At 29.5% G+C, this 44,684-nt stretch carries 32 protein-coding genes and 1 pseudogene; 22 read left to right on the top strand and 11 right to left on the bottom strand.

What is annotated here, in order from left to right; translation table 11 throughout:
* From H5J23_RS10500 to H5J23_RS10485, 4 genes and pseudogenes are all read left to right on the top strand, one after another.
* Window positions 1–1,015: pseudogene (locus H5J23_RS10500) on the top strand (sugar ABC transporter permease); the annotation flags it as partial.
* An 18-nt stretch (window positions 1,016–1,033) separates the two neighbouring features.
* Window positions 1,034–2,023, top strand: a complete 990-nt coding sequence (locus tag H5J23_RS10495; RefSeq protein ID WP_185890569.1) for a hypothetical protein — start codon at window positions 1,034–1,036, stop codon at window positions 2,021–2,023.
* A gap of 12 nt (window positions 2,024–2,035) precedes the next feature.
* Window positions 2,036–2,800, top strand: coding sequence for a polysaccharide lyase (locus tag H5J23_RS10490; protein ID WP_221892774.1), 765 nt, complete (start codon window positions 2,036–2,038; stop codon window positions 2,798–2,800).
* Window positions 2,801–3,146: 346 nt separating this feature from the next.
* Window positions 3,147–4,100 carry a TDT family transporter gene (locus tag H5J23_RS10485; protein ID WP_185890567.1) on the top strand — a complete coding sequence of 318 codons (954 nt, stop codon included), beginning with the start codon at window positions 3,147–3,149 and terminating at the stop codon, window positions 4,098–4,100.
* 11 nt (window positions 4,101–4,111) lie between these two features.
* Here the strand turns inward: H5J23_RS10485 and H5J23_RS10480 are convergent, their stop codons facing one another.
* Window positions 4,112–4,825, bottom strand: a complete 714-nt coding sequence (locus H5J23_RS10480) for an HI0074 family nucleotidyltransferase substrate-binding subunit (protein WP_185890565.1) — start codon at window positions 4,823–4,825, stop codon at window positions 4,112–4,114.
* Between the two features lie 87 nt (window positions 4,826–4,912).
* Entirely contained in the window at window positions 4,913–5,464 is a 552-nt protein-coding gene (locus H5J23_RS10475) for a hypothetical protein (protein WP_185890563.1), read from the bottom strand.
* Window positions 5,465–5,708: 244 nt separating this feature from the next.
* Between H5J23_RS10475 and H5J23_RS14295 the strand changes: the two genes are divergently transcribed.
* The 3 genes from H5J23_RS14295 (at window position 5,709) to H5J23_RS10460 (ending at window position 11,873) form a co-directional block, all read left to right on the top strand.
* On the top strand, window positions 5,709–8,510 hold the full coding sequence (locus H5J23_RS14295; protein WP_185892077.1) for an autotransporter domain-containing protein: 2,802 nt from the start codon (window positions 5,709–5,711) through the stop codon (window positions 8,508–8,510).
* A gap of 81 nt (window positions 8,511–8,591) precedes the next feature.
* Window positions 8,592–9,683 (top strand): linear amide C-N hydrolase, encoded by a 1,092-nt coding sequence (locus tag H5J23_RS10465; RefSeq protein ID WP_185892075.1) that lies wholly within the window; start codon window positions 8,592–8,594, stop codon window positions 9,681–9,683.
* A gap of 75 nt (window positions 9,684–9,758) precedes the next feature.
* Entirely contained in the window at window positions 9,759–11,873 is a 2,115-nt protein-coding gene (locus H5J23_RS10460) for a TonB-dependent receptor (protein WP_185892073.1), read from the top strand.
* A 32-nt stretch (window positions 11,874–11,905) separates the two neighbouring features.
* Here H5J23_RS10460 and H5J23_RS10455 read toward each other — a convergent pair whose 3' ends face one another.
* Window positions 11,906–12,928, bottom strand: coding sequence for a DnaJ C-terminal domain-containing protein (locus H5J23_RS10455; protein WP_023050444.1), 1,023 nt, complete (start codon window positions 12,926–12,928; stop codon window positions 11,906–11,908).
* 205 nt (window positions 12,929–13,133) lie between these two features.
* Here H5J23_RS10455 and H5J23_RS10450 point away from each other — a divergent pair, with 205 nt between their 5' ends.
* The 5 genes from H5J23_RS10450 (at window position 13,134) to H5J23_RS10430 (ending at window position 19,946) form a co-directional block, all read left to right on the top strand.
* The gene (locus H5J23_RS10450) at window positions 13,134–13,421 is read left to right on the top strand and encodes a hypothetical protein (protein ID WP_023050443.1); all 288 of its coding nucleotides are present in this window, start codon (window positions 13,134–13,136) and stop codon (window positions 13,419–13,421) included.
* A 371-nt stretch (window positions 13,422–13,792) separates the two neighbouring features.
* Complete coding sequence (locus H5J23_RS10445; protein WP_185892071.1) at window positions 13,793–14,587, top strand: helix-turn-helix transcriptional regulator; 795 nt, start codon at window positions 13,793–13,795, stop codon at window positions 14,585–14,587.
* Between the two features lie 179 nt (window positions 14,588–14,766).
* Window positions 14,767–16,587 carry a polysaccharide lyase family 8 super-sandwich domain-containing protein gene (locus tag H5J23_RS10440; protein WP_185892069.1) on the top strand — a complete coding sequence of 607 codons (1,821 nt, stop codon included), beginning with the start codon at window positions 14,767–14,769 and terminating at the stop codon, window positions 16,585–16,587.
* Window positions 16,588–16,617: 30 nt separating this feature from the next.
* Entirely contained in the window at window positions 16,618–18,615 is a 1,998-nt protein-coding gene (locus H5J23_RS10435) for an AraC family transcriptional regulator (protein ID WP_023050440.1), read from the top strand.
* 140 nt (window positions 18,616–18,755) lie between these two features.
* Window positions 18,756–19,946 carry a glycoside hydrolase family 88 protein gene (locus H5J23_RS10430; RefSeq protein ID WP_023050439.1) on the top strand — a complete coding sequence of 397 codons (1,191 nt, stop codon included), beginning with the start codon at window positions 18,756–18,758 and terminating at the stop codon, window positions 19,944–19,946.
* Window positions 19,947–20,004: 58 nt separating this feature from the next.
* Here the strand turns inward: H5J23_RS10430 and H5J23_RS10425 are convergent, their stop codons facing one another.
* Together H5J23_RS10425 and H5J23_RS10420 are read right to left on the bottom strand one after the other, a co-directional pair.
* Window positions 20,005–20,550 carry an LUD domain-containing protein gene (locus tag H5J23_RS10425; RefSeq protein ID WP_023050438.1) on the bottom strand — a complete coding sequence of 182 codons (546 nt, stop codon included), beginning with the start codon at window positions 20,548–20,550 and terminating at the stop codon, window positions 20,005–20,007.
* Window positions 20,550–21,191: a lactate utilization protein gene (locus H5J23_RS10420; protein ID WP_185892067.1), complete on the bottom strand. Its 642-nt coding sequence runs from the start codon at window positions 21,189–21,191 to the stop codon at window positions 20,550–20,552. Before H5J23_RS10420 ends, H5J23_RS10425 begins: the two co-directional genes overlap by 1 nt.
* Before the next feature lie 256 nt (window positions 21,192–21,447).
* Here H5J23_RS10420 and H5J23_RS10415 point away from each other — a divergent pair, with 256 nt between their 5' ends.
* The 10 genes from H5J23_RS10415 (at window position 21,448) to H5J23_RS10370 (ending at window position 39,965) form a co-directional block, all read left to right on the top strand.
* The gene (locus H5J23_RS10415; protein WP_185892066.1) at window positions 21,448–26,388 is read left to right on the top strand and encodes an autotransporter outer membrane beta-barrel domain-containing protein; all 4,941 of its coding nucleotides are present in this window, start codon (window positions 21,448–21,450) and stop codon (window positions 26,386–26,388) included.
* Between the two features lie 16 nt (window positions 26,389–26,404).
* Window positions 26,405–28,699: a polysaccharide lyase 8 family protein gene (locus H5J23_RS10410; RefSeq protein WP_185892065.1), complete on the top strand. Its 2,295-nt coding sequence runs from the start codon at window positions 26,405–26,407 to the stop codon at window positions 28,697–28,699.
* A gap of 86 nt (window positions 28,700–28,785) precedes the next feature.
* Window positions 28,786–30,159, top strand: coding sequence for a sulfatase-like hydrolase/transferase (locus tag H5J23_RS10405; RefSeq protein WP_023050434.1), 1,374 nt, complete (start codon window positions 28,786–28,788; stop codon window positions 30,157–30,159).
* Between the two features lie 13 nt (window positions 30,160–30,172).
* Entirely contained in the window at window positions 30,173–31,711 is a 1,539-nt protein-coding gene (locus H5J23_RS10400; RefSeq protein ID WP_255494381.1) for an extracellular solute-binding protein, read from the top strand.
* A gap of 142 nt (window positions 31,712–31,853) precedes the next feature.
* Complete coding sequence (locus H5J23_RS10395) at window positions 31,854–32,831, top strand: sugar ABC transporter permease (RefSeq protein WP_255494380.1); 978 nt, start codon at window positions 31,854–31,856, stop codon at window positions 32,829–32,831.
* Between the two features lie 38 nt (window positions 32,832–32,869).
* Window positions 32,870–33,751 carry a carbohydrate ABC transporter permease gene (locus H5J23_RS10390; RefSeq protein ID WP_185892063.1) on the top strand — a complete coding sequence of 294 codons (882 nt, stop codon included), beginning with the start codon at window positions 32,870–32,872 and terminating at the stop codon, window positions 33,749–33,751.
* A 53-nt stretch (window positions 33,752–33,804) separates the two neighbouring features.
* Complete coding sequence (kduI, locus tag H5J23_RS10385) at window positions 33,805–34,641, top strand: 5-dehydro-4-deoxy-D-glucuronate isomerase (protein WP_185892062.1); 837 nt, start codon at window positions 33,805–33,807, stop codon at window positions 34,639–34,641.
* Window positions 34,642–34,653: 12 nt separating this feature from the next.
* Window positions 34,654–35,415, top strand: a complete 762-nt coding sequence (gene kduD, locus H5J23_RS10380; RefSeq protein WP_185892060.1) for a 2-dehydro-3-deoxy-D-gluconate 5-dehydrogenase KduD — start codon at window positions 34,654–34,656, stop codon at window positions 35,413–35,415.
* Between the two features lie 22 nt (window positions 35,416–35,437).
* Window positions 35,438–36,991: an extracellular solute-binding protein gene (locus H5J23_RS10375; RefSeq protein ID WP_185892058.1), complete on the top strand. Its 1,554-nt coding sequence runs from the start codon at window positions 35,438–35,440 to the stop codon at window positions 36,989–36,991.
* A gap of 61 nt (window positions 36,992–37,052) precedes the next feature.
* Window positions 37,053–39,965: a chondroitinase family polysaccharide lyase gene (locus tag H5J23_RS10370; RefSeq protein ID WP_185892057.1), complete on the top strand. Its 2,913-nt coding sequence runs from the start codon at window positions 37,053–37,055 to the stop codon at window positions 39,963–39,965.
* Window positions 39,966–40,013: 48 nt separating this feature from the next.
* Here H5J23_RS10370 and H5J23_RS10365 read toward each other — a convergent pair whose 3' ends face one another.
* The 6 genes from H5J23_RS10365 to H5J23_RS10340 all read right to left on the bottom strand — a co-directional run bounded on the left by H5J23_RS10365 (window position 40,014) and on the right by H5J23_RS10340 (window position 44,682).
* A complete protein-coding gene (locus tag H5J23_RS10365) occupies window positions 40,014–41,411 on the bottom strand; it encodes a sulfatase (protein WP_185892055.1) in 1,398 nt (465 codons plus the stop codon).
* Between the two features lie 179 nt (window positions 41,412–41,590).
* Window positions 41,591–41,887: a hypothetical protein gene (locus tag H5J23_RS10360; protein ID WP_185892053.1), complete on the bottom strand. Its 297-nt coding sequence runs from the start codon at window positions 41,885–41,887 to the stop codon at window positions 41,591–41,593.
* 2 nt (window positions 41,888–41,889) lie between these two features.
* Complete coding sequence (locus H5J23_RS10355) at window positions 41,890–42,297, bottom strand: hypothetical protein (RefSeq protein WP_185892052.1); 408 nt, start codon at window positions 42,295–42,297, stop codon at window positions 41,890–41,892.
* Between the two features lie 2 nt (window positions 42,298–42,299).
* Window positions 42,300–42,692, bottom strand: a complete 393-nt coding sequence (locus tag H5J23_RS10350; RefSeq protein WP_185892050.1) for a hypothetical protein — start codon at window positions 42,690–42,692, stop codon at window positions 42,300–42,302.
* Window positions 42,693–42,799: 107 nt separating this feature from the next.
* Window positions 42,800–44,221, bottom strand: a complete 1,422-nt coding sequence (locus tag H5J23_RS10345) for a helix-turn-helix domain-containing protein (RefSeq protein WP_185892048.1) — start codon at window positions 44,219–44,221, stop codon at window positions 42,800–42,802.
* Window positions 44,222–44,328: 107 nt separating this feature from the next.
* Window positions 44,329–44,682 carry a hypothetical protein gene (locus H5J23_RS10340; protein WP_185892047.1) on the bottom strand — a complete coding sequence of 118 codons (354 nt, stop codon included), beginning with the start codon at window positions 44,680–44,682 and terminating at the stop codon, window positions 44,329–44,331.
* Window positions 44,683–44,684: the final 2 nt, after the last annotated feature.

Below are 44,684 nucleotides of genomic sequence, written 5' to 3'. Positions count from 1 at the left end.
TAATATAGAGGAATTATATGAAGTTTTAAAAGCCTTTAGAGACAAAGATCCAAATGGCAATGGAGTTAAAGATGAGATACCAATGGTATTTAGAAATTGGCAAGAAATGGTAAGGTTAACAACACTTTGGGGAGCAAGAACTGCTGGAACAGATTCTTACTTAACATTTTATGAAAAGGATGGTAAGGTTAGGCATGGATGGACTGAACCAGAGTTTAGAGAAGGAATGAAAAATATAGCTAAGTGGTATCAAGAGAAACTTATTGATCCTGAAGTTTTCACGAGGGGTAATAAAACAAGAGAAATAATGTTTGGTAACAATACTGGAGGTATGACAAGAGATTGGTTTGCTAGTACAGCAACATTAAATAAAACATTAGCTAGTCAAAATCCAGGAATTAATCTTCAACCAATAGCTCCACCTACAGGAGTAACAGGAAAAAAAATAGAAGAAAACTCTAGAACACTTGTAAAACCAGATGGTTGGGCTATAACAGCAGCAAATAAAAATCCAGTTGAAACAATTAAATATTTTGATTTCTTTTTCGATGGTATAGGAAGAAATTTAGCTAATTTTGGAATAGAGGGTATTCATTATGAAATAGTCGATGGAAAACCTATTTTTAAAGAGGAGATACTAAAGGGAAGTAAAGCTGTAAATAGTCAGCTTTTTGAAGTAGGTGCTCAAGTTCCAATAGGATATCGTCAAAATTATGAATATGAAAAGCAATGGACAGATGAGTTAGCCATGAAGGGAGTAAATATGTATATTGAAAATGGATATATTATTCCTGAATATTTACCACCAGCCATGAATGAAGAAGAAAAAAAAGTTTACGATACATATTGGCCAACAATTTCTACTTACATAACAGAATCTGTTCAAAACTGGGTTTTAAAAGGTATGGATATTGATAAAGAGTGGGATGGATATACAAAAAATCTTGAAAAACTTGGATTGAATAAAGTGTTAGATGCTTTTCAATCAGCACATGATAGAGTTAATAAAAAATAAAAAAATGGGGGAAGTTAAATGTCAAAAAAAATCATTTTATTATTAGCAAGTATTTTATCTATAAGCACCTTTGCAGCTACAATTGAAATTGGTTTCGAAAATGAGCAATATGATGACAAGGGAACAAATAACTATAACAGAAGTGATGTATTTATGCCTTATGTTGGTGGAAGCTTTAATCCGATAGAAGGATCAAAATTAAAATTAGATTTTAAGTACATGTATCAAGATCAATATGGAAAAGAAAGAGCTGAAGGAACAAATGCAAGATTTAAAACTCAAAGAGATAGATTTGAGCTATTTGCCAGTGGATATAGTTATAAAAATGGAAATTTTTCTTTGAATCCTAAAGCTGGTTTTAGGTATGAGCAATGGGCTATAAATGACAATAGCACTAGTAATCAAACTAAGAGAAGTTTAGGTTTAAGATTTTATCCAGATATGACATATAAGTTAAGTGATACAACAAATTTATATTTAAGTGGATTCACAGGGCCACTATTTAATGAAACAAAGCAACAATCTAGAAAAGATTCAGGATATAATAGTAAAAATTTAGGAAGCAATAACTATTATGGCGACTGGTATCAAGAGATTCAGTTGCTGGGAATTAGACACACACTTCCTAATAAGGACATGCTATGGGCTTCAATTTATAATGAATACAAGTATCTAGAGCATACCTCAGAATATATACGTTGGCAAATGAGAATAGGATATAACTGGAAGACGACAGATAAATTGGCGATTAATCCATTTGTAAGACAAGACTTATACTATGAAGAAGAGGGAAAAGAGTCAAATTCAGTAAAAGGAAGCAATTATGGATTAAAAAGAGATAAAGATGAGACTAGAGTTGGAACAACTTTTAGTTATAAATTTGATCCAACTTTAACTTTAGTAGGGGAAGTTTATTGGCAATCTGCTAAAAATGTAGCTTATTCAGGAAAGAAATCAGATGATAAAGATAGAATGTTTTATAAACTTGGTTTAAGAAAATCATTCTAAGGGAGATTGGTTATGAAAAAAGTGATACTTTTAATGTATTTAGTTACATTTGGAAGTGTTTTTTCTAAAACTATTTGGGAGCCCCAAATAACAAAAGCTTGGAAAGAAACTTGGAAAGTAATGCCCGATAAAACTTTTGGGATCAAAGAAAACTTATCTATTGAAAATGAAAATGGCGAGTTATTTTTTAGAGTAAAATATCCAAAGGGTAGTGTGAGTTCAAATTATTCTAAAAAATTTGAAAAACCTCTAGGAGGAGCTCAATTTTATACGAATATGGGAATTGAAGGTAAAGATAAATTAGAACTAACTTATGATATAAGATTTTCTGATAATTTTGACTTTGTAAAAGGAGGAAAGCTTCCTGGATTATATGGTGGAGATAGAAATGCTAGTGGGAAAAGAATTCCAACTGAAGATAGTGGGTTTAGTACTAGATATATGTGGAGGCGAGAAGGAAAAGGAGTTATTTATGCTTACCTTCCAACAAGTGAAATGCATGGGACTGATTTAGGTAATTGGAAATTTGAGAAAGGGAAATGGCATAAATTGACTCAAATTATTAAATTAAATACTCCAGATAAAAATGATGGAATAATTGAAGTTTTTTTAGATAAAAGAAAAGTAGCTACCATTGAAAATCTAAGTTTCAGAGTGAGTGAAAAATTAAAGATAGAGGGGTTATTTTTCTCTACATTTTTCGGTGGTTCCGATGAGACGTGGGCTTCAACAGATGATGTATTTGTAGATTTTAAGAATTTTATAGTTTCAGAATAGAATGAGGCTGACTAATAAGGTCAGCTTCTTTTTTTTGAAAATATGTTAAGATATTATAAAAAATATTGATTAGGAGGTGTTCCAATGATAGAAAGCGGAGATTTAAAACCAGCAAATATGATTCCATCAGAGAATGAGCTTTCAAAAAAGTATAGATTTAAATTTATAGCAGAGGGAAATTAAAAGTAAAAATTAAAAGAAAGTGTAGCTAAAAGGGGTATAATAGTACAATATATGTATGTTTAACTTTTGTAAATTGTATATGTACAAAAAAAGTTGAATCACGATTCAAAAATGTGTTATAATATACGTATAAAAATATATATTAAAACCAGAGGCGAGAAAAATGAAGAATTTAAAAAATTATTTTAAGTATTTACCGGTGGCTCTTACAGGTTTAGCTCTAGGTGTTTCTGGAGTCAGCGGCGCAGTTGCAGTAGTACTTAATCCTAAAGCTTTATACATAGGGAACTTTATATCATTAATGTTACTTCTGCCTATAATTATAAAGAACATACTACATTTTGATGTATTTAAAGAGGAACTGAAGCACCCAACACTAGGAAGTTTTATACCTACCTTAGATATGGCTTTAATGAATTTCTCAGTTGTACTTTATGAGTTTTCACCATCTCTAGGAAAAGGGTTATGGCTGTTATGCATACTTTTACATCTAATATTTGGAGCATCATTTATATATCATAGATTTCGTTCTTGGAATATAGAGCATATGGTTCCAAGTTGGTTTGTACCACCAATTGGAATAGTTGTAGCATCAGTTGATTCAGCAGTTATGGGAATGCCACAGTTAGCACAAGCAATATTTTACATAGGTTTTGCTTTTTATGTAGTAATGCTTCCTATGATGTTATATAGAATTATATTTGTTGAAAAGATTGACGATGCAAGACTACCAACTTTTGCAATTATAGCGGCACCACCTAATCTTTGTTTAGCAGGATATTTAGTGGCTTTCAAAACTCCAAATCCAGCAGTAGTAGGATTTTTATTCCCATTAGGAATATTTATGACAGCACTACTTTATATATCAATGGTTAAAATTATAAGACTTAAATTTACACCAGTATATGCGTCATTTACATTCCCATTAGCAATAGGATCTACAGCAATTTTAAAGTATTCAAACTACATTAGAAGTATAGATGAAAGTAGAGGAATTTTCTGGTATAACTTTGGAGTAGCAGCAACAACATTAGCTGTATTCTTTATATCAATTATCTTTGTAAGAATAGTTAGAATAGTTATAAATCAAATAAAAGAGATAAGAGGGAGTTTATAAAACTTCCTCTTTTAATCTATTTTTTTTATCATTTCTTTTTCAAAATCTTTAAATAAATTTATATATTCATTTTTTATTTTATCATATATATCCCATGCTGTTTCTTCATTATAAGTATGAGAAGTTCTATTTCTATTTATCATGAGATTAATCCACTCTGTTGCATCATGTATTATTCCATCTTTAAATCCTTCTCTAAAAGTTTCTCTTGGACTTACAACTTCTATACCTTGATATTCCAAATAACTTTTCATAAGTTTCCAACTTAATTCGTATACAAATTCAAATCTTTGAATAGTTCCATCTAAATATAATTCATCTAAATGTGCATCTTTTTCTAAAGCAATTTCTAATTTTTTTAAAGCTTTTTGAAAATCTTCAAGTTTATATTTCAATTTATTTTCATTCATTAAAATCCCACCTTTCTCATTAGTTTTATATATTAAGATTCCATCAGTTTCTATATTTCTCTTTATATTTTCTCCAATATTCTTAGTATATTCAATTACATCTACAGTATATTTTAAATCTGATTCATAAAAATCATTTCGTATATCATCAATAATATTGTTTACTCTTAGGAATATAGCTAAGTCTATATCTGAGGTTTCTTTATAATCTCCTCTAGATCTAGAACCAAAAATTTTTACCCATTCTATTTTTTCTTTGTACTTTTTCAAAATATCAATAATTTTAAAAAAATCTGTTTCTGATAGACCGTACATTTTTTCCTCCTAAACTTTTTTATTTATTATAACATGTTGGATTAAACAATAAAAAGAGGAAGTTTATAAAACTTCCTCTTTTTGTTATTATATAGCTTTGTCTAAAGTTTCAATAATATTGATACTTCCTTCGATTAAATACTCAGTTGTAGGTAAAAAGTGTATATCTCTATCATGACACTTTGCCCATTTAATATCTCCAGTCCAATAATCATTTAATGTATTTGAGATAGATTTGAAATCAGAGTTTCTAATTTCAGAGATTATATCAGCATTATGCTTAGATAGAGTATAATCTTTGCTAGTATCAATAGATACCTTGTAAATAGTACCTTTCCACCCATACATCTTAGCTGCAGTTAAAAGGTCTGTTAACTTTTCAAAGGCGAACTGTGCTCCACATCTAGATGGTAGCTCAGGAAAGAATTTTAAACGATATTTTTCTAATTCCTGTTCAGCTTCAATGTTAACTAAATCTTCCCTTAAAAAAGTGGGAAATTTATTCAAATCAAAATTTAATATATAGTTAATTTTATCCTCTTTATTTAGAAGATTGTAGTGAAAGTCATCGATAAAGTTAATTAAATAAAGTTGATTACTTATAACCTCGCCAGTATTAGCAATAGTTACTAAAGACATAATTGTACCTCCGCTTGTTTCTTACAAAAAAAAGCTCTTGAATAAGAGCCTTTTCTTGATTTGATTTTTGGAAAATGTTTAAAAATTTCTTATACTTGAATTATAATTCAAATTTCCCAAAAAGTCAAAGCTTTTTTTGAATCGTTAGTCAAAAAAAGTTAAAAATAAAAAAATAATAAGAATAAAAGGGAGTTTTCTACTTATTTTGTATAAAGCATGTAAATTTGTAAGAGGAGTGATGAATATGAAAAAGTATAGATTTCTACTACTTCTTTTAGCTCTACATGGAACAAAAGTTTTTTCTCAAGATAAAGGGCTAATTTTTTGGTCAGACTTTATGTATTTTAAAAACCAAGAGGAAGACTATTATTTAAAAAATGGATCTTTATATTCGAGAAAAGAGATTGAATTACCACCACCAATAAGTCCCCCGATAGAGCCTCCAGTAGAACCCCCAGTAAAACCACCCATAGATCCACCTATAACACCCCCAGTGGAGCAACCAATAAAACCACCAATAGTAGTGCCTCCTATTGTAAAGCCAGTAGAACCCCCAGTGAAGCCTCCTACACCGATTCAACCAATACCAGATCCAATAGTACCAGACCCACCAAAACCAACAGTTGAGAAATATATTTTTTATAATAATGTGTTTTATGAGGGGACTGATTTAAAAACTGGAAGTTCACCATTAGGTGGTGATTTAACAGTAGATATGTCTAATAAAATAGGAATGGGTAGTATAAAAGAAGGATATGTAATAGAAAATGAGAATACAATCTCTCTTAATAAATTACCTGAAATTCAAACTTTAGTGGGAATGCAAGGTTCAAATGGAGGAACTATAATAAATCAAAATAGTGGAGTTATAAATATTGAATCTTATGGTGGAATAGGAATGAGTATATTAAATTCAGGATATGCAGAGAATAATGGAACAATAAATGCAATATTACCAATATCAAATAATACAGTAGCAATTCAACTTCGTAAAAATGGAAATGGTATAAATAATGGAACAATAAATCTGTATAATTCATATACAGTTGGAGCAACAGTTGAAAATGGAAGTTTTATAAATAAAGGTAATATTTTAGGAGCTGCAAGGTATGCTATGGCTACCCTAGGAAGTGGAAGTGTGGAAAATTCATCTACTGGAAATATATCTCTATTAGGAGTTTTTGCAGGAATTTATGTAAGTGGTGGAGGAAGTGGAGTAAATAATGGAGCAATAACAGTTTTAGATGGAAATTCGGCAATGATGACAACAAATGGAAGTATTATAAACAATGGAACAATAACAATGAATACTCCAAGTTATAACAATGGTAACAATACGATGGAAATACCTAGTGGTGCAATGTTTATAAATGGATTTGGAACAGCTATTAACTCGGAGTCAGGAGTTATAAATATAGGAACACCAACTAGTTTAATGAGGGCAACTAATGCAATGACAGGAGAGGGGGCTGTAGTTTTAGAAAATAGTGGAACAATAAATATGTATACTAATACTGTAACTCCTGGTTCAATATTAACGACAGATTTTGCTTATTTTTTAACTGAAGGAGCTATTGGTAAAAATATGCCAACTGGAGTTATAAATTTAGGTGAATATGGAATGGTTAATTATGGAGGAACTGTATATAACTGGGGAGTTATAAATAAAGAGGAGACTAATACTCAAAGCCTATCTTATAATGGAAAGTTGGTTATGGAAAGTGGTGGAAGTATAAATACTTCTAAATCTCAAATGTTAGAAACAATTGCAATAGGAAGAAGTTATGTGGGAAATCACTATGTAGATTCAGGAGTTTTAAATTTACACTCTTCAATTACAAGTAATTTTAAAGAGATAAAAAGTAATAGTAAACTATATGAAGTGATTGAAAATAATGGAGTTTATGAGTTTAAAAGAAATAGGTTTGAGATATTAACAGATGATGTTTTGGCAAAGTATTTAGAAGATATTTATTACGACTCGAATAACTCTACAAAAAATGAACTTTTTGATATACTTACATCTTCAGAAAGTGGATCACAATTTGAGTGGTATTTAGATGAAATCTTTGGTAGAGGTTATTTTCCATCTTTAATGTATCAAACAAATGATGCTATTGTATTTACAAATGAAACTATTTTAAATCAAATATCCGAAAAGACTCAAGCAACAAATAAAGAGAGCTATATTTTTGGTTACTCTTTTGAAAAAATGAAAAAAGATGTATACGAAAATATATTAGGATATACAGATGAGTTAAATAGTTTCTTTATAGGAAAAAACTATCCAATAAAAGAGAGCTTAAGCTCTGGATGGATTTTAAGTTATACTCGATTGGATTCTAAATTTAAAGATAATAAAGGAAAAAGAGAGGACAATATGTTCCAAGGAACAGGGTATTTAAACTACAATAAAGATACTGTAAATGCTTTTGGAAGCTTCTTTGCAGGATATTCTAAAGGAAACTTAGATAGAAATGTTCAATTAGGTTATTTAGATTATAACGAAGATTTCACAGATATAAGTTTTGAAAGTCTAAATGAAAGTTTAAGTTCAGATATTAAAAACTATTATGTAGGAGCTTTAGGAAAAATATCTAAAAAATATGATTTTAATTTCATATATTTAGAACCAGTTGCAAGAGTTGAAAGTATTGGAATATTCCAAAGAGATATAAGTGAAAGTGGAGGAACATATAGTTTAGAGTTAGATAATCTTAACGGAGTTTTAAGTAGTGGATACGTTGGAACAGGGATAGGAAAGGTATTTACTATTGGAAAAGGTGCTTTAAATATGGCTTTAAATTTAGGAGTTAAACAGGAACTTAATAGTTTAGATGATACAGTTAAATTTAAAGTAAATAGTTTAGGTAGTGAGAGTGGAGAGATAGATTTGAAAAATAAAAATAGATTTTCTAAAGAGGTTGGAGTGAGAACAGAGGTTGGAAATTTATGGGATGGACTATCTTTATATGGAGAGTATAAGTATATATTCTCAGAGGATAACTCTTGGAAAGTTTCAGGAGGAGTAAGAGTTAAATTTTAATAGATACTTAAGCTAGGTGTTAATTTACCTAGCTTTTTTATTGTGTTATAATATTTATAACAAAGTTTAGGAGGAAATGAAATGTTAAAAAAGATAGCGTTACTTTCATGTTTAATAGCTTTTAGTAAAATAGATATAGATGCTTGTACGGGAATTTCTCTAAAGACAGAAAATAATAATAATATACAGGCAAGAACAATAGAGTGGTCTAAGAATAAAATAAATAGTCAAATTATAATAGAGCCAAGAGGTAAAGAGTATCAGTCTCCAATGCCAAATAGAACATTAGGAAAAAAATGGAAGGGAAAGTATGGATTTGTAGGAGCATCTGTTGAGCATGAATCTTTAATAGGAGAGGGAGTTAATGAAAAAGGATTAAATGCAGGGGTATTTTTCTTTTTAAACTATGGAGAGCTAGCACCTTTTAATGAGAAAAAAGTAAAAAACTCATTAAATGATATGGATTTAGTAAAATGGATGTTAACGAGTTTTTCCACAGTTGAAGAAGTAAAGGAAGCTATTAAAAAGATAGATGTTGTACCAATAATAATAGAGAATGGACAACCATCACCAACAGGACACTGGAGAGTATCAGATGCTAAAGGTGGAAATATAGTTATAGAGATTATAAATGGTGGAGAGTTAAAAATATATGATAATAAGGTTGGAGTTTTAACAAACTCACCAGGATTTGATTGGCAACTTACAAACTTAAATAACTATGTAAATTTAAATTTAAATGGAAATAAACCAGAGATGTTAGGACAGCAAAAAATATTCCCAATGGGAGCTGGTTCAGGAATGTTAGGACTACCAGGAGATGTAACTCCACCATCAAGATTTGTAAGAGCAGCTTTTTATGCAAATAACACTCCAAAAATGGCAGGAAATGAGGAGGGAATAACTCAAGCGTTTCATATTTTAAATAACTTTGATATTCCAATTGGAATGACATATGCAGATAAAAATGAAATACCTAAAGAGATAACAAGTGCAACTCAATGGACAACAGCTATAAATTTAAATGAAAAGTTGTTTTACTATAAAACTATGTATAATCAAGATATAAGATTAATAGATTTAAAGAAGATAGATTTTGGAAAGGTTCAATCTCAAGTTCTTCCTATGGATAAGAGTACGATTCAACCAGTAGATGAGATTTTAATAAAATAGTAATAAAAAGTTACAAAGGAACATCTTTTAAATAGTAGTAAATATCTTTAGGGACTATAAAAAGGGGTTGGGAAAATGAAGATATTAAAGGTTATAACTTTATCTATTATTACTACTATTTGCACTTACTCTCAAGAAAAGGCAATAAAACTAGAAGATTCAGTAATTCTATCAACTAGTGGATTTGAAACACCTATTCTTTCAGAGAATAAAAATGTAACACTTTTATTTAAAGAGCAGATAGATAATGGGAATTATAAGAATGTAGAGGATGTTTTAAGAGGGGCACCAAATATAATTATTCAAAATACATATTTTGGACCGAAAGTTGATATTAGAGGTAATGGAGAGAAATCGATAGCTAAAGTTAAAATTTTACAAGATGGTATAGGTTTAAATCCCATAGATGACTCTATGGGAACTACTCCTATTAATACAATCTCTTTGAACTCTATTGAGAAGATAGAGATTGTTCCAGGAGGAGGAACTGTATTAAATGGCTCAGGAAGTTCTGGAGGAATTGTAAATATTATAACTAAATCCTCTTTAAGAAAGGATTTTTTGGTTTTAGAGAGTGGAGTGAAATCATATGATTTTAGAAATACGGGATTATCTATGGGACAAAATTTGACTGAGGATATATATGGAAATTTTAACTATAACTATTTAAAAGGTAATGGTTATAGAGATGGAGATTCTCAAGAAAGTAATAACTTTAGTGGAGGAATAGATTATCTAATTAATGAAAAAAATAGAGTAAAATTTCAAATGTCATATTTTGATGAAAATAGAGATTACTCTACACCAGTAGAAAAAAATATATTGGAAATAGATAGAAAAACCATGGGATTTCCAGTTATAAGCAGCTCTAAAAGAGAGGCTTACTCCTTAGATTATGAGTATAAATTTAGTGAGAAATTTACGATTTTAAATACTTTTTACTATCAAAATTATAAAAGAGATTTTATAGAGAACTCTCTTATGGATTATGAGCTTCCAAAACTTGGTCATATGCCATTTGATATTATAGGAGAAAATCTACCAGCATCAATGAATGGTAGATTTAAAGAGGATACTAAAGGGTTTAAAACAAGAGGGAAGTATGTGTATGAAAAGGGAGAACTTGTTCTAGGTTATGATTATAGCGATACAAAGCTTTTAAGAGATAGTAAAATTCGAGCTAATGGAGAGTTTTTTCCTAAAACTAGACCAACTTTAAAAATAAAAGGTGACGTCAGGGTAGATCTTAAAAATGATATTTTTAAGGAAACTAATGCTGTTTATGGATTTAATAGGTATAACTTAACAGAGAGATGGGAGTTTGTTTTAGGAGTTAGATATGAGCATTCAAGATATGGTGGAAAAAGAGATAGTGAAACAGAAGTAATCTCTATGAGTAAGATTCATCAATATAGAAGTTTTGATGATGAGGAACGAAGTGATAACTATGCTTTTGAAATAGGGACAAACTATAGATATAGTGAATCAGGAACTGTCTATACAAGGTATGAAAGAGGGTTTACATCACCACTTCCTGGGCAGATAACAGATAAAGTCAATATGACATATATTTCAAATGATTTAAAATCTGAAACTTCAGATAACTTTGAGGTAGGAGCAAGGGATTTTTTAGGAGACACTTTTATAAATATATCACTATTTTTAACATTTACTCATGATGAGATAATGTTGATACAAAAAAATTCGTATAATCCAGCGATAAAAGAGTGGCAATATAAGAATTTAAATGAAGTTAGAAAGTTCGGAGGCGAGTTATACTTAGAGCAATACTTTGAAAAACTAACAACATATCAGTCATTTTCTTATGTAAATACTGAGATAACCAAGGGATTATATAATGGAGAAGAGTTACCAATGGTACCAAAAGGAAAAGTTATTTTAGGAGCTGGATATGAAGTGACTGAGAGAATAAAATTTAATGCTAATTTTAATCTTGTTGGAAGTTATTTAGTTAAAGAGTATGGTAAAGAGAATAATACTATTGATACAAAGGTTGATAGCTATAACTATACAGATCTTATGATAACATATATGGCTACAGATATATTAAGTGTAAGTTTTGGAGTAAACAACATATTTAATCAAAAGTATAACTATGAAGAAACAAGTTTAATAGCAGTACCAGCCTCAGGAATAAACTATTTTCTTTCAGGGAAACTATATATGTAAGTAAAAAAGCTGAAGATGACCTTCAGCTTTTTTTATAGTTTAAAAAACTTTTTAACTTTTTCTATAAAGCTAGTTTTAATTTTTCTATTTTTATCTTTTAGTTTTTCATCAAACTCTTTAAGTAGATTTTTTTGTTCCTCATCTAAATCAACAGGAACTTCAATTGTTATCTCAGCGTAGTGAGTTCCTTTTTTCTTAGTTTTAGGATTAAAAATTCCATACTCTCTTAAAGCAAAACGTTTTCCACTTTGAGTTCCTGCAGGAATTTTAATTTTTTTATTTCCACTTAAAGTTGGAACTTCTACTTCTCCACCTAGAGCTGCAGCGTAGTAACTAACGGGAACTTTGCAGATAACATCATATCCATCTCTTATGAAAAGATCATCAGGTTTAATTTTTATGTGTATGTAAAGGTCACCATGTGGCCCTCCACTTGTACTAGCATTACCAAATTTAGCTAACTTTAACTTTTGTCCATCTGCTATACCAGCAGGAATTTTAAATTTTTTCTCCACCTCTTCAGGAGTTCCATTTTTTCCAGTACGAGCGTAACGAATAGTTTTTTCTCCACCTTTAGCTGATTCTTCTAAAGAGATTTCAATCTCCATAGAGAGATCACCTCCAGGTTGAGGTCCTCTTTTTCGAGCTCCTCTACCACCAAAGAAAGATCCAAAGATATCTCCTAAATCTTCGTCACCTCCACCGCCACCAAACTCGTTGAAGTTAAAGTTGAAATTACCAAAGTTAAAATCTTGATAGTTTTGTCCACCACCATATTGACCATAACCTTGAGAACTACTAGGTCCACCTTGTTCAAAAGCAGCGTGACCGAAGTTATCGTATTGAGTTCTTTTTTCTGGATCAGAAAGTATTTGATAAGCTTCATTAACCTCTTTAAACTTTTTTTCAGCAGTAGCTTTTTCAGCTTCAGTTGAAGAACTAAATTTGTCAGGGTGATATTTTCGAGCTTGTTTTCTATAAGCCTTTTTTATCTCAGCCTCACTGGCATTTTTATTAACTTCTAAAATCTTATAAAAATCCTCTTTTAGAGCCATTGTAGCCTCCTTCTATAGTTAAACTATAATTAAATTATTTATATGATTGTATGTTTTACTTTACTAACTTAAGAAAGAAATTCCTTTAGAATTATGAAATAAAAAAATATATAAAAAATAAAAGAAAAATCTATTTTTTGTAGAAGAAGAATTACAGAGAGTAAAAAATAAAACTAACATATATTTAAGGGAAAGGTGAATTACTATGTCTAAAAAAATAACAGTAGAAAAATTTGAAGCATTTATTTTAGAGTGTGTAAACGAAATGAAAACTGGAGAGAAAGTAATATTTACTAAAAAAGAGATGCCTTTAGCTAAGGATCATACAATAACTTTAACAAAAGTAGATGATGATAGATATACAGTTATAGAAAGAGGTATTGAAGATTTAGAGTTCTCAAATATTGATTTTAATGAAGTTATTAAAGAGTTAATGAAATTAAAAGAAAAAGAGTTTGGAGATTGTGAACACTTCTATGCTCATAAAGCATAATGGAAAATAGGGCTAGATAAATTGTTTATCTAGTCTTTTTTTTTACAAAAATATTTTTAAAAAAGTGTTAAAATATTTTTTAAAATGACATTTTTTTTCATTAAAATAGAGTACTATAAGAGCAAGACTATTTTACTAAAATCAAAAAATTCAGAAAGTCTATATCCTCTCGCATTTACTTTAAACATATTTATTTAAGACTTAAGTTAAACAACATTACAAAAATTTTTCGAATATAAAGATGTCCCCCGATGTCCTTTATTAAAGAAAAGTATGATTTGATAATCAGTAAAATTAGAGATTTTTAATAAAAAAGTAGGTAGCGAGAGGATATCCCATTTATTGACTTTAAATAGGAGGATAGAAAATTAATGTCTAGCGAGATAGAGGTTATAAAGAATAGTTTTTATGAACTGTTTAGAGTTAATTATAAGGATGTTAAAGGAAAAAAAAGATATTTTAAAGATTTAGAAAATTTAAGTGGTACAGTTATTAGAATTTGTACAAAAGGGAAAGGTTTATATTACTATAACTCAGAGGAGTATGTATTTTTTGAAGAGGGAGATTTGATAATTTGCAATGAATTTTACTTTAATAGTATCTTAGTTTTAACAAGAGAGTGTAAATTAGATGTTTTTAGAATAAAGGATTGTTCTTTATTAGAAACATTAAATAATAAGATAAAAAAGAAAGAGTATCGAAGAATAAAGATTTATAATCTAAAAAAAGTGCTGTTTGAAATAGAAAAAGCTTTAAAAATAGAGGATAAAGAACTTACTTTTTTTAAGTTATTATTAGATGTGATTTTTTACCTAGGAGAAAGAAAAAATAATATTGGATTTAATTATTTAAACGATAAAAATTTTATGGATATACTTATATATATAGATTCTAATATTGACAGAAGGATAACTGTTAGTGATGTAGAGAAGGAGTTTAAAACATATAATAAAGTATTGAAAGAGCAATTTAAAAAGTACTTAGGTATTTTTCCATCAGAATATATACTAAACCAAAAGTTGACTAAAGCAGCAATATTATTAAAAACTACAGATTATAAAATTAGCTATATATCTGATATTTTATCTTTTTCATCGCCAAGTGCATTTACTCTAATTTTTAAAAGAAAATTTAAAGAGTCTCCATCAAATTATAGAAGAAAATAAAGTGTATGTCTTGAAATTATAAGGCATACACTTTTTATTTTGTATAAGATATATTTCTTATGGAAAAAAGATGATGTTTAAAGAAAATGGTATATTTACTAAAAATATCATAGCAAGTATATTAAAGACAAAAGAGTTTAAGAGATATAGAAAAAAGATTATAAGAGGGAGAAGAAAAAATGGGGGATATATTAAAAAAACGTATAGAATATTTAACAGGGAAAATTGCACCAGAGGATACTTTAAAAAAATTGGAGCAAGAGTGTGAAGGTATTTTAAAACAATATAAATGTAATAAAACTTTAATTGAAGAGAACGAAAAAAGAGTTTTAGTAGAAAGAGTTAGAGATAGTTATAAAAAAATATTAACTTTAGGGGTAGCTTATAATACAGAGAATTCAGTTTATTATAAAGATGAACTACTATTTGTAATAGCTCATGAAGTATTAGAAAATAATTATGAAAATTACTATAATTTAGAGTCTGTAGAGCATACAAACTGGTGGCAATGGGAGATTGGATATCCTTTACTATTAAATGATATATTGATTCTTTTTTATGAGAAGTTAGAAAAAGATTTAATAGATAAGATAATAGATGTAACAAAATATTTTTTACCAGATGAGAGATATTTAGGAAATAATCCAGTGGCAATGCATCCAAGTGGATCTCCTTTAAGATCAGCAACTGGAGGAAATTTAATTGATACTTGCAAAATTATGTTTTTAAGAGGTGCTCTTTTAAATAGTTTAGAGATATGTCAAAAAGCAGTAGAATCTATATCTGAAACTTTAGAGATAATATCTGAAAAAAATGTAGAAACATTAAGTAATAGAGACGGGTTTTATGCAGATGGATCTTTCATACAGCACGGGTTTATACCATATGCAGGAACTTATGGAAATGTTTTACTATCAGGAATTGCTGAAATAATATATTTAGTGGATGAAAAACTTAGAAAAAAAATAGATACTAAAAAAATATGTGAAAGAGTTTACAACTCTTTTGAACCTCTATTTTTTAAAGGAGCTATGACAGATATAGTTAATGGTAGAGCTATAACAAGGGATGGAAATGATCATCAAATAGGACATGAGGTTATAAACTCTTTACTTTTATTGGCTCATGGAGTGGATGAAGAAAATAGAGTAAAACTTTTAGAAATAGCAAAAAGAGAGCTGTCTTTAGATAAATGTTATCTATATACAGAAAAAGAGAAAAGAGCTATATTTTATAACTTATCAAAAGATGTATTAAAAAATTCAAAGATTAAAGTTAAAAGTTACTCTAGTGAGGTAAAGTGTTTTAATGAGATGGATAGAGTTTTCTATAGAAATAGAGAGTTTGCCATAGGACTTGCTATGCATTCAAAAAAAATTGGTAACTTTGAAACATTTAATGGAGAGAATACAAAAGGGTGGTTTACAGGGGATGGAGCAGTATATATATACTCAAAAGGAGATGAGTATATAGACTATTGGAAAGGTGTAGATTTTTATTATATTCCAGGGACAACAGAGATAAAGATGGAAATGGAAAATATAAAAGGTGTAGAAAGTTCTGTGGAAAATATGCCTAAAAATAGTGTAGCTGAAGGATATGGAGATAAAGATTCAGGAGTTGCCTATATGGATTTTATCAACTGGAATGGTAAGTTAAGTAGTAAGAAAAACTATATTTTTAAAAAGACAGGTATGGTTTATTTAGAGAATTATATAACAGGAGAGGGAGAGGTTTACTCAACTGTAGCTAATATGAGAATCTCTAATTTGAAAAATAAAACTATAAGTATTGATGGAAAGCCAATGAAGGATACTTTTGTAACTGGGGAGTTTAAAGAGATATCTTTAGGTAATCTAATATATAAATTTTATAAAAGTGAAAAAATAAATTTGGAAATATATGGTGAAGAGGAAAATAGGTTTATAAAAATTTGGATAGATTTAGGAGTGAATCCAATTAATTATACTATTGCATGGGAAGTTATAATTGTAGTATAATAAATAAAAAGGTTTTGTAAAAGGGGCAATATGTTAAAAAAAGAACGTGAAAATATTTTTTTGGACAAAAAAGTTTGGGGATTTTTATTTTTTGCTTCAATATTTATATTTTTATTTGGAGTAAAGGAATATAGTGAGTATAAAAAAGATGAGGAATTAAGAGTTGAAAGGCTTTTAAATAAAATAAATTTAAAAATAGAATTATTTATGTCCTCTATTGGTGATTTGGAAAATAGTGAACCTATAAAGGAGTATTATAACTCAAAGGAGATATCATACTATAATTTAATAAAAGTTTTACAAGAAATCCAAAAGAAGAATAATATTTATGGAAAAAGTGGATATACTTTAAGTTTAGGAAAAGATAACTCTGATATTATTGTTACAGGAGATGGAACTAAAAATAAAGATAACTATTTAAAAACTCTTGGAGTAGAAAAGAAAAAACAAGAGGAATTAAATTCAAACTTAATTTTAATTCCTCAAGAAAAAGAGATTGTTTTTATTTTAAAAAATAAAATTTTTAATTTAGAAGAGGGAATTTTCTGGATTGTAAATTTAGATAGAGATCTTTTTTTCTCAAGTCTTTTTGATGATGAAGTAGGAAAGTGGGAAATTTTAAAAGATAATAAAGTCTATCAGCTAGAGAGAAATATTGTAACCAAAAGAAAAGGTGATGGGGGTTACGTTTTAAGAAGCAGTGGATTAAATTTTAAGTTTTTATATACACCAAACTATTCTCATTTTTATCAAATGCTATTTTTAATGTCGATAGTTATATTTTTAGCTTTAGGGCTTTTAGCTATGTTAATAGATTATTCTATTAAACTGTATAAAGAAAGAAAAGAATTAATAGGAGAGATAAATACATTAGCAGTTGTAGATAGAAGAAAGAATTTAAGAGATTTTGTTTTAGGAATAAGAAAAATACATGAAGTTGGAGAGTTAACTAGAAAAGTAAAATCTCTTCAAGGAAGAAAATTAAAGATTGTTTTAGTTGAGATATTTGATAGTGATGATGAAGGGTTAGATTTTAAAAACTTTACCTTAGCTAGAGAGTATTTAAAAGAAAGTTTATCTTCAAATGGAGTCTATGAACATATAGATATAGACTACAAAAGTATAGCTTTTATAATACCTGAGGAAAGTGACTCTGTTATTGAGGATGCTTTTCACTTTATGTTGGAAAATATAGGACAAAAATATAGTGTAGAGTTAATAGCAGCAGTATCAAAAGAGTTTGTATCTGTAGAGAGTTTCCCCCAACAGTATATAACTTGTAAAAAGATTTTAGATGCAAAGTTTATGGCTAAAGGAAGAAAAGTTCTATTTTCTGAAAATATAAAAAGTGGAAAACTAATACTTACATATCCTATTGAAACAGAAGCGAAATTAGTTTCAAAGCTACTAAATGGAAACTTACAGGGTGCTAAAAAAATAGTAGATGAAATATTCATAGATAGAATAAATCCAGAAGCAATGGATAAAAAGGATATCAAAGAGTTTACAGGACTACTTTATAACACTTTAAATAGAGTTGTCGTTCAGTTAAAAGAGTTTGAAAGTTCATTGCGTTGTGAGAAATTAGATATTGAAAGTATTACAAAAACAGGAAATTTAGAGAAAATTAGAAGTATTTTTAATGAACTTATAACTGAAATATGTAAACAAAAAAAGACTAGTGAACAGGATGAAAATGAAGCCATAAGAGAGAAAATAAAAAATTATATAGATAAAAACTATCAAATAGATTTCTCTTTAGATAATTTGGCAGATTATTTAGGATTATCATTTAAATATACCAGTATATTATTTAAAAAAGTTATGGGAGATAACTTTAAAAATTATATAAATCTTTATAGAATAGAGAAAGCAAAAGAGATATTAAAAGAGAAAAAAGATATAAAGATAAAAGATTTAGCAGAAGAGTTAGGTTATAATAGTTCTAATACATTTATAAGAATATTCAAGAAATATGAGGGGATATCTCCAACACAATTTAATCCAGAAGAGATCTTAGAAAAATAAAGCTAAAACGGAATATAAAAAAGAGATAGAAAAAGGAAGATGCAAAAAAGAAGATTTACAACCAAAAAAAATACTCGTATAATCCATTTAAATTATAACTGAAAGTTTAAATTTTAAACTTGATAAGAGGGGAGATAAAAATGGAGATATTAAAAAAGACGAGAGAGAAATATTCAAAAGAGTTTAGGCTGTCAAAAGAGGATCTATTTTTTGCAATGCACGAAGCTATGAAGAAAGTAGATGAAAATTCAAAGGTATTTATAGATACATACCCAAGAGCAGCTAGTGTAAATAATATATATCCTGGAACAAAAAATGCAGAGGATTTTGATGATTGGACAGTAGGATTTTGGACAGGGATGTTATGGTTATCTTATGAGATGACTGAAAATGAAAAATATAGAAAAATAGCTGAGTACCAATTAAAAGGTTATAAAACAAGAATAGAGAATAAGGTACACGTTAATCACCATGATATTGGATTTTTATACTCTCTTTCAGCAGTTGCTCAAGAGAGAGTTACAGGAAGTGAATTAGCTAAAGAGGTAGGAATAAAAGCTGCTGAACACTTAATAACAAGATTTCAAGAGAAAGGGCAGTTTATTCAGGCTTGGGGAGATCTAGGAAAACCAGAGGATTATAGACTTATTATAGATTGTAATATGAATGTGCCATTATTATTTTGGGCAACAGAGATGACTGGGGATAAAAAATTTGCTGAGATTGGAGCGAAACATTTAGCTACAGCTTCAAGTGTTGTTGTTAGAGAGGATTCATCAACTCATCACACATATTATTTTGATCATGAGACAGGAGAACCTACAAGAGGAGTTACTGCACAAGGTTATTCAGATACTTCAGCTTGGGCAAGAGGACAAGCTTGGGGAGTTTATGGATTCCCATTAGCTTATGGTTATACAAAAGATAAAAGATATATGGACCTTTATAAAAGAGTTACAAATTACTTTATAAATAATCTACCAGAAGATGACGTATGTTACTGGGATTTAGTGTTTACAGATGGCTCTGGACAACCAAGAGATACATCAGCTGCAGCTATAGCAGTATGTGGAATTTTAGAGATGGATCAATATTTAGATGCAAATGATCCAGATAGAGAGATCTATTTAAATGCAGCTCATAAAATGATGAAATCACTTATGAAAAACTATAGTACAAAAGATTTAGATTATTCTAATGGACTTTTAACAGATGCAGTTTACTCAATTCCTCACGGTTCAGGAGTTAAAGAGTGTAACATCTGGGGAGATTACTATTATTTAGAGGCTTTAACAAGATTATTTAAACCAGAGTGGAAAAAATATTGGTAGAATGAAAAAAGCAGAGCTAAAACTCTGCTTTTTTATATGCATTTAATATTTAAAAATATTAAAAACCGATATTTTCTGGAACTACAAGAACAGTATATTTATTTGGAAATTTTCTCCCATGATGAATAATCCCAAAACTATCATTTGTATCGTTAAAATGATTTCTAATTTCTAAAATTTCAGGCATTTTTTTTTCAGCTTCAATTAAATTTTTTACAAATTTATTAATTCCAACAATAGCAAAAATTTTGTTGGGTCCAAAGATTGATGCAGAACTAGCAAAGTTATCTAGAAATATAAGCTCTCCATTTTCAGTGATAAAATCACATTCAGCAATAAAGTTATCAGCTAGAATAGCCTGTTGTTCCTTTTTATAATCATATATTCGACATCCTTTTTTACTTAATGGAAAAAGGAGTTCTAAGGAGTTTAGAAAAGGTGTTTGATCAAGAACTAAAGATTCAGAAGATGGAATTTTAGAGATTAAAATATTTTTTAATTCATTTAAATCTTTAACTAATATTGCATCATACTCTTTATGGAGAAGTAACTTAGTAATCTCTTTTGCTTTTAGGTCATAAAACCATTTTAAATTTTGATCCATTAATATCCAACCTCCTCATTGATAATTACAATAAAAGTTTTACCATTAACTCTTTCTCCAGATTTTACAATAGTAGTAAAATTACAGATTCTTTGTTTTGTATTGCAGCTTTCACATTTTCCAGAGATGTTACAAGGAGTTTTATGGTTAATTCTTTTTGAATTTAATGGTCCAACAAACTCTTGAATTCTATTTAATCCATCTTGGCATGTATCAACAAGTTTGTTGATTCCACAAATAACAATGGCATTTTTAGGTCCGTAAAGTAAGCTAGCAACTCGATTTCCTCCAGAATCCATTTGAATAAGTTCTCCATTTTTAGTAATAGCGTTAGTACTTGTAACAAAATAATCTGCAAGTAATCCTTGTCGCATACATTCAACAGTGGAAGGCCAATCAGGTTGGTTATATCTGTCGAATAATTTATAATTGTTGCTTTTAAAAGGTTCAATTAAATTTAATTCGTTGATAGTAACAGAGCCACCTAATGCAATAGATGATCCGTGTGGTATTAAGTTTAGAACAATATCACGAGCTTCAACTATGTTATCTGCATAGATTGGAGTGTAATTTTTTTTAGAAAGAGTATCAATTAATTCTAAAATTTGACTCTTTCGAATATTTTTTTTAATTTCTTTCATGTGTCCTCCTTAGGAATTGAAAAGAGAATATTAATAATATTTCTAATGGGTAAATATTACATATAACAGTATAAAATGTAAATATTCTATTTTATATGTGCTAAATTCTAGCAAAAAATATATAGAAGCGAAAGATATTTAATTTTAGCTATATATTTTTTTGCATAGAAAAAAGTATATAAAAAACGGCTGATTTACACACGAAAATTGGTGAGGTATTATGGGAATACTAAAATAAAAATAAAACGGGGGTAGTATGAAAGCGAAAGAGAAAATGGTATTGTTAGGAATCTTTCTATTGTTTTCTAGCAAGAGTTTAGTGAGTTATTCAAATTTTACTGTAATTGAAAATAATAAAGATTTAGTAAAAGATACGGGAAACGCTATACAAGCATATGAAAACCAAAATAAAATTAATAATGCAACGCTAACGATAAGTGGAGATGCAACGGGTATGGTTGCATCTAGAGAGCCATCAATAGTTGAAAATAGAGGAACTATTGTTGTCAATGGAGGAACGGCAAAAGCAATGCAGTCAACTGGAGTAGGAGCTAAAGGAATAAATAATGGAATCATAAATCACTCAGGTGATGGAGCAAAGGTTTCGAATGCTATGTTTAGTCAAAATGGCGGATATATAGAAAACGGTAAATTAGGAGTAATAAATATATCAGGAAAAGATTCTTCAGGAATGTTAATTCAGGGGGTAAAAGATGAAGTAAACTCTCAAGGGATAAATAAGGGGATAATAAATGTATCTTATGGAAAAGGAGATGGAGAAAGTTCAGTAAACGGAGTAAAAGTTTCTGCCAGCGGTATTGGAATAAATGAAGGAACAATAAATTTGCAAACTAATAATACAGTTGGATTTTTAGTATCAGGAGAAAATGCTCAAGGAATAAATGAAACAACAGGAGTAATAAATGTATCAGGAAATAATTCTGTTGGAATAAAGGTAAGCGAATCATCTAAAAAGAATCCAATAGCAGAAAATAAAGGGATAATAAATGTTACAGCTGGAGCAGGTACTGTTGGAATGCAAGCTTTTGGAATAGGAACTCAAGGGATAAATAGTGGAATAATAAACCATGAAGGAGATGGAGTTAATATTTCAAATGCAATACTATCGCAAAATGGTGGATATGTAGAAAACACTGAAACAGGAATAATAAATATATCAGGAAAAGACTCATCAGGAATGATGATACAAGGAGCAGTAAAAGATGGAATAGTTACAGTTTCACAAGGTACAAATAGGGGAATAATAAATGTATCTTACGGAGCTCTCACTGAAAAAATGGGACAGGTAAACGGAATAAAAGTCTCAGCAAATGGAATAGGAAAAAATGAAGGAATAATAAATTTACAAACTAATAATACAGCTGGATTTTTAGTATTAGGAGAAAATGCTCTAGGAGTAAATGAAAAAAATGGAGTGATTAATGTATCAGGAAATAAATCAGTAGGTATATCTATAAGTGGAAAAGGTATTGGAACAAATAATGGAAATATATATGTGACAGGTGGAGAATTTACTTCAGGAATGCAAGCAGTAGGAGCTGATTCTAAAGGAATAAACAATGGAACTATAATTCATGTAGGAAATGGAAAGACATCAAACGCAATGTTAGCTCAAACAGGAGGATACATTGAAAATAACAGATTGATTCAAGTATCAGCGGTAAATGTATCGGGAATGGCAGCTGATAAAGAAGGTTCATCACTGAAGAATTTAGGAGATATTTTAGTTTTAAATAAAGCAAAAGGGATAAAATTAAGTGGTGGAGCGACTGGAACAAGTAGTGGAAAGATAGTCGTAGAAGAGGGAATAGGAATTTCAATTGAAACAGGAGCAAAAGGAGAAAATCGAGGAGATATCTCTATAACAGGAAACTCTTCATCTGGAATCTCAATATCAGGAGCAGGTCAGGGAGTAAATGCAGGAAATATCTATGTTTCAGGAAAACAATATACAGCTGGTATAAAGGCAGATGGATTAGGAAGTGTAGGGATAAATAACGGAACAATAATTCATGAGGGAGATGGTCAAACATCAAATGCAGTTTTAGCTCAAGGTGGAGCAACTGTTGAAAATAATGGTTTAATCCAAACTTCAGGTATAAATACATCAGCTATGAGTGCAACTGGAGCAGATAGTAAAGTTTTAAATAATGAAAATGGAAAAATAACAGTATTTGATAAAGCTTTAGGGATGAAAATAGAAAAAAATGGATATGGTGAAAACTTAGGAGTTATATCTAATAATAGTACTGGGATAGGAATGGATATAAGATCAGAATCATCAGGAAAAAATAGTGGTTTAATAGAAAATTACTCTGTAAGTTCAGGAGTTAAAGTAGCTGGGCAGTTTGTAAATACAGGGGAAATTAAAAACTATAACTTTGGAAATGCAGTTTTAGTTAGTAATGGAACATTTGTAAATGAAGGTGGAGTAATAGATGGTGGATATGGTGTAGCCATAAGATCAGAAGTTCTTAGATTAAAAGATCCTATAACTGAAAAATATTATGATGCTCCAACGAATAATAACGTGGTATTAAAAGGTGGAAAAGTAAAGGGAGATATTTTAGGTGGAGTAGGAATAGATGCCTTGTTTTTCCAAGGAGATAATAATTTATCAGATATAAGAATAGAGAATTATGAGATTTTATCAGCAACAGGTGGAAATAGCAAAATAGATAACTCTTTTATAGATTTAGAATATAACCAAGGAAATCAAGCTTACTTTGATGAGAATAAAAATAAACTTGAAAATGATGGAATTATAACAGCAGATAAAGGAAAATTGGAAATCTCTAACAGTACATTAGTTGTAGATTTTAAAAATTCTTTAACTGATAAAACTTTAGAAAATTCAATAATTTCAGCAGATAAATTAGTTTTAAATGGAGATGTGAGTTTCTCTTTTATATCTGGAGATGGAAGAAACGAGTTTAACTTATCAGAAGCTTTTGGTGGAGTGGATATTGAGTTAGGTGAAAATGCGAATATAAAATCATCTGTAATTTGGGATTATGAAGTAAAAGATGGAAATATAATAGCTAAGAAAAACAGTTATGAAAATATATTAACAACATCTAAATTATCTAAATTTGTTACTTTATTAGAAGGAGATAGAATTGAAAAGAGTGCTTTAGAAGCTAAAAATATAGACAAGTCATTAATCTATGCTGTTTCTGATGCAGAACAACTTCAAACAGCAGGAGAGTTTACAAGTGCTATGAAACAACTTTCAGGTGGAGTTTATGGATATATGGCTGATATAGCTTCTATAAATTCAAGAACTCTATCAAAAAGAATGATGGATAGAGTAAATCAAAGTGATTTTACTAGAGAAAGAGCAACAAACTCATCAACACAAGATGTAATATATATGGATAATAATCATAGAATTAATGGATTAATGGATGTTTCATATATAGAGCATGGAATTTTAGGAGTTACAGAAAAGCAGATTGAAAATAATGCTAAGTTAGGTTTGATATATGGAGGATCTAATGGAAAGGTTAAGTTTGAAGGTGGAGAATATGGAAGTGCAGATTTAAATAATATCTATGTAGGAGGATATTATAACTATAAGTTTACAGATAGATTTTCTTTGACTTCAAATGCTAGAATAACAAATTCATTTAACTCTTTAAAAAGAACAGTAAATTATGGAAATACTTATGGAAGTTTTGATTCAACTTTCCCAACATATGGATTTGGATTAGGAACTGTAGCTGCATATAATGTTTTAAAAGATGATTATAAATTTGGAGTTTATGGAGGGATAGATTGGACTAAAATAGTTCAAGGGAATATAACAGAAGATCCGTTGCCAACAAATAAACCACAAAATGAGTTAGCTATAAATAGTAAAGGAACTGTAGACGAAGAGTTTTATGATTCTGTTGTTCCAAAGGCTGGAATTCTTTTAGAGAAAACAGGATATTTATTTGGAAAAAAATATGTTGTTGGTGGAAATTTTGAATATGAAACAGAATTGGGAAATATAAAAGATGGAAAAGTATTAAAACTTCAAGGGTTATCAGAAAAGCATAGAATAGAAACGACAAAAATGGAAAATATGTTATCATACAATATTTTTGCATCATTAAATTTAACTGAGGATTTCTCTCTTTTAGGAAGTTATACTTCTACAAAATCAAAAGAATATGATTCAGATAGTTTAACTGTAGGTGGAAAATATAAATTTAACTCTGTAGGAGATGTTGTGAATACATATTTCGATAATCTATCTGGAAATAAGAGTGATAGATGGAGAGGAACAGTTAATATTTTATTAGAAGCAGAGGATGATTCAGATAGGACATATTTTGATATGGATGGTAATCCATATCCAGGTGATTATGCTGCATCTACATTATATGTTCCAAAATTAACTATGAGTTTAAATGATTTAAAATCAAAATGGTCTTATTACTTTGAAGGATATTATAAAGATAATGAAATGTTCCAAGGGTTAAAAACAAATGAAGCGGAACAACATGCAACAAGAGTTCACTTAGAAGCTAGATGGAATGATACCTTCTCTAGAGGAAGATATGGAATCAATATTGCATATAGAAATGAAACGAGTGAAAAACCACAAAATTATGGTAAAAAAGGTTTTAGAGAGGTAAAAAGAGGAGTTCACCAAATTAGACTTACTCCAAACTTTATATATAATTTGGGTAATGGATTTGCTTTAAATGGAAGTTCTACAAATATATATGAATATAATTATATTGGAGATAAAGAGGGACAAGGAGACTTCATAATGGAGAATCAAGGTGGAATAGATTATTCTGGACTTATGCCAAGAGCATTTATGAGATTAAATCTATTTAGAGAGGATACGTGGCATGATCATAACAATGCTACAGAAAGAAAAAGACTAACTCAGATTAGACCGACATTTAGATATTTCTTTGGAAATGGAGCTTATACTCAGTTAGAAGCAAGATTCCCTATATATAATGGTGGATACTCTAATGACACAAGAACTCAGATAATAAAATCTGAAAATTATGAAACAAGATATAGTCTAAAGTATATCCAACCTTTAGCACCAGGGCTTACAGGAACAATAGGAGCTACACTATTAACAATAAAAGCTAAAAATAAAGCAACAGGTAATGAAAATAGATATCACTCATTTAGACCAATGGTTGGAGTAAGTTATAGCTTTTAATTAAAGGGGGAGAACATTGAAAAAGAAGATAATGTTAATGCTACTTCTATCTGTTTGTATAGTTGAAGCAAATGAAAAGAAGATAATTAAAGAAAATTCAAATAAAGAAATAGTTGCAAATGTATCAAGTGTATCTCAAAGTGAAAAAGAAGATTTTAAAAATATGAGATTAAAATGGGCAGAGTTTTTAACAGGGAAAGAGAGTTTAGAATTAGAAAGTCCAAAAGTAAAAAAAGATACAATTAATACTTTGAATAACATGGGAAAAAAGAATTTAGAAAACTACAATTATAATGAAGCAAGAATGTCAATATACTCAGATTTAGAGGATATGAAAAGTGGAGTTCAAATTCAAACAACTTATGAAAGATTAAAAAACTTAAGTAAAGCTTATGTAGTTCCAGGAACAGACTTCTACAAAGACGAGAAAATTAAAAAAGAAATTTTGGATTCTTTAGAGTGGCTTCATAGAAATGCATATTATGAAGGAGCTCCAGAGTATGGAAACTGGTGGCAATGGGAGCTTGGAATACCAAAAAATATAAATGAAATAGTGGCAATTATGTATGATGAAATTCCAGTAGAAAATAGAATGAAATATTTAAAAGCATCCCAGTATTTTCAACCTTATGCAAAATATTCAGGATATAGTCCATCTGCAAAATACTCATCATCACCAGAGTTAAGAGTCTCAACAGGTGGAAATAGAATGGATACATCAATAATATCTTTTACACGTGGATTTTTAATGGAAGATAAAGAGCAAGTTTTAGATGGGGTTTCAGCAGTTGCAGATGTTGGAGAGTATGTTACTACAGGAGATGGATTTTATAAAGATTCATCTTTTGTACAACATGGAAACATCGCTTATAATGGAACATATGCTTCAGTATTGTTTAATGGATTAGGTTCAATTTTATACCTTACATCAGGTACACAATATGAAATGAAAGATGAGAGATTAAACAATATATATGATTCTATAATTGATGGATATTCATTTTTACTTATAAATGGTGGAGTTACAGATGCAGTTAGTGGAAGATCGATTTCAAGAGATGGAAGCAATGAACTTGAAAGAGGTAGAGGAATTGTAACATCAGTAGCTATGATATCAGAGGGAGCTCCTGAACCATATAAAACTAAGATAAGAAAACTTGTAAAGAAAGCTTTAGATGAAAATATATCTTATAAGACAACTGAAAAAATATACAATTTAAAGTTAAAAGAGATAATGAAAGATATAGAAATAAATGAGAAGTATGAAAAAATAAGTGAACCAAAAAGTAAAGTTTTTTGGGGAATGGATAGAGTAGTTCATTTGGGACCAAAAAATATAAAGTTTGTTATAGGAATGCATTCATCTAGAATTGGAAATTATGAAACAATGAATGGAGAAAATAAAAAGGGATGGTACACAGGAGATGGAGTTACATATATCTATGGTGAAAATTCAGATAAATCTAAAGAGTTTTGGCCAACAGTTGATATGTATCACCTTCCAGGAGTAACAGCTAGTATAAATGAAAGAAGAGATGGATCTGGAGAGAGAAGACATAAAGTTAAGATGAGTCCTAAATCTTTTGTAGGAGGAGTGACAACAGGTGAGGTAACTTTAGCAGCTATGGATTTTCTTTCATGGAATAATCAAACTTCAGGTAAAAAATCATGGTTTTTAATAGATAATACAATGTTTGCAATGGGATCTAATATTAACAGTTCAGATGGTGAAATACACACTACTATTGATAACAGAATTACAGATGGTGAAAGCTTTAAATATACAGTATTATCAGATGAAGAGGTAGTAACAAAAAAAGAGTCTAGAGTAGGAAATTGGAAAAATATAGGTGGAAAAAGTGACGCTCCAATAGAAGTTGAATATATAACAACTTATATAAATCATGGTAAAAATCCTAAAAATGCAGGTTATTTGTACAGTGTAGGTTTAGACGAAATATCTAAAAATGATATTGTAGTATTATCTCAAAATGATAAAGCTCATGGAATAAAGATTAAAGATTATATTGGAATAAACTTTTGGCAAGATAATCAACATAAAGTTGATAAATATAAGAGTTTTAGTACACTGTCGTTATTAGCTTTAGAAAAAGGTAATACATTGGAGCTTTGGGTAAGTGATCCAACTCAACTTTCAAATGTAATGTCTGTTTTAGAGATAGATGGTGCTCATAAACTAGTTGAAACTACTGATAAAAATTTAAAAATAAGAACAGAAAAAAATAAAACTATTTTAAAAATAGATAATATTAGAAGTGGTGAAACAAAATATATACAACTAAAAAAATAAAATAATTAATAAAAAACCTTCTAAATAAATGAGTTTATGTCATGGAAATTTAGAAGGTTTTTAAAAATTAAGAGGAGGTGTTTTTAGTGAAGAAAAATTTAGTTTTTATAACAACAGATCATCAAAGAGCAGATACTATTGGGATGATACAAAATGGTAAAGAGGTAACTCCAAATTTAAATAGATTAGCTTCAGAAGGTTTTGATTTTAAAAGAGCTTACACAACATGTCCACTATGTGTTCCTGCTAGAACTGCACTAGCAACAGGAAGATTTCCAACTAAAAATAGTGTGGTAATAAATGATTTAAAAAACATACCAGAAATAACAAGAAACAGTAAAACAATTCACGAGTATCTATTTGAAAGTGGATATGATGTAAGTCATTTTGGAATGCAACATATAACTTTAAAACCATCTTTAGAAGATAGAGTTAAATTTAAAAAATTTTTAACAGATGATGACTATGAAAAAATATGCAAAAGAGAGAATATTCCACTATTTGGAGTCGTTGAAGATAGAGTTAAAGTTAGTGAAAGACATGGAGATATATATGAAGATAGACAGTATACAGGTTCTAGAGTTTCACTTTTTGAAAAATCTGAAAATCTATTTAGAGATAGGTTTTATATTGATAATGCCCTTAATTATTTAGAAAGTGAAACTTTTGAAAATCCTATAGGGATGTTTATAAATATATGGGCTCCTCATCCACCTTTTAGAGTACTAAAAGAACTTATGGATAGATTCCCAGACCCAGAACTTCCTGAAAATATAAATGAAATATGTGAAGGTGAACCACCTAAAAGAAGAGAGGGGATAGCAGCACAACTAGCTGAAGAGAAAGATTTAGAGCATTGGAAAGATGTTTGGAGAGCATATTTAGGATTAACCAATTATGCAGATGAATTAATAGGGGAGATAATTCAAAAGTTAAAGGAGAAAGGTGAGTATGAAAATACAATGTTTGTATTTACTGCTGATCATGGGGATCATCTAGGTCAACATAAGATGTTTCAGAAAATGGAGATGTATGAGCAAAGTATAAATGTCCCTTTAATAATAAAAATGCCAGAGAAAAATGGGATAAAGATAGAAACAGTAGTCAGTCATCTAGATATACTTCCAACTGTATTAGAGAATTTAAATTTAGAAAGTAAAGAGATCTTTGTTGGAGAAAATATCTTAAATAGTGAGGTTCAAAAAAAGCATAGATATGCCTACAGTCAATATTCAGGAAATCAAGTAGCTATTGGTGATATAAGAAGATCAGTAGTAGATAAGGAGTTTAAATACATATATGATCCTAGAGATTTAGAAGAGTTATTTTATTTGAAAAAGGATCCTTTAGAGATGAAAAATGAGGTTGATAATATAGAGTATAAAGAGGTAAAGAAAAATTTAAAAAATCAATTGTCTCTATTTTTAAAAGAGCAAAATGATTGGATAAATATTATATAAAATGGAGGGTGTCATGAATAAAAAAATCGGGTTATTACTATTAGTTGGGGGACTTTTACAAAGAGGAGTTTTAGCAAATGAGCATAAGATCTCTGAAAAACCTTTGGAATTAAGCATTTTAGCTATTCAAAATGGAAAGACATATGATGAAAATTGGACGGTTTTCCAAGAGGCGTTTAAGGATACAAATGTGAAATTAAAAAGTTATAGTTCTAAAAATTTAACAGATGAGATACAAGCTTTTAATCTAGCTGTTTCATCTGGAAATCTTCCTGATATTATCTCTTTAGCTTACCCTGAAAAACTAGAGAGTTTAGGAATGGATGGAGGAATAGTGCCATTAAATGATTTAATAAATAAACATGCTCCAAATATAAAGGCATTTTTTGAAAAATATCCAAGATATAAGATGGATGCTGTAGCAGCAGATGGGAATATCTATTTTATTCCAGATTATTATGATTGGTATAATATGAGAGCTGCTCAAGGGGTATTTATAAGAAAGGACTGGTTAGATAAGTTAGGATTAAAAACGCCAAAAACAATGGATGAACTATATGAAGTTATGGTAGCTTTTAAAACAAAAGATCCAAATGGAAATGGAAAAGCTGATGAAATTCCATACTTTGAAAGATCAGCGGAGTTTGCTGATAAAGAATTAGTAGGTATGTTTGGAGCAGAGATAGGATTTTATGTAGATGAAAATGGAAAAGTAAAATTTGGTCCAACAACAGAGAGATTTAAAGAAGCTATGCCTCAAGTTATAAAATGGTATAAAGAGGGGTTAATAGATCCTGAAATATTCACAAGAGGATTCCAAGCAAGAGATTATATGCTAAGAAATGATTTAGGAGGAGTAACTTTTGATTGGTTTGCTAGTACAGCTTCATACAATGAAGACAAAGAGTTAAAAGATAAAGTAAAAGATTTTGAGTTTATTGCAATAGCACCCCCAGAGTATAAAGGGAAAAGTTATGCTCCAGATGCTAGAACAACTTATTTAGGTGGGTGGGCAATAAGTGCTACATGTAAAGACCCTGTTGCAGCTATAAAATATTTTGATTACTGGTTTTCTGAAAAAGGGTATGAGTTATCTAACTGGGGTATAGAAAATGATACTTTTGTTAAAGAGGAAAACGGTAAAAAGAAATTTACAGATACAGTTATGAAAGCTGATGGGAAGACACCTCTACAGGTTTTAAGAGATAAAGGGATACAGTTTAGAATAGGTGCTCTACAAGATTATGAGTATGAAAAGGCTTGGGGAAATCCAAAAGCATCAGAATGGGCAGAGATGTATATGCAAAATGGGTATATTGTAGATCCTATGCCAACTTTAAAATATACAAAAGAGGAGAATAGAAAAATACAGAAAATAAATTCACAACTTAATATGGCTGTAAAAGAGATGAATCAAAAATGGATTTTAGGAGCTGTAGATTTTAATAAAACATATGACGAATTTCTAAATAGACTAAATGAAATTGGGCTAAAAGAAGCGATAGATATAAATCAAAAGGCATATGATAGATTTATTAATTCTAGTAACTAATAAAGAATATAGTGTACTTTTATTGATTTAAAAGTAGAAAAATGATATATAGAAAAAGGTATATCCTAAAATGATGATTTACACTTTAAAAATTTTAAACTATAATCACCTTACAAAACGTAGATAAGTAAGGAGGGTTAGTATGAAAGAAAATATTTTAGAATTAGATGAAAGAGCAGAATCAGAAAAAGTAGGTCTCATTAAGAAAATAATGACTGGATTAAAAAGAGGAAACGTAAAAGATCAAATGTCATTATATCTGATTTTTCTTCCATTTATACTTTGGTATATGATATTTGCATATAAACCAATGTATGGTCTTATAATCGCTTTTAAAGATTACAATCTATTTAGGGGAATATCAGGAAGTGAATGGGTAGGACTAGCAAACTTTACAGAGTTTTTAACAAGCCCATACTTTTATACAACTCTAAAAAATACAATATTTTTAAATATATATAGTTTGGTGTTTGAGTTTCCATTTGCCATAATTTTAGCCCTTATGCTAAATGAGGTAAAAAATAGATTTTTTAAATCTTTCGTTCAAACAGTTTCGTTTTTACCATACTTTATAGCAATAGTTGTAACAGCTGGAATAACTATAAATATTCTTTCTCCAAGTAGTGGTGTAATAAACCACATTTTAGAAAGATTTGGATTTGAAAAGATATATTTCCTATCAAAGCCAGAATATTTTAGAGGAATATTTACAGGAATGAATATGTGGAAAAGTACAGGATTTAATGCAGTTATCTATTTAGCAGCTTTAACAGCAGTGGATGAATCACTATATGAAGCAGCAAAGATAGATGGAGCTACAAAGTTCCAACAGCTTAGATTTATAACTTTCCCATCAATTATACCAACAATAGTTATAATGTTAGTACTAAAAGTTGGAAGTATGCTAAACGTTGCGTTTGAGACAGTTTTATTACTTTATCAACCAGCAACATATTCAACATCAGATGTTATAAGTACTTATGTTTATAGAACAGGTATGTTAATGCAAGACTTTGGTCTAGCAACAGCAGTTGGATTATTTAATGCAGTTATTGGATTTATCCTAGTTTACCTAGCAAATAGATGGAGTAAGAAGATAACATCATCAGGACTTTGGTAAAAAGTATTGACTGTTAAAAAATTTGAAAGGAGAGATTTATGAGTAAAATTAAAAGATCAAAAGATGAAAAAATATTTGATTTTATCAATTATTCCCTACTGGCAATATTTGGAATAATGTTTATATATCCAATTATATATGTATTCTCAGCATCAGTGACAAAACCATACCTTTTAGAGATAGGAGAGATGTATCTCTTACCTAAAGGGATTAGTATGGCATCATTTAAAGCAGCAATGAGTTTAGATGGAATATGGTTAGCTTATGCAAATAGTATCTTTATAACAGTTGTAGGAACTGCTGTAAGTATGTTCTTTACAATAACTGGAGCCTACGTTTTATCAAAACCAGAGTTAAAATTTAGAAAAATTCTAACTTTAATGGTTGTTGTGACAATGTGGTTTGATCCAGGAATGATCCCTAGATATCTGAACTTTAGAGACTTAGGTCTTATTAATAGTTATACATCTGTAATTGTAGGATTTGCAGTAAATACATTTAACGTAATAATTTTAAAGAGCTTCTTTGAAGCTGTGCCAAAATCATTAGAGGAATCAGCTAGAATAGATGGAGCTACTCAGTGGCAGATTATGACAAAAATATACTTGCCTCTATCAACTTCAGCGTTAACAACAGTATCACTGTTTTATGCTATCTCAAGATGGAATGGATATTTCTGGACAATGGTTTTATTAACTGATGATTCTAAAGTACCACTACAAGTTTTCTTAAAGAAGTTAATAGTAGAGAAGAATATGGCTGGAGAAGCAGCACAGATTATTACACCAGAAAGTTTAACATCACCACAATCAATAATATATGCTGTAATAGTTTTATCAATAGTTCCAATAATGATTATATATCCGTTTATCCAAAAGTTCTTTAGAAAAGGAGTTACTTTAGGAGCTGTAAAAGAGTAGATAACAAAGAAAATTAAAAATAAAAGTTCATAATATTTAGGAGGAGTTTTACTATGAGATTAGATACAAGATATGCAAATCATCCAGAGGATTCAAAGCACTACACAACAGAGGAGTTAAGAAAGCACTATTTAATGGAAACAGTTTTCGTAGCTGATGAAGTAAACTTAATGTATTCTCATGTGGATAGAGTTATAGCTGGAGGAGTTATGCCAGTTGAAACAGAAGTAAAATTAGAGGGATGTAAAGAGTTAGGATCTGAGTTTTTCTTAGAGAGAAGAGAGCTTGGGCTTATAAATATAGGTGGATCAGGTAAAATAGTTCTTGATGGAGTAGAATATAAAATGGCTCCAAAAGATGGACTATATGTTGGAATGGGAGTAAAAGAGATTACGTTTATGTCTGATTCTACAGAAAATCCAGCAAAATACTATGTTAACAGTGCTCCTGCCCATGTAGCTTACCCTACAGTAAAAATAGATATAGCTAATGCTAATGCAGTTCATTTAGGAGATTTAGAGAATTCAAACAAAAGAACTATATTTCAATATGTTCACCCTGCAGTTTGTAAATCATGTCAACTTTTAATGGGAATGACTGTATTAGACCCAAATAATATGTGGAACACTATGCCAACACATACACATGAGAGAAGAATGGAAGTTTACTTCTATTTCAATATGGATGAAAATACAAGAGTATTCCATTTAATGGGGCAACCTCAAGAGACTCGTCACATTGTAATGGCAAATGAGCAAGCGGTAATATCACCATCTTGGTCAATTCATTCAGGTGTAGGAACTAAAAATTACACATTTATTTGGGGAATGGCTGGAGAAAATCAAACATTTACTGATATGGACCATATAGCTATGGATCAGTTAAGATAATTGGGAGGAAATATGTTAAACATGTTTAATTTAGAGGGAAAAGTTGCAATGGTAACTGGAGGAAACGTAGGAATAGGAAATGCACTTGCAATGGGACTTGCAAAAGCAGGAGCAGACCTATTTATATTCACATATAATGATGATAATATGGAAAATGTTATAAAAGAGGTTGAAGGATTAGGAAGAAAGGTTGCTTATGCAACTGGAGATTTATCAAAAGAGGAAGTTGCTATGGAAGCAGTTAGTAAATGTATAGAGGCTTTTGGAAGAGTAGATATTCTAGTAAACAATGCTGGAACAATAAAAAGAGCACCAATTTTAGAGGGAAGTAACACTGATTGGCAATCAGTTATTGACTTAAATCTATCTTCAATATACTATTTAAGTAAGACTGCAGCTTTTGAGATGAAAAAGCAAGGTGGAGGAAAGATAATAAACATAGCTTCAATGTTATCATTCCAAGGTGGAAAATTTGTTCCATCATACACAGCAAGTAAGCATGGAGTAGCTGGACTTACAAAAGCTTTTGCAAATGAGTTAGCAGTGGATAATATCCAAGTAAATGCAATAGCACCAGGATATATAGAAACAGCAAATACAGCACCAATTAGAGCTGACGAAAAGAGAAATGCAGAGATATTAGGAAGAATACCAGCAGGAAGATGGGGACAAACATCAGACCTAGTTGGAGGAGCAATATTCTTATCATCAAAGGCAGCAGATTATGTAAATGGACATATTCTAGCTATAGATGGTGGATGGTTAGTTAGATAATAAATAAGGGGAGAAAGTTATAATGAAGAGAAAAATAGCAATGGGAGCGTTACTTTTATCAGCGCTTATGTTTAATGGATGTTCAAATGAGGGGGATTCAAAAAGTACTGGAACAAAAAAAGATAAAAATCTTTCAGTATTTCTAGTTTTTAATGGAATGCCTTTAAATGATGAGTGGGAAATATATAAAAAAGCTGAAGAGGCAACAGGAGTAAAAGTAAAATCATATGCATCTAAAAATAATACAGATTCTACACAAGCTTACAATCTTATGCTAGCTTCTAATGATTTCTCAGATATTATAGCTTATAGAGTACCAGATTTAGAGAAATTAGGTAGCGATGGGGGAATGATTCCTTTAAATGATTTAATAGATAAGCATGCACCAAATATAAAGAAGTTTATAGAGGAAAATCCATTATATAGAAAAGATATGTATTCGCTAGATGGAAAAATATATGCAATTCCAACATATTATGATTTAAATAAATTAAGTGTGTCATCTGGACTTTTTATAAGAACTGATTGGTTAAAAAAGTTTGGACTACCAGTTCCTAAAACATTGGAAGAAGCTGAAAATGCTTTAACAATATTTAAAGAGCAGGATGCAAATGGAAATGGAAGAAAAGATGAAGTTGGAATCTTTGTCCGTGGAAATATTCAAGCAGCATTAAATAACTTAACAGGAATTTTTGGTGCAAGACCATATAAAACATTCTATGTAGAAAATGACCAAGTTACTTTTGCAACTTTAGATCCAAACTTTAAAGAAGCGGTTAAATTGTCAGCAGAATGGTATAAAAAAGGTCTTATAGATAAAGAGGTTTTCACAAGAGGTTGGGGAGCAAGAGATGCAGTATTACCAACAAATATTGGAGGAATGACTTTAGATTGGTTTGGAAGTACAGCTAGCTATAATAGCTTAGCTACAACGCAAATACCAGGATTTGAATTTTATCCAATAGAGCCTCTTCAAATAAAAGATGGAATGAAAAGTGTTGCAGTAGGAAGAAATACAACTCCAGAGATTGGTTGGGGAATATCAGCAGCTTCAAAGAACCCAGAGCAAGCTATTAAATTTATGGATTGGTGGTTCTCTGAAGAGGGAAGAAGAACTTGGAACTTTGGTATTGAGGGAAAACATTATACAATGGTAGATGGGAAACCAGTATTTACAGATTATGTATTAAATAATCCAGATGGAAAAGGACCCTTAAAAGTTTTACAAGAGGTTGGAGCACAAGTTTCAGGACCAGGAGTTCAGCAAGATGCAGATTATGAGTTTCAATACTCAAATGATATAGCTAAGCAAGGATTTGAGATGTACATGAGAAATGAAAACACAACAATGCCACTACCAATATTAAAATATAGTCCTAAGGATGTAAAAAAATTAGAAAAAATTATGGCACTTGTAAATCAAACAACAGAGGAATACATGCAAAAATGGATTTTAGGTGTTTCTGACATAGATACTGATTGGGATACATATATTAATAGAATACAGCAGAATGGTATAAATGAAGCAGTAGAACTTGTACAAAAAGGCTATAACCACTACAATAGTGTTAAATAAAAACATAAAGAAACTAGGTAGATATACCTAGTTTTTTTATAGGCATAATAAGGGGAGCAAAATGAAAAAAATTGTATTAGGAGCGATTATGTTAACAGGAGTTTTATATGCAAAAGATTTAAAAGTATATCAATTTGAAAATGAAATACCTAAAAATATAGAAACAAATATAAAGGATTCGATATCAATTACTAAAGAAAAATATAAAGATGGAGAGAGTTCTTTAAAATGGAAATTTAAAAAGGGAGAAACTTTAAGTATTTTAGGAGATGTGGGGTATACAGTTTTCAAAACAGGTGAACAAGAGAAAGCAAGAAGTAGTTACAGTATGTGGATATATAATGAAAATCCTATTGATGATGAACTACTAGTGCAGTTTAAAAAAGATGGTGTAGTAAAATGTTGGTTTCCAATAAAAATGAACTTTAAAGGTTGGAGAACTATGTGGGTTCAGTATGATAGGGATATGAAAGGTGAACCTATTGAAGGAATGGATGAAATAACTTTTGTAGCACCTAATGAAAGCGGAGAGATATTAATAGATCAAATTATGCCATCAGTATTAATAGATCCAAGACATAATGCTAGAGATGAGCAGGTAGATTTTATTAACTTAGAGGCAGATGCAGCAGCAAATGCACATTGGATGGCATTATATAAAAATTATAATCAAATAGATAAAAATGAAAAAAAGATAGTTTTAAATAAAAGTGAAATAGAGGGAATAAAAAAAGTTGAAAAAAGATATAGAGAAAAACTGCTTAAAAAAATCCAAGTAACACCTGAACTTATAACTGAAAAAGAGGAAGAGTTTTCAGAATATAAAAAGATAAGTTTAGAATTTATTCAAAGATTAGTTATATATAAAGATTTAAAACCAGAAGAGAAAGAAAAGATAAAATATATAGCAACAAAAGAGTTTGGAATATATTTAACAGAATTGGCGTATATGTATAATTCTACAGATAATATTCAAGAAAAAGATAGAATAGCTAAACTATTTAATGAAAGTTTAGAGTATATGTATAATCAAGGTTGGACAAAAGGCAGTTCTCAAGGAACAGTTCATCATTTAGGATATCAAATGAGAGAGATATATGAAGCAATTTTTTTAATGAAAGAACCACTTGTTAAATTAGGAACAGTGGATAAAGCTAAAGAGATGGTATCTTGGTACAGTGCTATGGGAATGATATATACACCTAAAGAAAATTTGAAAATAAATATAGATGTATTAAATACAATGTTACCAGGTATGTTAACAGCCATACTTCTAAATGAAAACCAAGAGAAAGAGGGAAGAGAGCTATATCAATTACAGAGTTATTTAATGAACTCTATAGACTATTCTCCAGGGGTTTTAGGTGGATTTAAATATGATGGAACAGTTTTTCATCACATGCAAAACTATCCAGCTTATGCAAAGGGGGCTTTTGAAGGTTTAGTTCCTATAATATACTATTTAAATGGAACTCCTTATGCTGTTACAGGAGAGCAATATAAAATAGTAAAAGATGCGGTATTGACAACGAGGTTATATTCTAATAAATACAACTATCTATTATCTTTAACAGGAAGACATCCCAATGGAAAATTTAAAATAGATACAGAAAGCTTTAGACTGATGGCTTTAAGTGGAGAGAGGGGGATAGATAAAGAGTTAGCAGAAGCTTATTTAAGACTTTCACCTCAAGGAAAAAGTGTAGAAAAATTTAAAGGTATGGGATTTAAAGAGGAAGCTGCTCCTAAAGGTTCGTGGACAATGAATATGGGTTCTTTACAACTTCATAGAAGAAAGGAGTGGTTAGCAGGGGTAAAAGGTTATAGTAGGTATTTAGTAGGGAATGAGACATATATAAAAAATAACCTATATGGTAGATATATGAGTTATGGAGCTTTTCAAATTTTAGAGAGTTCATTAAAAGAGAGTGGATATGTGCAAGAGGGATGGGATTGGAAGCACTTTCCAGGAACTACAGCTATAAATGTGCCATTTGAAAAGTTAAAATCGAGTATTTCACAAGTGGATACTAAAAGTGGAGTAGAGGAGATGTTACTTTCAGATGAAACTTACTCAGGAGGAAACTCATTAAATGGTAATGGTATGTTTGCAATGAAGCTTCATGAACATCCAAAATATAATGGAACTCATAAAGCTAGAAAATCACTGTTTTTCTTTGATAATAGAGCTATTTTACTTGGAAGTGGAATTGAAAACAGTGATAGTGAAAATGAAACTCACACAACACTATTTCAAAACTATTTAGGACAAAATATGAAAAATAGTTATACACAAAATGAAGATACAATAATAGATTCTCAAAACAATATGTATAAAGTTGTAGAGGGAGATATAGTTCTAAAAAAAGGGAAACAGGAATCAAGGGATCAAAATACTGGAGAAAGAACAGAAAATAACTACGAGTTAGCTTATATAAACCATGGAAAAGCACCTAAAAATGGAAAATATCACTACAGTATCTTAATAAAAGGAGATGAACAAGAACAAGATAAATTTAAAAAGAACTCTAAGTATGAAGTTTTAAATCAAGATAATAATAGTCATATTGTTAAAGATTTAAAAAGTAATATGACAGGATATGCACTATTTGAAAGTGGAAAAGTGCAAAATAATAGATTTATTGAATCTGTAGATACTCCATCAATGATTCTTCTTCAAGAGAATGATAAAGAAATTCAAATGAGCTTTGTTGATCCAGATTTAAGATTATATGAAGGAAAAGATGAAGAGCAATATGATGAAAATGGAGTTATGATTGAAAGAAGTATATACTCAAGACCTTGGATTGGAAATATAGGAAAAGAGCATACAACTTTAGTTGTTTTAAAGGGAAAGTACACTAGTGAGAACAGTTCAAAAGTAAAATCTGAAATAGATGGAGAGTTTACAAAACTAAGTATTACTTCAAAAAATGGAGAACCAGTAAAGATTATATTAAAGAAGATATCGTAGAATTTAAAAAGAAGTATGGTATATTAAAGTACCACACTTCTTTTCTATTTAAACAGTTATTTTAATAAAAGGATCATTATGTTTTTCTCCCCATGTCATTAGGTGTTCTTTTAAATATTTAGTTTTATCAGTTATAGGAATGGGATTTAACTGATACTCATCTTTAGTATTATCATATAAAAACTCTTTAGGAATATCATTACCAGAGTAATCATTAAAATATACATAGGTATACTTCTCATCAATTGCAGCTCTCCATCCATAAGCTAAGGTATCTAATCCTTTTTCTTTAAGGTTATTTAGAACTTTAGGGTTTCCAGTATAACAAGCAGAGATAGCAATGTTATCTACTTTTTCACCTTTTAAAGTAGGAGAGAGATCAACTCCTTCCATCTCATGAGGAATACTTAAATCTAAAAGAGATAGTATTGTAGGAGCAATATCAGCTCCTGAAAGAGGTGTAGTTATTTTTTTATTTTTATATCTTTCTCCATGAGAAAGCATAAATGGTACAGAAACAGCCTCTTCAAACCAGACATGTTTACTCCAAAGTCCATGAGAGCATAGCATCTCTCCATGATCTGAAGTTACTATAATTATAGTATTTTCAAATAGATTATTCATCTTAAGATAGTCAATTATCTTTCCAAAATGCTCATCTATACCTGTTATAGCAGCATAATATTTTTTTACAGATTCTAAATACCCAGCCTCATCTAAAGAGAATGGAGTTATAGTTTTTGGATGATCAACTATATCTTTTAAAATAACATTTTCTCTTTTTTCAACTTTAACATCTTTATACATATCCACATATTTTTGTGGAATTAAATCAAGAGGTGTATGTGGGGGATTCCAAGATAGAAAAAGAGCAAAGTTATCCTCTTTATTTTTATCAATAAAATCTAGAGCTATGTCTGTTTCATGTTCAACAGACCACTTGTTGATATTGATCATCTCATGAGAATCCATCCAGTAGTGAGGAGAAAGATGGTTATCATCAGCACCATAAGAGTACCAAAAATCAAAACCATGTCTTTTAGGTCCAGGTGGTGTAAAGGCATCCCAATCTTTAGCTCCCGAAAGAGGAAGGTTATCATCTTTTTTTTCAGGTTCATCTAGATGCCATTTTCCAATATATCCAGTTTTATATCTATTAGTTTTTAAAATATCCCCAATTGTAACTTCACTTTCTTTTAAAAATATATTTTCAAGACCAGGTTTACAATTTGTAATAACCCCATGAGATATAGGATTTTTACCTGTTAAAATAGTTGCTCTATTCGGTGAACAAAGTGGACAGCTGCTGTAAGCTTTTTCAAATATTGCTGCTTCGTTAGAAAAAGCATCGAAATTAGGAGTTATAACAGGTTCTTTTTTCATAAAGCCCACTGCTTCTCTTCTCCATTGGTCTGCAAAGATAAATAAAAGATTTGGTTTTTTCATAAAATCTCCCCCAAGTAAGTAGTTATTTTCTTTTTATGATACCTTTTGTAAAAAAATAAGTAAATATTCTATTTTCAATGCAAAAAATTAATACTTTTTAAGGAGAAAACCGTATATTAAAAAAGAAAAGAGCCTAGATTTTATAAAAAAATCTAAACTCTCTCGGGGGCTAGTATATATTAATAACCATAATATGGTTGAGGAATAGGTCTATAGTAATCGTTGTGATGGTTGTTATTATTAGCAATGATTCCTCCAACAACAGCAGCACCAACAACAGCAGCACCTATAGCCTCTCTTCTTCTTTTTCTTCTAACAGCAGTTCTAATGTCTCTTCGAACCTCTTTTCTAATTTCATTACGTACGTGAGCTCTAACTATAGCACGTTTTACAGCAGGCCTAATAGGTCTATGGTATCTAGCAAAAGATGTTGTACATAAAACTACAAGCATCAATAAAGCAAAAATCTTTTTCATAATTAATTCACCCCTTTTTTCAACATCTCTCCAAATGTTGAAACTTCATCTTTATTGAAGACAATATAGTCTTCTGTTCCAGAAAAATCTAAAATAAGAACACCCTCTTTTTTATCATATTGTAGATGATAAAATTGTAAAGCACTCTCTTCTGGATTTTTTGCATTTGCAATAACACCTGGAATTTCGTATCTAGGCTTTCCATCTTTTAATGTGTTTACAAGCACTGATTTTGGAAGACCAAAAGTCACGACACCACCATTTTTAGTTTGCAAAGCAAAAAAGGAGTTACTATTTTGAATAAACATACCTACTTTATCTGTTGATGTAGTTGTATTATCTTTAATAATGTCAGCAGCAAAAATATTTATAGAAGTTAGGATTCCTAAAATTACTAAAAACTTTTTCATAATTATTTCTCCTCCTTAACGGCTTTAAATATTTTATTTGTTTCGTCCTGAGTAAACTCTATTGTAAAATCCTCATAAGTTGGTTTTACAACTAATTTATTTTCTAATAATGATACATTATATAATTCAACATCTAATTTATTTTCATTTAAACTATCGTAAAATCCTAGAACTTCTTGTTGCTTAATTCCTTTTTCAACATCTAAAAAAACATCATTAGCTAATCCAAAAATATAAGCTTCACCAGATTTGCTAGCTAGTGCTATGTATGTAGCTCCTTCAACTTTTTCAAGTTTTAAATCTGGAAAATTCATGCTACCATTGTCATTTTTAATATCAGCACTAAATAGATTTATAGATATTAAAAATGAGGCAGCTATTAAAACTTTTTTCATTTTAAACTCCTTCAAAATTTGTTACTAAAAACTTAAAGTATAGTAACACATATTCCTTAAATTGAGGATTTGAAAAAAGAGTGATAAATTTTGGTATTAAAATTCAACTACTTTATGATTAAGCTAAGTTGTGATAATTCAAAGCTATCATCTAGGAAGCAAGCTCTATTTATTTTAATTAGTGGTATATTAAGATTGAGGTTTTGTAAGTCATCAATAGTTATAATATAGTCAACTTGGAAAACATCCTCTAAAAGAGAGTTTAGTTCGTAACTTTCAATAATTTCAACAACCTCAATGTATGAGAAATTTTTTAAATACTTTGAAAGAAGCTTAGCATACATATGATCAAATGTATCATCTACAATAACTACTCTTTTATATTTGTCTCTATCTAGGATGTTATTATTTTGATGCTTTTTTAAGATTATAGCAAGATGTAAAATATCTTCTAAATAAAACTTTGGAAAAATACCATGAATAATCTCTTTTAATTTTTTAAAAGTTTCTTTTTGAAGTTTATTAAAAGAGTAAACCTCTTTATTTTCATAGAAATTATATTTACTTTTAAAATCTCCTACTCTTAAAACATTAGAAACTCTCATTTTAGTTTCTAAGTTGCTATTAAAATCTAAGTTAAAGTTTTCTTTAATCTTTTCCATGAAAAATTTAGTGCACTCATCTGGAGTCTCATATCTTTTAATATCTAAATAAAATAGAGTTTCAACAATAGAATCAAGTTCATAGGATTTTAAGTATTCTAGTCCTCTTATTTTTAAAAACTTTAAAGTTTTTTCATAATTTTCATGATACGTAACTTTTTTAGGTGAAAAATATTCATCTTCAAAATCAATTTTATTCTCTCTTGTTGAATTTACTAAAAGTACAGCTACAATTTTATAAAAATCTTCAGGAACTAAGGTAACTGAAATACTATTTAATAATCTTAAAACAAAGTTTTTATTATATTCAATTAAATCCGGATGGATATATTTATAAATTAAGTCAGTAAAGTGTTTGTGATTGATATTTTTATTAATTAAGTATTTACTTAAATAAATAGAAAAAATTTCTCTTATTTTAGCTTCATTTCCTCTTAAGAAGATACCTTTTCCAGAAATACTTTCTATCTTTATACCCTCTGATTCTAAGTAAAGTTTTATATCTCTTAAATCGTAATTAAGGGTTCTTCTAGTAGTTTGAATAATATCTGTATTAATATTTAGATTAAGAGTATTTTCAAAAAAAAGTTGCAATAAAAGATAATCTTTTCTTTCAGTAACTGATAATGGAGCAAATTGTAAAATCTCTTTAATCTTATTGATAGAAGAGGAATCTAAAAAGAATAAATCTTTTATTTTTTGAATTCCTTGAATCTTATTAAGAGCCAAAAAATCATTGATAATATTGATATTATTATCAATGGAACGTTTTTTTATGTGTAATATTTTTTCTAAATCAGAATAACTAAATTTGTTTAAAGAAAAAAATAGACTTAGTATATGTAGAGACTTTTTATTTAAAAACATTTTTCCACCTTTCTAAATATTGTTATGACATTATGTAATAATGTATATTTTACATTAAAGTCTAAATATATACAAACAAAAAAAAATGAGCCTAAAGGCTCAAATAACTATTTTTTTATTTTGTCTAACTCTTTTTCAGATACAAACATTGTGTTGTTTTTAGTTTTTATATATAAACCATCTCCAACTCTATCTAAAGTAACTACAACTTGTCTATCAATATCAAGGATGACACCATTTTTTTCAAGATCTGCAACAGACATAATCTTTCCTTTTCTAGTCATAGCTTTAAATATATCAGTTTTTCTAACTTTAAAAGTTAAGTTAGGAATTCTTGATTCAAAACTAACCTGGTTCCCTTTTTCATAAGCTCTAATTTTTGTAATCTTTCCATTAACTGAACCAGCTAAAGCTGTTAAACTTAAAGTAGTAGCTAATGCAAGCATTTTTAATTTTCTCAATT

It is taken from the genome of Cetobacterium sp. 2G large (assembly GCF_014250655.1).
In the GTDB taxonomy this organism is placed as follows: Bacteria; Fusobacteriota; Fusobacteriia; order Fusobacteriales; family Fusobacteriaceae; genus Cetobacterium_A; species Cetobacterium_A somerae.
The sequence above is the reverse complement of the archived record's forward strand: the minus strand, read 5'-3'. Positions and strand labels throughout refer to the sequence as shown.

Bases quoted from the DNA above. Each gene is read 5' to 3' on its own strand.
- H5J23_RS10480 (WP_185890565.1), bottom strand. From the start codon at position 4,825: ATGTACGGTCTATCAGAAACAGATTTTTTTAAAATTATTGATATTTTG.
- H5J23_RS10490 (WP_221892774.1), top strand. From the start codon at position 2,036: ATGAAAAAAGTGATACTTTTAATGTATTTAGTTACATTTGGAAGTGTT.
- H5J23_RS10495 (WP_185890569.1), top strand. From the start codon at position 1,034: ATGTCAAAAAAAATCATTTTATTATTAGCAAGTATTTTATCTATAAGC.
- H5J23_RS10440 (WP_185892069.1), top strand. From the start codon at position 14,767: ATGGGGGATATATTAAAAAAACGTATAGAATATTTAACAGGGAAAATT.
- H5J23_RS14295 (WP_185892077.1), top strand. From the start codon at position 5,709: ATGAAAAAGTATAGATTTCTACTACTTCTTTTAGCTCTACATGGAACA.
- H5J23_RS10360 (WP_185892053.1), bottom strand. From the start codon at position 41,887: ATGAAAAAGATTTTTGCTTTATTGATGCTTGTAGTTTTATGTACAACA.
- H5J23_RS10430 (WP_023050439.1), top strand. From the start codon at position 18,756: ATGGAGATATTAAAAAAGACGAGAGAGAAATATTCAAAAGAGTTTAGG.
- H5J23_RS10375 (WP_185892058.1), top strand. From the start codon at position 35,438: ATGAAGAGAAAAATAGCAATGGGAGCGTTACTTTTATCAGCGCTTATG.
- H5J23_RS10370 (WP_185892057.1), top strand. From the start codon at position 37,053: ATGAAAAAAATTGTATTAGGAGCGATTATGTTAACAGGAGTTTTATAT.
- H5J23_RS10420 (WP_185892067.1), bottom strand. From the start codon at position 21,191: ATGAAAGAAATTAAAAAAAATATTCGAAAGAGTCAAATTTTAGAATTA.
- H5J23_RS10465 (WP_185892075.1), top strand. From the start codon at position 8,592: ATGTTAAAAAAGATAGCGTTACTTTCATGTTTAATAGCTTTTAGTAAA.
- H5J23_RS10400 (WP_255494381.1), top strand. From the start codon at position 30,173: ATGAATAAAAAAATCGGGTTATTACTATTAGTTGGGGGACTTTTACAA.
- H5J23_RS10365 (WP_185892055.1), bottom strand. From the start codon at position 41,411: ATGAAAAAACCAAATCTTTTATTTATCTTTGCAGACCAATGGAGAAGA.
- H5J23_RS10425 (WP_023050438.1), bottom strand. From the start codon at position 20,550: ATGGATCAAAATTTAAAATGGTTTTATGACCTAAAAGCAAAAGAGATT.
- H5J23_RS10345 (WP_185892048.1), bottom strand. From the start codon at position 44,221: ATGTTTTTAAATAAAAAGTCTCTACATATACTAAGTCTATTTTTTTCT.
- H5J23_RS10475 (WP_185890563.1), bottom strand. From the start codon at position 5,464: ATGTCTTTAGTAACTATTGCTAATACTGGCGAGGTTATAAGTAATCAA.
- H5J23_RS10445 (WP_185892071.1), top strand. From the start codon at position 13,793: ATGTCTAGCGAGATAGAGGTTATAAAGAATAGTTTTTATGAACTGTTT.
- H5J23_RS10455 (WP_023050444.1), bottom strand. From the start codon at position 12,928: ATGGCTCTAAAAGAGGATTTTTATAAGATTTTAGAAGTTAATAAAAAT.
- H5J23_RS10350 (WP_185892050.1), bottom strand. From the start codon at position 42,692: ATGAAAAAAGTTTTAATAGCTGCCTCATTTTTAATATCTATAAATCTA.
- H5J23_RS10485 (WP_185890567.1), top strand. From the start codon at position 3,147: ATGAAGAATTTAAAAAATTATTTTAAGTATTTACCGGTGGCTCTTACA.
- kduD (WP_185892060.1), top strand. From the start codon at position 34,654: ATGTTAAACATGTTTAATTTAGAGGGAAAAGTTGCAATGGTAACTGGA.
- H5J23_RS10355 (WP_185892052.1), bottom strand. From the start codon at position 42,297: ATGAAAAAGTTTTTAGTAATTTTAGGAATCCTAACTTCTATAAATATT.
- H5J23_RS10390 (WP_185892063.1), top strand. From the start codon at position 32,870: ATGAGTAAAATTAAAAGATCAAAAGATGAAAAAATATTTGATTTTATC.
- H5J23_RS10395 (WP_255494380.1), top strand. From the start codon at position 31,854: ATGAAAGAAAATATTTTAGAATTAGATGAAAGAGCAGAATCAGAAAAA.
- H5J23_RS10450 (WP_023050443.1), top strand. From the start codon at position 13,134: ATGTCTAAAAAAATAACAGTAGAAAAATTTGAAGCATTTATTTTAGAG.
- kduI (WP_185892062.1), top strand. From the start codon at position 33,805: ATGAGATTAGATACAAGATATGCAAATCATCCAGAGGATTCAAAGCAC.
- H5J23_RS10415 (WP_185892066.1), top strand. From the start codon at position 21,448: ATGAAAGCGAAAGAGAAAATGGTATTGTTAGGAATCTTTCTATTGTTT.
- H5J23_RS10460 (WP_185892073.1), top strand. From the start codon at position 9,759: ATGAAGATATTAAAGGTTATAACTTTATCTATTATTACTACTATTTGC.
- H5J23_RS10435 (WP_023050440.1), top strand. From the start codon at position 16,618: ATGTTAAAAAAAGAACGTGAAAATATTTTTTTGGACAAAAAAGTTTGG.